Origin of the sequence: Dyadobacter diqingensis (genome assembly GCF_024220585.1) — a bacterium.
In the GTDB taxonomy this organism is placed as follows: Bacteria; Bacteroidota; Bacteroidia; order Cytophagales; family Spirosomataceae; genus Dyadobacter; species Dyadobacter diqingensis.
In genome coordinates, this window is sequence record NZ_JAMXKF010000001.1 from 692,058 (window position 1) to 749,728 (window position 57,671).

At 43.3% G+C, this 57,671-nt stretch carries 50 protein-coding genes (2 of these 50 cut by a window edge); 32 read left to right on the forward strand and 18 right to left on the reverse strand.

Features of this window, described 5'->3' with window-relative positions; genetic code table 11:
- The 9 genes from M1L62_RS02780 to M1L62_RS02820 form a co-directional block, all read left to right on the forward strand.
- Positions 1-737: the 3' portion of a PKD domain-containing protein gene (locus M1L62_RS02780; protein WP_254411477.1), read on the forward strand. 727 nt of this gene lie to the left of the window's left edge; the window shows 737 of its 1,464 coding nt (coding positions 728-1,464); its start codon lies off the left edge, out of view; it ends in the stop codon at positions 735-737.
- 25 nt (positions 738-762) lie between these two features.
- Complete coding sequence (locus tag M1L62_RS02785; protein ID WP_254411478.1) at positions 763-1,239, forward strand: hypothetical protein; 477 nt, start codon at positions 763-765, stop codon at positions 1,237-1,239.
- A gap of 140 nt (positions 1,240-1,379) precedes the next feature.
- Positions 1,380-2,201, forward strand: coding sequence for a TapB family protein (locus tag M1L62_RS02790; protein WP_254411479.1), 822 nt, complete (start codon positions 1,380-1,382; stop codon positions 2,199-2,201).
- Between the two features lie 153 nt (positions 2,202-2,354).
- Positions 2,355-2,747 carry a LytR/AlgR family response regulator transcription factor gene (locus tag M1L62_RS02795; RefSeq protein ID WP_254411480.1) on the forward strand — a complete coding sequence of 131 codons (393 nt, stop codon included), beginning with the start codon at positions 2,355-2,357 and terminating at the stop codon, positions 2,745-2,747.
- A 170-nt stretch (positions 2,748-2,917) separates the two neighbouring features.
- On the forward strand, positions 2,918-3,436 hold the full coding sequence (locus M1L62_RS02800; RefSeq protein WP_254411481.1) for a DinB family protein: 519 nt from the start codon (positions 2,918-2,920) through the stop codon (positions 3,434-3,436).
- Between the two features lie 221 nt (positions 3,437-3,657).
- The gene (locus M1L62_RS02805) at positions 3,658-5,739 is read left to right on the forward strand and encodes a right-handed parallel beta-helix repeat-containing protein (RefSeq protein WP_254411482.1); all 2,082 of its coding nucleotides are present in this window, start codon (positions 3,658-3,660) and stop codon (positions 5,737-5,739) included.
- 143 nt (positions 5,740-5,882) lie between these two features.
- Positions 5,883-6,254 (forward strand): DUF3885 domain-containing protein, encoded by a 372-nt coding sequence (locus tag M1L62_RS02810; protein ID WP_254411483.1) that lies wholly within the window; start codon positions 5,883-5,885, stop codon positions 6,252-6,254.
- Between the two features lie 26 nt (positions 6,255-6,280).
- On the forward strand, positions 6,281-7,033 hold the full coding sequence (locus M1L62_RS02815; protein ID WP_254411484.1) for a DUF4262 domain-containing protein: 753 nt from the start codon (positions 6,281-6,283) through the stop codon (positions 7,031-7,033).
- A gap of 44 nt (positions 7,034-7,077) precedes the next feature.
- The gene (locus M1L62_RS02820) at positions 7,078-7,824 is read left to right on the forward strand and encodes a GDSL-type esterase/lipase family protein (RefSeq protein WP_254411485.1); all 747 of its coding nucleotides are present in this window, start codon (positions 7,078-7,080) and stop codon (positions 7,822-7,824) included.
- Positions 7,825-7,894: 70 nt separating this feature from the next.
- Here M1L62_RS02820 and M1L62_RS02825 read toward each other — a convergent pair whose 3' ends face one another.
- The 3 genes from M1L62_RS02825 to M1L62_RS02835 form a co-directional block, all read right to left on the reverse strand.
- Positions 7,895-8,833, reverse strand: a complete 939-nt coding sequence (locus M1L62_RS02825) for a hypothetical protein (protein ID WP_254411486.1) — start codon at positions 8,831-8,833, stop codon at positions 7,895-7,897.
- A 99-nt stretch (positions 8,834-8,932) separates the two neighbouring features.
- Positions 8,933-9,316, reverse strand: coding sequence for a DUF983 domain-containing protein (locus M1L62_RS02830; protein WP_254411487.1), 384 nt, complete (start codon positions 9,314-9,316; stop codon positions 8,933-8,935).
- 2,817 nt (positions 9,317-12,133) lie between these two features.
- Entirely contained in the window at positions 12,134-12,727 is a 594-nt protein-coding gene (locus tag M1L62_RS02835) for a Crp/Fnr family transcriptional regulator (protein WP_254411488.1), read from the reverse strand.
- Positions 12,728-12,965: 238 nt separating this feature from the next.
- On the opposite strand from M1L62_RS02835, the gene M1L62_RS02840 reads away from it, so the two are divergent.
- Complete coding sequence (locus M1L62_RS02840) at positions 12,966-13,781, forward strand: alpha/beta fold hydrolase (RefSeq protein WP_254411489.1); 816 nt, start codon at positions 12,966-12,968, stop codon at positions 13,779-13,781.
- Between the two features lie 78 nt (positions 13,782-13,859).
- On the opposite strand, the gene M1L62_RS02845 is transcribed toward M1L62_RS02840, so the two are convergent.
- Complete coding sequence (locus M1L62_RS02845) at positions 13,860-14,354, reverse strand: hypothetical protein (protein ID WP_254411490.1); 495 nt, start codon at positions 14,352-14,354, stop codon at positions 13,860-13,862.
- Positions 14,355-14,964: 610 nt separating this feature from the next.
- On the opposite strand from M1L62_RS02845, the gene M1L62_RS02850 reads away from it, so the two are divergent.
- Together M1L62_RS02850 and M1L62_RS02855 are read left to right on the forward strand one after the other, a co-directional pair.
- On the forward strand, positions 14,965-15,186 hold the full coding sequence (locus M1L62_RS02850; RefSeq protein WP_254411491.1) for a hypothetical protein: 222 nt from the start codon (positions 14,965-14,967) through the stop codon (positions 15,184-15,186).
- Between the two features lie 452 nt (positions 15,187-15,638).
- Positions 15,639-16,013 (forward strand): hypothetical protein, encoded by a 375-nt coding sequence (locus M1L62_RS02855; RefSeq protein ID WP_254411492.1) that lies wholly within the window; start codon positions 15,639-15,641, stop codon positions 16,011-16,013.
- A gap of 28 nt (positions 16,014-16,041) precedes the next feature.
- Here M1L62_RS02855 and M1L62_RS02860 read toward each other — a convergent pair whose 3' ends face one another.
- From M1L62_RS02860 to M1L62_RS02885, 6 genes are all read right to left on the reverse strand, one after another.
- Positions 16,042-17,580, reverse strand: coding sequence for a DHA2 family efflux MFS transporter permease subunit (locus M1L62_RS02860; protein WP_254411493.1), 1,539 nt, complete (start codon positions 17,578-17,580; stop codon positions 16,042-16,044).
- A gap of 313 nt (positions 17,581-17,893) precedes the next feature.
- Complete coding sequence (locus tag M1L62_RS02865; protein WP_254411494.1) at positions 17,894-19,384, reverse strand: IMP dehydrogenase; 1,491 nt, start codon at positions 19,382-19,384, stop codon at positions 17,894-17,896.
- A gap of 1 nt (position 19,385) precedes the next feature.
- Positions 19,386-19,847 (reverse strand): hypothetical protein, encoded by a 462-nt coding sequence (locus M1L62_RS02870; protein ID WP_254411495.1) that lies wholly within the window; start codon positions 19,845-19,847, stop codon positions 19,386-19,388.
- Between the two features lie 183 nt (positions 19,848-20,030).
- Entirely contained in the window at positions 20,031-22,808 is a 2,778-nt protein-coding gene (locus M1L62_RS02875; protein ID WP_254411496.1) for a TonB-dependent receptor, read from the reverse strand.
- Between the two features lie 29 nt (positions 22,809-22,837).
- Positions 22,838-25,159 (reverse strand): tetratricopeptide repeat-containing sensor histidine kinase, encoded by a 2,322-nt coding sequence (locus tag M1L62_RS02880; protein WP_254411497.1) that lies wholly within the window; start codon positions 25,157-25,159, stop codon positions 22,838-22,840.
- 382 nt (positions 25,160-25,541) lie between these two features.
- Positions 25,542-26,045: a hypothetical protein gene (locus M1L62_RS02885; protein WP_254411498.1), complete on the reverse strand. Its 504-nt coding sequence runs from the start codon at positions 26,043-26,045 to the stop codon at positions 25,542-25,544.
- A gap of 373 nt (positions 26,046-26,418) precedes the next feature.
- Between M1L62_RS02885 and M1L62_RS02890 the strand changes: the two genes are divergently transcribed.
- The gene (locus tag M1L62_RS02890) at positions 26,419-26,577 is read left to right on the forward strand and encodes a hypothetical protein (protein WP_254411499.1); all 159 of its coding nucleotides are present in this window, start codon (positions 26,419-26,421) and stop codon (positions 26,575-26,577) included.
- A gap of 8 nt (positions 26,578-26,585) precedes the next feature.
- Here the strand turns inward: M1L62_RS02890 and M1L62_RS02895 are convergent, their stop codons facing one another.
- Positions 26,586-28,070 (reverse strand): aminotransferase-like domain-containing protein, encoded by a 1,485-nt coding sequence (locus M1L62_RS02895; protein ID WP_254411500.1) that lies wholly within the window; start codon positions 28,068-28,070, stop codon positions 26,586-26,588.
- Positions 28,071-28,234: 164 nt separating this feature from the next.
- Here M1L62_RS02895 and M1L62_RS02900 point away from each other — a divergent pair, with 164 nt between their 5' ends.
- The 4 genes from M1L62_RS02900 (at position 28,235) to M1L62_RS02915 (ending at position 31,759) form a co-directional block, all read left to right on the forward strand.
- The gene (locus tag M1L62_RS02900) at positions 28,235-28,744 is read left to right on the forward strand and encodes a lipocalin family protein (protein ID WP_254411501.1); all 510 of its coding nucleotides are present in this window, start codon (positions 28,235-28,237) and stop codon (positions 28,742-28,744) included.
- 96 nt (positions 28,745-28,840) lie between these two features.
- Positions 28,841-30,091, forward strand: a complete 1,251-nt coding sequence (locus M1L62_RS02905) for an asparagine synthetase B (protein ID WP_254411502.1) — start codon at positions 28,841-28,843, stop codon at positions 30,089-30,091.
- A 109-nt stretch (positions 30,092-30,200) separates the two neighbouring features.
- Complete coding sequence (locus M1L62_RS02910; RefSeq protein ID WP_254411503.1) at positions 30,201-31,112, forward strand: UbiA prenyltransferase family protein; 912 nt, start codon at positions 30,201-30,203, stop codon at positions 31,110-31,112.
- A gap of 5 nt (positions 31,113-31,117) precedes the next feature.
- Positions 31,118-31,759: a class I SAM-dependent methyltransferase gene (locus tag M1L62_RS02915; RefSeq protein ID WP_254411504.1), complete on the forward strand. Its 642-nt coding sequence runs from the start codon at positions 31,118-31,120 to the stop codon at positions 31,757-31,759.
- On the opposite strand, the gene M1L62_RS02920 is transcribed toward M1L62_RS02915, so the two are convergent.
- A complete protein-coding gene (locus tag M1L62_RS02920; protein WP_254411505.1) occupies positions 31,760-33,238 on the reverse strand; it encodes a YfcC family protein in 1,479 nt (492 codons plus the stop codon).
- Positions 33,239-33,452: 214 nt separating this feature from the next.
- Between M1L62_RS02920 and M1L62_RS02925 the strand changes: the two genes are divergently transcribed.
- The 10 genes from M1L62_RS02925 (at position 33,453) to M1L62_RS02970 (ending at position 46,331) form a co-directional block, all read left to right on the forward strand.
- Positions 33,453-35,906 (forward strand): heavy metal translocating P-type ATPase, encoded by a 2,454-nt coding sequence (locus M1L62_RS02925; protein ID WP_254411506.1) that lies wholly within the window; start codon positions 33,453-33,455, stop codon positions 35,904-35,906.
- 134 nt (positions 35,907-36,040) lie between these two features.
- A complete protein-coding gene (gene ccoS, locus M1L62_RS02930) occupies positions 36,041-36,205 on the forward strand; it encodes a cbb3-type cytochrome oxidase assembly protein CcoS (protein ID WP_254411507.1) in 165 nt (54 codons plus the stop codon).
- A 63-nt stretch (positions 36,206-36,268) separates the two neighbouring features.
- The gene (gene ccoN, locus M1L62_RS02935; protein ID WP_254411508.1) at positions 36,269-38,419 is read left to right on the forward strand and encodes a cytochrome-c oxidase, cbb3-type subunit I; all 2,151 of its coding nucleotides are present in this window, start codon (positions 36,269-36,271) and stop codon (positions 38,417-38,419) included.
- 58 nt (positions 38,420-38,477) lie between these two features.
- Positions 38,478-39,521: a c-type cytochrome gene (locus M1L62_RS02940; RefSeq protein ID WP_254411509.1), complete on the forward strand. Its 1,044-nt coding sequence runs from the start codon at positions 38,478-38,480 to the stop codon at positions 39,519-39,521.
- A 193-nt stretch (positions 39,522-39,714) separates the two neighbouring features.
- Positions 39,715-41,118 carry a cytochrome c oxidase accessory protein CcoG gene (ccoG, locus tag M1L62_RS02945; protein ID WP_254411510.1) on the forward strand — a complete coding sequence of 468 codons (1,404 nt, stop codon included), beginning with the start codon at positions 39,715-39,717 and terminating at the stop codon, positions 41,116-41,118.
- A 23-nt stretch (positions 41,119-41,141) separates the two neighbouring features.
- The gene (locus M1L62_RS02950; RefSeq protein WP_254411511.1) at positions 41,142-41,597 is read left to right on the forward strand and encodes a FixH family protein; all 456 of its coding nucleotides are present in this window, start codon (positions 41,142-41,144) and stop codon (positions 41,595-41,597) included.
- Positions 41,597-42,304 carry a sulfite exporter TauE/SafE family protein gene (locus M1L62_RS02955; RefSeq protein ID WP_254411512.1) on the forward strand — a complete coding sequence of 236 codons (708 nt, stop codon included), beginning with the start codon at positions 41,597-41,599 and terminating at the stop codon, positions 42,302-42,304. Before M1L62_RS02950 ends, M1L62_RS02955 begins: the two co-directional genes overlap by 1 nt.
- 110 nt (positions 42,305-42,414) lie before the next feature.
- On the forward strand, positions 42,415-43,779 hold the full coding sequence (gene hemN, locus M1L62_RS02960; RefSeq protein WP_254411513.1) for an oxygen-independent coproporphyrinogen III oxidase: 1,365 nt from the start codon (positions 42,415-42,417) through the stop codon (positions 43,777-43,779).
- Between the two features lie 245 nt (positions 43,780-44,024).
- Complete coding sequence (locus M1L62_RS02965; protein WP_254411514.1) at positions 44,025-45,248, forward strand: PAS domain-containing sensor histidine kinase; 1,224 nt, start codon at positions 44,025-44,027, stop codon at positions 45,246-45,248.
- A gap of 18 nt (positions 45,249-45,266) precedes the next feature.
- The gene (locus M1L62_RS02970) at positions 45,267-46,331 is read left to right on the forward strand and encodes a response regulator (RefSeq protein WP_254411515.1); all 1,065 of its coding nucleotides are present in this window, start codon (positions 45,267-45,269) and stop codon (positions 46,329-46,331) included.
- A 1-nt stretch (position 46,332) separates the two neighbouring features.
- On the opposite strand, the gene M1L62_RS02975 is transcribed toward M1L62_RS02970, so the two are convergent.
- From M1L62_RS02975 to M1L62_RS02985, 3 genes are all read right to left on the reverse strand, one after another.
- Positions 46,333-46,968 (reverse strand): LuxR C-terminal-related transcriptional regulator, encoded by a 636-nt coding sequence (locus M1L62_RS02975; RefSeq protein WP_254411516.1) that lies wholly within the window; start codon positions 46,966-46,968, stop codon positions 46,333-46,335.
- A gap of 162 nt (positions 46,969-47,130) precedes the next feature.
- Positions 47,131-48,249, reverse strand: coding sequence for a lipid-A-disaccharide synthase (lpxB, locus tag M1L62_RS02980; protein WP_254411517.1), 1,119 nt, complete (start codon positions 48,247-48,249; stop codon positions 47,131-47,133).
- A 90-nt stretch (positions 48,250-48,339) separates the two neighbouring features.
- Complete coding sequence (locus M1L62_RS02985; protein ID WP_254411518.1) at positions 48,340-48,759, reverse strand: 6-pyruvoyl trahydropterin synthase family protein; 420 nt, start codon at positions 48,757-48,759, stop codon at positions 48,340-48,342.
- Between the two features lie 188 nt (positions 48,760-48,947).
- Here M1L62_RS02985 and rfaD point away from each other — a divergent pair, with 188 nt between their 5' ends.
- From rfaD to M1L62_RS03000, 3 genes are all read left to right on the forward strand, one after another.
- The gene (gene rfaD / locus M1L62_RS02990; protein ID WP_254411519.1) at positions 48,948-49,913 is read left to right on the forward strand and encodes an ADP-glyceromanno-heptose 6-epimerase; all 966 of its coding nucleotides are present in this window, start codon (positions 48,948-48,950) and stop codon (positions 49,911-49,913) included.
- A gap of 158 nt (positions 49,914-50,071) precedes the next feature.
- On the forward strand, positions 50,072-51,523 hold the full coding sequence (gene sufB, locus M1L62_RS02995) for a Fe-S cluster assembly protein SufB (RefSeq protein WP_254411520.1): 1,452 nt from the start codon (positions 50,072-50,074) through the stop codon (positions 51,521-51,523).
- A 107-nt stretch (positions 51,524-51,630) separates the two neighbouring features.
- Entirely contained in the window at positions 51,631-53,877 is a 2,247-nt protein-coding gene (locus M1L62_RS03000) for a monovalent cation:proton antiporter family protein (RefSeq protein ID WP_254411521.1), read from the forward strand.
- 24 nt (positions 53,878-53,901) lie between these two features.
- Here the strand turns inward: M1L62_RS03000 and M1L62_RS03005 are convergent, their stop codons facing one another.
- The gene (locus M1L62_RS03005) at positions 53,902-54,804 is read right to left on the reverse strand and encodes a 1-aminocyclopropane-1-carboxylate deaminase/D-cysteine desulfhydrase (protein WP_254411522.1); all 903 of its coding nucleotides are present in this window, start codon (positions 54,802-54,804) and stop codon (positions 53,902-53,904) included.
- 107 nt (positions 54,805-54,911) lie between these two features.
- Here M1L62_RS03005 and M1L62_RS03010 point away from each other — a divergent pair, with 107 nt between their 5' ends.
- Together M1L62_RS03010 and M1L62_RS03015 are read left to right on the forward strand one after the other, a co-directional pair.
- Positions 54,912-55,949 carry an RluA family pseudouridine synthase gene (locus M1L62_RS03010; RefSeq protein ID WP_254411523.1) on the forward strand — a complete coding sequence of 346 codons (1,038 nt, stop codon included), beginning with the start codon at positions 54,912-54,914 and terminating at the stop codon, positions 55,947-55,949.
- A gap of 50 nt (positions 55,950-55,999) precedes the next feature.
- A complete protein-coding gene (locus tag M1L62_RS03015) occupies positions 56,000-56,443 on the forward strand; it encodes a GNAT family N-acetyltransferase (RefSeq protein WP_254411524.1) in 444 nt (147 codons plus the stop codon).
- Positions 56,444-56,480: 37 nt separating this feature from the next.
- Here the strand turns inward: M1L62_RS03015 and trmD are convergent, their stop codons facing one another.
- Together trmD and rimM are read right to left on the reverse strand one after the other, a co-directional pair.
- On the reverse strand, positions 56,481-57,155 hold the full coding sequence (gene trmD / locus M1L62_RS03020; RefSeq protein WP_254412060.1) for a tRNA (guanosine(37)-N1)-methyltransferase TrmD: 675 nt from the start codon (positions 57,153-57,155) through the stop codon (positions 56,481-56,483).
- Positions 57,145-57,671, reverse strand: the 3' portion of a protein-coding gene (rimM, locus tag M1L62_RS03025) for a ribosome maturation factor RimM (protein WP_254411525.1). 40 nt of this gene lie beyond the right edge of the window; only the last 527 of its 567 coding nucleotides appear in the window; its start codon lies beyond the right edge, outside the window — the gene reads right to left on this strand; it ends in the stop codon at positions 57,145-57,147. Before rimM ends, trmD begins: the two co-directional genes overlap by 11 nt.

The following is a 57,671-nucleotide window of genomic DNA, read 5'->3' on the forward strand; positions in this document are numbered from 1 at the left end:
TCGTAGGCAATAACGCACAGATTTCTCTGAAAAATATCCTTTTTTCCAACAACGACGGTTTTGGGCTGCATGCTGAACATGCAACAACTTTCCGCGGTTTTGCAAACAATACATTCAAAAATAATACGGAAGCACCCGTTCTGGTGGATGCCGAGCTGGTGAAATTACTGGATGAAAATTCTGCTTTTACGGGTGGAAACGGTCGTAATGTCATCGAAATCATCCAGTCCTCACTCACAGCGACTGCAACCACCGAAACGTTATGGAAAGGTTTCAAGGATCACACGCCCTATCGCCTTGTCGGAAGCCTTACCGTGAAAGGTGCCTGGAAACTGGCCCCGGGAACGACAATTGAGATGGCCCGCGATCTGAGTATTTATATCGAGAGCAATGCCTATCTGAATGCAAAAGGAACGAAAGAATCCAAAATTGTGATCAAAGGCGTATCGGCCAACCAGGGTTATTGGAGAGGTATTATTACGAATTCAACCAGCACCGAAAGTGCTTTTGATTATGTTGAGATCAGCGGTGGCGGCAGCTCCCCGATCGTGTCCGGCAAGAAAGCCAACATAGCGGTGTATGGTACCAATGCACGTCTGGATATCAAAAATTCTTCGATTGCGAATAGCGGTGGTTACGGTGTTTTTGTGAACTATCAGGCCAAAGTAAATGCCGATATCGAAACGATCAACACGTTTAAGGACAACCCGGAGGGTAATTTACTGAAAGAGAAATAGTCGTAAAACCCAACAGCGAACTCAGATGAAATTCTTCGATCTTTTCTTTTTGTTCAGGTTGTTCAGCGTCGTGGTGTATTTCATCCTCGCTTCACAAGGTGGATTCTACCTGCTTTCCTTTCACAAAGTATTGCAGAACCTGCCGTCAAAAAGCTTCATTGAAATCAGGAAAGCTATTGATCAGGTCATTGAAGCGCCATTAAAAATTCTCTATCCGGGGGGATTTTTAATGATGCTGATCTGGCTCCTGATCGCCGGCAACACTCCGGATGTCTTGGGCTATGGCTTGCTCATCCTGTCGTTTGTGCTGCTGGCAACGGATCTCGCCCTGGCGGTAAAAGTCAGTATTCCACTGAACAGGACCATACATAATGTGGTAACCCAGTCGGGCGGACAAGCCACGCGGATCCAGCAAAAGTGGCTGAAATTTATTTTCATCCGCGGCTGCCTGTCCATTAGCGGGTTCATTTTCCTGATTCTGCATATGATGATCCAGGCGTAAAATGTATAAACAATATCTAAACGTATATCAATAATCGTTAAAATTAAAATTCCTCTATCCGGATTTCCAAACCACATACTCAATATTCTTAATTTTTCATTCTCAATTATAATTCAACAGCCATGTTAAACAACTTAAAAATGAAATCATTCCTCCCATCCGCTCAGAAAGCAACCTTTGCGCTCCTGGCTGCTGCCAGCTTATTCACGCAGGTCGCATGTAAAGACGACGACAAAATTGTAGGTGACGGCGAGCCAAAACCCGATCCAACCGCCATTATCCCGACAAAAGGTAAGAAGTACACTTATAAAATCTCGGAAGAAGACGGAACCGTCTCCACGCAGGTAACGCGTGTCAAGAGTGTCAAGGATTCTACGGGTATCGTTGTCTATACCGTTGAAAACAAAATATCCGGAGAAGACGGTGAATCCCTTTTGATCATGAAGTCATACAGCCAGAACGGTGTCACAACCAACGAAATATCGCTACCGGCAGCCTATCAGAGCATTCTCTCTGAGTTTGAAGGAAGCGAATATGTTAAGGATCTCAAAATTACAGGCTTCCCGCATTACCAGCTCCTAGACAACAAAGCCGCTGTCAACAGCCAGGTTAGATTTAAGGGAGAACCGATAAAACTCAGCTTGAAACTCGAACTTACCGATGACGACGGGCAAATAGTGAAAACTGAGCTGCAATCCACCATTACCTTTGACGACGGCAAAGTGACCAAGGTTGAAGACGTGACCACACCAGCAGGTACGTTCAATTGCAGCAAGTGGGAATACGGATATACGACGATCACGAAAATTTTCCTGAACGGAGAACTGGGTGAACAAACCAACGAAGTCAGAAATATCACGGAATGGACTGCTCCCGGCGTAGGCATCGTCAAATCCATAGAAAGCGACGTGCTGGCAACACCAACCTCAACAACGGTGCTGCAAAAGATTGAAGGGGAGTGACAATGGTTAATTGTTAAGGGTTATTTGTTAATGGCTGATCAACCAACAGTCAGCCATCAATAGTCAATCCTCAACAACCAATCGTCAATGGTCAATCCTCCCCCTCTCCCCCATCAAAAACAGAACTCAGCTCATTCCAAATCCCTTTTTAAATTGGAAACATCAACTAATCATACATTTCCCGGCGTGGTGCGCCGGACGAGAAAAAAACGCAGAAACGTAGTTACGGTTCATCTTGCCAGCCGGGTATTCTGGCTTGAAGCGCATGAAATTACCCATATGCAGGGCGACGGGAATTACACCTTTGTCTACACCCATCAGGGTAAACGATACCTTATTTCAAAAACGATGAAAACCCTGTTGAAAATTCTGGATGCGGGTTTTCTGCGGGTTCACAAATCCTACACGGTCAATCCCGATCACGTGGTTTCACGTCTGGAATCGGACAAACTTCTTTTGAGCAGCGGTTTGCAGATCCCCATTGCCAGGAGGCGAGTCAGAGAGACCGAACAGAACCTGGCGATCGAGTATTTGGGTGCAGGATAAGTAAGGTAATTATTGGAGTTAGGTAGTTATAGATTCCCGGTCGCTTGACCTGGAATCTTTTACGTTTGAGGCCCTTTGTTTTTGTAAAAAGATGCACAGGATTATTAACTTTGGAAACCGGCGATAAATACACTGCCGGCTACAATGATTAAAACCTGATTCGAATCCGTATGACTGACCGCAAATTCCCCATTGGCTTGTTTATCCCCAAGGAAAACTACTCCGCAGAAGATCTGAATGCTCTCATCACGATCATAAAAAACAGTCCCGCCGAACTTCGTAAACTGGTAGAAAACCTTTCTGACGAAGAACTCGCCAAAACATACCGTGAAGATAGCTGGAACATCCGGCAAATTGTCCATCACATCAGCGATATCCAGTACCTGCATTATTTCCGGATGAAAAAGGCGATCACCGAACCGGATAACGACGAAATGACACTGATCAACATGAACGCATGGTCAGCCACAACTGACTCACTCACCGCACCTGTCGCGGATTCCCTGCTGACTTTTGAAGCCATTACCACCCGCTACATGTTCCTCGCACGCACACTGTCCGAAGACCAGCTGGCGATCCGTTATTACCATCCCGTAAGAAAAATCTGGTTCACCCAAAAAGACGCCCTGGCTATTTCAGCCTGGCATGTGCAGCATCATTTGGGGCATGTTCGGTGGGCGTTGGGGTGATTGTTAATTTATGCTTCGTATGCAGCCAATTTGTTGTTTTTATTTCAAATAACCATATAAAATTATGTATCAAAACTAAATAAATAGTCTATTGGTATGTATTTCGCCTACTTGTAAGAAAAACCTCATGAGCAAACTACCAGAAATAAATATTGATATATTTATATATAATAGTACATTCCAGTTCGTTTGTAACTGAGTAATCACCTAAAAAACCTTCCATGAGTCAATACCTTCACAAAAACACAATGGCGGAAATGCGCGCTCTTACATCCTCAGAAATCGCATCCGTGCTCGACAACACTTACGTAGGCGTAATGCTACATGGTTATTATGCATATGGAGATACACCTGCTGCAATTACCTATTACAAATCATCTACAACTCTGACAGATGATCAAGGAAGTGTGATAGTAATAAACCCAAGTTTGAAATTAGAACATCGTTTCTCAATCTGTGATGTAGCTTACTATGGATTACAGACTGACACCAATAGTGAAATGGTGGCTGACAGAAATACTCTGGTAATTAACAATGCTTTGAAAATTGCACCCAAAGTCGTCATAACTCAGCCTGGAAAATACTGGTGCAGAGGCAATAGAGGTGGTGAGGGAGGATCTTATTACCGTTATGAAGATCCCTCGGGTAAAGTTTGGTGGCAAGTAGGAGATGGAAATGGCTCTCCTGGTGGAATAAACATGCTATCAAACAGAACTTTTGAAATGGGTGATGGTGTGACGCTAAAAATGCGCGGTACATTTATGGACGCCTATAACTTTATTACAATTTGGAATAAGGAAAATGTAACAATCAGAGGTGGAACAATTATAGGTGATTGGGATATTGACCCAACCCTAAATGAACATAAGCGCCCTGACGGCACTAATGACGGAGGTCAATGGGGATATGGCATATCATTACAAGGTTCAAAAAATGTACTGATAGAAAATGTAGATATTTCTAAAATGTGGGGAGATAGCGTTAATCTTTCTCCTGACTATTTGCATTCCTATGCTGTAAACTCTGATATTGTTATGAGAAATGTAAAATGCCATCACAGCAGGAGGCAGGGCATGAGTATTGATGGTGGGGCAAGACTATCTTTTTACAATTGCAGATTTACCGATATCACATGGACGACAGAACCAGATCTTCCTTTTTGCGGAGTTGATTTAGAAAGAGACACGAGTTATGCGGTTGTTCAACTAAAAGATGTTTTGTTCTTTGACTGCAAATTTTTAAATAATTACATAGGAGCAAGAACTGCATATAAGCCAGAAGATATCATTTCGGTTAAGTTTGATAATTGCGTTTTTGACAGTAATACTTCTCATGACTATGATTCATATACAGCAAACGGAGTTTTGCTTACTAATTGTAGATTTAGTTACGTAGAAGGTAGAGCAAAGTCCATCGAACTCCTGGGTACTCAGGGTCATTTATTTGAAAAATGTAAATTTGGGAACATGGTTAGAGTAGTCGAAGACCCGAGAGTAGTTACACCTATACGTAAAAGTAAAAATATACAATTTGAGAGCTGCGAAAACTTAGATGTTAGGTTTCCCGGAGGAGCTTTTGGGCATCTTGAGTTCTATAATTCCATAGACATTAAGGTTCAAAACTGCAAATTTGAAGCCAAGGTATTAAGAGAAGAAAAAAAGCTCATTTTTGCAGACGGAGTCGAAAATTTGCAGATACTTAATACTACCGCACGGGAGATGGGGCATGTTTTTGAGGTCAAAAATATATCTGGATTCCTATTTAATAATAATGTTGTTATAAATTCACTTACTGCAACAGGTATATTAGAAGGGAATGTAGAATACTTTGAACTCTGTGACAACACAATTTCTGGGAACTCTTACTACGTAACTAACGCATTTGCTCCTGCATTTATGCTGTGGGGAGCTGGGAGCGCGTATGGCAGGATATCAGACAATGTGATCTACAAGGACCCGATTTTCACAACAGTCGGGGCTTATGGTGGACAGGGGTCAGGCTTGTACAGAGAGTATACCAGTGCCTCTGACAATGTGGTTGTCGCGAATAACAAAACTTACGGTTTTACAAATGCAAATGCTTTTCAGTTTAACGCAGGATCAACAAATTTGTCAGTAAGCTATTTAAATCAGGAGGCTGACACGACCTACAAAGGAATTGTCAACCAATCAGTTGCTATTTCAACAATTAGCACTGCTAATGCCACCGATGCATCTACGACACAGGCTTTGGTCAATGAATTAAAAGCAAAGATAAATACACTCATAACTGATCAGAAAACAGCGGGTCAGATAAAAGTGTAGAATTTTGCACTTCTAAAATTTTTTCGCCAGTCCGAGATGTTGAGAAGGTGCCTTTTTATGGCACCTTCTTTTTGTTTATACCTTTGCGACATTTGCTCAGATTAATTCTCTTTCTAAATTATTGCTTCCAGCAAATTAAAGAGTTGAAAAAATATGAAGTGGAATACTCAAAAATAGATAATGTGTATGAACCAACAGGCCAAATAGCCGAAACATGGAATCGTGCTGTTATCAAAACCACTTCAAATAGAATCAACTATAAGAAAATATTTACCGCTATCGCAAACATAGATTTTCCGCCACGAAAACCTCGGCTTAAATTTCTATCAAGCGAAGAAGTCTATCTTGTTAACCTTGATAAAAAACTCATTTTCCATATGTATGATGATCGTGGTTTAGATTTGATTGCTTCTGATATTCGAGCCTTACGCCCGATTTATGACAAATTTAATCATTGGGTGCTTGACCATGACAGAGAAAAGATTGATAATATGATGATGAATATTTATCATTAACTTTTGCAAAAAGTACAAATTAAGATATGTCAAAGGATAACAATCACCAGTGCAGAGATGAGAGCAAAACGAGATCTCATATTGAAGAATATGGCTGCTCAGTTATCATGATTGAGGCTTCTGATTACAATCCCTCATTTGCTTATTCAATAGGGTTGTGGGAAAAATTCGGTCATCCTGAAATAATCTCCTTTGGACTGAGCATAACAACATTGCATGGAGTCATCAATGACGTCGCCGAAATTGTAAAGTCAGGTAGAAAAATTGAAACGGAAGCTAACTATGACGAAATTTTTGGTAATGGAGAGGCCAGATTTATTCATGTTCTACCTGGATATTTAAAAAATTACTTTGGCTATGCTCTCGATTTCTATAACCTGCCTGAATTTCCTGCCCTGCAACTTATCTGGACCGACAGGCATGGCAAATTCCCATGGGAGTCTGATTTTGAAGAAAAATTCAAATTCAGACAGCACTTATTAGACAGAAATCTTGATTTTAAATTCAGAGAAGAAAAAAATCTTGCCATTTTCACCACCAGACAATGGCTTGAAGAGAATAAGCCCATTTTAAAAGTAGTTCATGACCATGAGAGCGACTGGCAGTTTTTGACCGGTGATCAGTTTCCGGAGGATATTCGCCTCGTGGCTCTTGAAGAAGTGATAAAACGGGATGCAACCTTAAATGAAATCTTCAATCTTGAATATGGAGAATTTGCCGAGAGAAGGTTTATCGGAGATAACTGGGCGCGAAATCATTTTGAAGTTGACGAAGAATAGATATCAGCAAAAAATAATTGAGTTATTGACACTTAATCTGCTTTATGAAAATCAAAACCATCCTACTTTTCCTACTTATAGCTGTTCACTCCCAAGCCCAAAACCTCGCCATCATCTTCATCGGCAACAGCATCACCCAGGGTAAAGGAGGACCCGATGGATTACCACCACCAACGCATGCGGTTAATTATCTGAAGGGACAAAAAGGGGTTCAGGAAATTCTGTTTGCCAATCTGGGAAGAAGCGGTTCCACTACGCTGGACTGGTTGCCTGGTAGCGGAAAGTTTTTTGCCAAGGTAACGGAAGCAGCGGACAGTTTATATCTCAAAAAAGATCATCAACTGCTTTTCTCCATAAAACTGGGGACGAATGACAGTGCAATGCAGGGACCGAATGGAGCACCAGTATCCAGGGAAAATTACCGCAAAAATATGGAATCCATTATCTCGGAAGTTCTTAAAAAATATCCTGGAAGTAAGGTGATCATTCACCATCCGATCTGGTACAGTACCAATACTTACAACAGCTCTAAATATCTTGCGGAAGGTTTAGAGAGGCTGGAAAGCTATATCCCTGAAATTGACCAAATGATTTCGGATTATCGAATTTCAAATCCGGGCCGTGTTTTTAAAGGCGATACAAAGGCTTTCAAATATTTCAAAAAGCATTATCTCCAAATGTTAAAACCGGAAAAAGGCCAACAGGGAATATTCTATCTTCACCCGAACGAAGGCGGTGTTGTTGTGCTGGGGAAGTACTGGGGAAAGGCGATTGAAAAAAGGATACTTTGAATTGTTCGTATCCCTTTTTCAACTTGCGCTTTTAACAAGAATTGGTTTTAAAGACTGATGATTTAACTCCTCACCACTCCACCCCTTTAACAAAAAAAGGTCCTCCGTCACTTTCAACCACTTCCCAGTCTTCCTGTTTAAACTCGGCTTCGCAGTAGCCTTCTAAACAGGCCTCAGTGTCCAAAATACCCAGCATCGTTAACACGGCGATGGCGTATAAATCGATGTCGTCAAGCTGGTGTGCCAACTGGATGTTGTCGCCGCTTTCATTGTAGCAAGCCATAAAAACCTGGAACTGGCGCCATGATTTTTCTTTGAGTTTGTCGGTATCAGCAGTTTCTCCGCCAGATTTCAGCGTTTCTTCATATTCAGTATCCCAGAACATTTCCCACTCACGCAGCATTTCAGAAAGGAAAACCGGTTTTTCAATCGCTGCTTCCACATAGATCGCGCCCCAGATTTCCTTGTCGGTCATGGCGGCAATTTCACCATGCGACTTCTTATCAACAAAAGATTTTAACCTGGCAGTCAGTCCGGCGAATGTGTCCATTTGAAATTCATCTTCGTCTTCCGTGATAAATTCCAGCGTATTGTCAATCACACGCGCTTCATACTCATCATTTTCCAACTCCGAATACTTTTCAAATGCACGTAAAAACTGATCATAGGAAGGGCCATCGGCCAAATGATTTTCGTCATTAAACATTTTGCGCGCAATACCCTGTATCCCCGACTCAGCAGTTAAAACTTCAACTTCATTTTTTAATACTGTTAAAATGTTATCCACGCCCCTGTCTGCCAGCATTTCGTACCGTTCCGAAAGAAACTCCTTAAATCGGATCAGTGTGTAGAAATAAGGATCATCCGGAGAACCTTCTTCGGCATCCTCGTCCCATTCCTCGTCCACAATTGCATATGCCAATGGAAAGGATTCCGTCTGAGTTTCGTCACTGATCCGGCAATATAAATTCTCTTCGTTTTTCTCGTCTAAATAGTAGGTAACCTTCATGATATTCAATTAAAATGATTTGTGATCCGAACTACTCCTCGGTATCTTTGATATTTTCGTTTAATAATTACGAGACTAATGAAAATTGCGGAGATAATCTCACTTATTCCTCGCATCCTCTGCTGCTTCCGGATCATAATCCACAAAAATATTGATCCATATGGCCCTCCCGAGCCGGATGATGATCGGTTGCAAGAGCAGTAAAATAACCGTGATGGCAACGAAAAACCATTCCAGTTCCATTTTTATCAACACCAGTAAAAGGATGGACAAGAGTGTCATGATAAAAATCACAATCGGGAAACTTGTCCATAAAGCACCAATGTAAAAACCGGGTTCGATCTGAAAATCCTGGTTGCAGACCGGGCACCGGTCAGGCATTTTCATGGAGTCTTTGAAACTGTAAGGATTATTTTTCGTAAAGAGGTTCCCTTTGTGACAACGCGGACATTTCAGCCTGACAACACTATATAACTTCGACATTTAAAGAGGCCCGTTATGCTTTCCTTTTTTGATTATGATCTGTAAAATACAACAATTATTATGTGTATTTATCCTATGAGAGCCGATAAAGCAATACGACCATGTTTACGAAACTAAGCGCCGTAAACAGAAATTGCTTTTAACCAAGCTGATACCGCAGATCAAAATCTCGAAGGGATGGAATTATTGTAGCAAACAAATGTCCCACACCGAGCTTGAACCCCATCGGGGTGGCAGATTGGTCGGCGAATATTTATGTCACCCTTTCAGGGTTTCAGATCCGCGTATTTATGCGTCTTTTCTACAATAATGCCATCCCTTTGGGATTGTTTTTGCCGGTTGGCATTTTATGGATAGGAATGATTTTACGATTTAGTTTGTGGGTTGTTTTCAATATCATTAATCAAAAATATGGAAGGGGCGAGTGATAGAAATAAATTCGCGGGCAAATAATTGTTTTTCCGTCTTGTCCGCCCTGCCCCTCCCCAAGAAGGGCTTTCGATTTTTACAAATACCAATAACAGACACCGAAGATCAAAATCCCGAAGGGATGGAATTATTGTAGCAAACAAACGTCTCTCTCGAACCAAAACCCCATCGGGGTGGCAGATTGGTCGGAGAATATTTATGTCACCCTTTCAGGGTTTCAAATCCGGGTATTTGTGCGTCTTTTCTACAAAATGGCCATCCCTTCGGGATTGTTCTTTGCCGGTTGGCATTTTATGGATATGAATGATTTCGATTTAGTTTATGGGTTATTTGCAACATTATTAATCAAAAATCCGTAAGGGGTCGAGTGGTAGAAATAAAATTCGCGGGCAAATAATTGTTTTTCCGTCTTGTCGGCCCTGCCCCTTCCTAAGAAGGGCTTTCAATTTTTACAAATACCAATAACAGACACCGCAGATCAAAATCCTAGCGGGATGAAATTATTGTAGCAAACAAATGTCCCACACCGAGCTTGAACCCCATCGGGGTGGCAGATTGGTCGGAGAATATTTATGTCACCCTTTCAGGGTTTCAGATCCGGGTATTTGTACGTCTTTTCTACAATATGGCCATCCCTTCGGGATTGTTCTTTGCCGGTTGGCATTTCATGGATAGGAATGATTTCGATTTAGTTTATGGTTTATTTGCAACATTATTAATCAAAAATCCGGAAAGGGGCGAGTGATAGAAATAAATTCGCGGGTAAATAATTGCTTTTCCGTCTTCTCGGCCCTGATCCTACTTACTAAAGGGCTTTCGATTTTTACAAATACCAATAACAGACACCTCAGATCAAAATCCCGAAGAGATGGAATTATTGTAGCAAACAAATGCCTCTCTCGAACCAAAACCCCATCGGGGTGGCAGATTGGTCAGAATATTTATGTCGCCCTTTCAGGGTTTCGGATCCGGGTCTTCCTGTGTCTTTTCTAAAATATGGCCATCCCTTCGGGATTGTTCTTGCCGGTTGGCATTTTATGGATATGAATGATTTTCCGATTTAGTTTGTGGGTTGTTTTCAATATCATTAATCAAAAATATGGAAGGGGCGAGTGATAGAAATAAATTCGCGGGCAAATAATTGTCTCCCCGTCTTTTCAGCCCTGACCCTATCTAATAAAGGGCTTTTAATTATTACAAATACCACTAACAGATACCGAAGACCAAAATCCCGAAGGGATGGAATTATTGTAGCAAGCAAACGTCTCTCTCGAACCAAAACCCCATCGGGGTGGCAGATTGGTCGGAGAATATTTATGTCACCCTTTCAGGGTTTCAGATCCGGGTATTTGTACGTCTTTTCTACAATATGGCCATCCCTTCGGGATTGTTCTTTGCCGGTTGGCATTTCATGGATAGGAATGATTTCGATTTAGTTTATGGTTTATTTGCAACATTATTAATCAAAAATCCGGAAAGGGGCGAGTGATAGAAATAAATTCGCGGGTAAATAATTGCTTTTCCGTCTTCTCGGCCCTGATCCTACTTACTAAAGGGCTTTCGATTTTTACAAATACCAATAACAGACACCTCAGATCAAAATCCCGAAGAGATGGAATTATTGTAGCAAACAAATGCCTCTCTCGAACCAAAACCCCATCGGGGTGGCAGATTGGTCAGAATATTTATGTCGCCCTTTCAGGGTTTCGGATCCGGGTCTTCCTGTGTCTTTTCTAAAATATGGCCATCCCTTCGGGATTGTTCTTGCCGGTTGGCATTTTATGGATATGAATGATTTTCCGATTTAGTTTGTGGGTTGTTTTCAATATCATTAATCAAAAATATGGAAGGGGCGAGTGATAGAAATAAATTCGCGGGCAAATAATTGTCTCCCCGTCTTTTCAGCCCTGACCCTATCTAATAAAGGGCTTTTAATTATTACAAATACCACTAACAGATACCGAAGACCAAAATCCCGAAGGGATGGAATTATTGTAGCAAGCAAACGTCTCTCTCGAACCAAAACCCCATCGGGGTGGCAGATTGGTCGGAGAATATTTATGTCACCCTTTCAGGGTTTCAGATCCGGGTATTTGTACGTCTTTTCTACAATATGGCCATCCCTTCGGGATTGTTCTTTGCCGGTTGGCATTTCATGGATAGGAATGATTTAGTTTGTCGCTTGTTTGCAACATCGTTAATCAAAAATCCGGAAGGGGCGTATGATAGAGATAAAATTCGCGGGCAAACCATAAATCTCATTACAAATATGGTAAAGGGTTCTGATTCAATTTTCGGACGGTCGCCCCAAACAATCAGCAATCGTCCAAAATGCCATTCCATGCATTAATCTGATAGCCGAAAGCCGACTGCCGATAGCCACTCGAATTATTTTCCCGCCATCTTCGCCCTGATCCTGCTTAGCGAGGGACCTTTGATACCCAGATACGAAGCGATATGCCCAAGCGACACGCGGTTGGCTACATCCGGGAAATTCGTTAACAAACCCTGGTAACGTTCTTCCGCAGACTGGGTCAGCAGCGACTCGGACTTTGACTGGCCATAAATAAAATACTGCTCAGCCAGGACTCTCCCAAAATGTTCCCAGCCATGCGACTGCGGGTACAGCTTCAACAAATGGTCATGACTGATCACCATCAGCTCCGAATCTTCCAACGCTTCGATGTTGTACGGACAAACGGTTTGCGTGAGGAAACTTTTCAACGAAACCATGAATGTATTTTCGGCAACGAAAAACAGGTTATGCTCCATTTCAGTTTCCTTATCCACATAATAAACGCGGAACAATCCCTTCACAATAAAACCAACATGGCGGCAAATCGAATTCCTGAAATTAAAAAAATCGTTTTTCGGTATGGTGCGGTGTGTCCATAAATGACCGGCCAACTGTATATCTTCCTCACGCAATCCTGCAAACTGATGCAGATTTTGCTGTAATATTTCTTGCGGACTTAAAGGCATTCTTGATCGATTTTTAACCTGCTTGTTTTTTATAAATGAACCGGTAACTACCGGCCCGCTCATTCCGTTTCCTCACACCTAAGATAGGCATTTATTCACTCGGCCGCTTTTCTAAAAAATGATTTTCTGGCTGATTCCACGCGCTTTTTAACATAGGTGAAAATTATTGCGATGGTCCGCTTCTACCTTTGATCCATCAAAAACGGGAATATTTTCTTTCAACAAAAACAATATTTTAATGAAAACGATCATCACATCTTTGCTTATTTTACTTTCTCTTGCCACTTTCTCTTGTGATTCCAATTCCGAACCAGCGCCGGCTGTGAAAGCAGAAACCGTGATTTTGGTTCACGGTGCCTGGCAGGGTGCTTTTAGCTGGTCTGTTGTGAAAAGTAACCTTGAAAAAAAGGGGTACAAAGTAATCCCCGTAGAATTGCCGGCGCACGGCGACGACCAGACTCCGGTAGCAGGTTTAACTCTGTCAAGTTATAGTGCCAAAGTGATTTCGGCCGTTGAAGCGCAGTCTTCCAAAGTAATTTTGGTCGGGCATAGTATGGGCGGTATGGTGATCTCCGAAGTGGCTGAAAAAATTCCGGGTAAAATATCGAAACTTGTTTATCTGGCAGCCTTTTTGCCACAGAATCAGCAATCCTTGCTCGAAATCTCTTCCACAGATTCTCAGTCACTTTTACCAAAGGCTTTGGAAGTAAGTGCCGATCAGTCTACAATTGCCGTAAAAACGGACAGCCTGATCAATATATTCAGTCAGGATGCGACACCAGCAATCAAACAATTGCTGCTTGAAAAAAACAGAACTGAACCTCTTTTACCATTGACACAAAAAGCAACACTGACCAGCGCCAATTTCGGAAGTGTTACCAAGTTTTACATTCGTACTGTAAACGACCATGCCATCGGCATCAACTTGCAGGACCAGATGATCAAAACAACGGCCGTTAAAAAAATATACAGCCTGAACAGCGGCCATACTCCGCACTTATCACAACCCAACGAAGTGGCGAACATCATCGACCAGATTGACGCGATCAAATAACTGCCAACACAATCAAAAGAGCTCCCGTCGATTACTGATCAGCGGGAGCTCTCGTATGTAAAATATTTCTACTGATAACTATTTTCCAACCAGCTTCAAACCTTTCATGGCTTTGGTGCCGATAGCAGGCATTTTAGCAGGAACTTCCAGCAGCTTTGTTGGCGGTTTCGGGTATTCTATATAATTGACAAGATATCTGTCGATAATAAAATCCACTTCACGTTCAAATCCGATGGACGGACTACCGACAAAATCGGTCAGGTCATATAATTTTTTATGCCAGATCGCCGCATCCAGATTTCCATCCAGTGTGTAAACATTCTGAAAACCTTTATCAAATTTAAAATGAATCCCTTTTTCCGCATTGGCAATCAGGCTTTCCGGATTCCCCGTCAGCGTGATCGGCATGTACGTCTTTTTCTCATACACAAACCCACCGTGACTGTCTTTAATATACTCCCGCATTGACCTCGGCGCATCACCCACATAAAGCACATCCACCAGCAAGATCTGTTTGGAAGCATAAAACTGATCCGCAGAAACAATCAGGGGAAGTTCAGAAATTTTTATCATTTTAAAATACTATAAACCGGTATAACGTGAACGTTCAGAACCAACCATAAAGTCCTGTGCAAATGTAAACAATACAACATGCCGAATTCGATCCGCAGGGGTATATTTTTTTGAAACCAACCGCAAAAAAATATAGCGAGGAATACCATTAATCAGAACCTTTATAATCTGACAATCAATTATTTAAAAATAAAAATCATTAAAACACCTTTGGATAAAATTTACCTGAAAAATATTTATTCTTTTACCAAAAAGTTGCTTTTTATTCGTATTTTTAGTTTAGAACCGATGCCGGGTCGCACGCTAATTTTTGCAAAGAAATGAGTATAAGATTAAGCATCCCCACAGTGCCCAAAGCCGCAAAAGAAGCACTGTTAATTTCCGATAAAGCTTATACAAACCGACTTAGCCGGGCCGGAAAAATCCGCTTCTCCCAATCAGAGGAAAAGTGTGAAACTACGGTGCTGCAAACATTCCACAATTGAGGCAGTTTGCAGCAAAATCATATCCAGAATAGGTAAACTGAAAAAAATTATTTCCGATTTTAAATTACCAAACCTTATGTCTGCGTCAAATCATAACACTTTCATCATCATAAATCATAAAATCCATGGAAGAAGAAGCAAAAGCAATGGAACTAGCGGATAAAATCATGGCTGAGGTATCCCAGTATTCGCTGGAAAAACAAAATGAATTATTAGAAACCGTCGTACGTAAATTGTCAACCGGACGCGACCGGGAAGCGCTGGAACTGGAACACAAAGCCATGCTGATCCGCAACGCCTCTCACGACCTGAAAAACCGGCTGTCGATCCTTAATCATAACAAATAAAAGAAAACGCGTAAAAACCCTTTTCATATAAATTGTCATGAACCGTTTGAAATAAGTGATCATCGTGATATATTTGTCACCGGTTGAGTTCAATAAAAATTACCGGCGTAACCGGATTTTCCCCGGATCGATTTTTAGCAGCCATTCCTACTTTCAATTAACTTTTACGAACATTCTGTATAGCAATACTTTTATAAAAAAAAGAGCTTAGAAGCGGCCACAGAACACCGTTGAAATACCAAAGGTTTTCGTAAAACCTCGCTCTATTAACACCAACCGGGGGAACCATAATTAAAACTATGGTTCCCCCTATTTTTTGACAGCAGCGGAGTTTACCGTTAGCTAAGTTTAGCAGAAAAATGACCTGACAATTCCGGGCATGATAATTATGTCCCGTATCTTAACAAAGAAAAATAACCCCGAACCCAACCAGAAATAATTCTATTAAAGTCATGATAAAATCGCTCAGAAACATCGCGCTGCTCGGTGAAGGAATTACCAATTTTAACGAAAAATACATTGAGCTGGAAAGGGAAAATCCGACTGAGGCAGTTATCATCGATCCGGATGGGATTGTCAATGCGTACACCTATGACGGTTTCGCCTTTTTGAACGAAACCTGGTACAAAAAATACAGCAAAAAATGGCAGGACGACTCCTCTGAAATTGACAGGTTACTGGTCAATCTGGTCAAAGCGTCGGCAAGCCATTCTACCTCCGGAAACCTTACTAAAATCAAGGATTATCTGTCGAGCCCGCCCGACTCGATCGCAGAAACCATAAAGGTTTGGCAAAGCTTCTATGACCCTCATTTTAAAGACATCTGATCGGGATCAGCCTTCTGGTGCACACTTTTTAATGATCAGATAATATAACCTGGGTTTTCGCCCCCTTCTTCCGGCCCACAAGTAACAGCAATGGTAGAGCAAACAGAAAAACAGAACCTACCAGCAGATAGGCGTCGTTAAAACTGAGCAGATTGCTTTGCCGCATCAGGCCGGCATCCAGCAGGCCCAGAGCCTTGTTATGGGCCTCAAAAGCAGTAGCGCCTTTGCTCATAAACAAATTGGTATAAGCCGAGATCCGCTGCATGGCCAGCGGATTGTATTCCGTCACATTGGAAACCAGGTCTGAGCGGTGAACCGCGTTACGATTATGCAAATACGTGTTCACCATCGCGAGCCCAACGGAGCCCCCAAGTTGCCGCATCATGTTATTCAAAGCAGCGCCTTGCGGAATATCTTTGGTTTCAAGTGCAGAAACGGCCAATGCGGTAAGCGGAACCGTGACAATGGCCAAACCCACTCCGCGCCAGATCAGCGAAATGGTAATGTCGCTTGCCGAGGCGTTCAGATTGAGATGTGACATTTGCCAACTGAACAAAACGAAAAGTATCATCCCTGTTGTAATCATCACCAAAGGCGACACACCTCTTTGCAAAAGTTTGGCTGAAATAATAAGTCCGCCGATGGCCAAAAACGCACCAGGCAGCAATAGCAGCCCTGTTTGAGACGGTGTAAAATTTAATAACCGTTGGGCAAAAACCGGCGTCAGGAATACAGAACTGAAAAGCCCGATACCGGAAATGAAGGTAACGATAGCCGCAATGCTTAAATTTTTACTTTTTAAAACCCGAAGATTTACAACCGGATTTTTAATCTTCAACTCCCACCATACGAAAAGCGTGAGTCCAAGTGATGCGATAACGCTTAGCCAGATGATGTAATTCGCGTCAAACCAGTCATCAATTTCACCGCGCTCCAAAACAGTCTGCAATGAACCTACGCCGACAGCCAGCAGCAAAATACCCGTCCAGTCGATACGCCCCGCCTGCTGTTTGATTTTTGGCTCCGACAACAGCGCGTAACAAAGCGCGGCAACGGTAATTCCAATCGGTATATTAATGTAAAATATCCATGGCCAGGACTGATATTCCGTAATGTATCCGCCCAACGTCGGGCCTATGGTAGGACCCAAAAACACACCAACACCAAAAATCGCACTGGCTACATTCTGCTTTTCTTTTGGAAACAGCTCAAAAACAATAGCCTGTGACACCGACAATAAAGCACCCCCGCCAAGCCCCTGTAAAAAACGAAAAGCGACCAGCATCCAAATCCCCGAGGCCTGCCCGCACATAAAGGAAAAGAATGTGAAGGCGATAACCGATCCGATGTAATAATTTCTCCGCCCAAGTTTTAAAGCCAAAAAACTCGTCATCGGGATGATAATCACGTTGGCGATCGCATAGGAAGTGATCACCCAGGAGGTATCTTCCAGCGTCGCGCCCAGATTCCCGCTCATATGCGACAAAGCCACGTTAACGATCGATGTATCAATTAATTCCATAACCGCAGCAGCGATCACGGTAATCAGCAAAATAGTTCTTTTCATAAATAATACCGATTGGTATATTTTTAAATATAATGTTTAAAACAGGATTTCATAAGCAATAAAAATTCCCAGATGTGAAAATTATCGACGTGAAATGAAACCCTGTTTGGTTATCAGATTTTTCATTTTTTTAATTTGAATCCAAAATTATACCATTCGGTATTATTTTACAAATTATTATCGATTTTATATTGATGGCATGTGTGGCTCTGTCTTTTTTATACCAATCCAAATGGATAAACAAAGAAAAGGAGCTGACCGGCTTATCGCCAGTCAGCTCCTTCATATGTACTTATACTGCTAAATCAGCAGGTTATTCTTTTACAATCACATCATGCGCCCCGCCTTCAACGATACTTACCGAAGACACCAGTGTAATTTTTGCTTTTTCTTTCAGCAACGCGATTGAAATCGTTCCACAGCTGCACATGGTTGATTTAATTTTACCAATTGTCACAGCCAGATTATCTTTCAGACTTCCCGCATAAGGCACATAGCTATCAACACCTTCTTCAAATTTCAGGCCGTCTGCTGTATCTCCCATATCGTAACGCTGCCAGTTGCGGGCGCGGTTTGAACCTTCTCCCCAATACTCCTTCACATAGTTTCCGCCAACCATCAGTTTACGTGTAGGGCTTTCGTCAAAACGGGCAAAATATCTTCCCATCATCAAAAAGTCAGCACCCATTGCCAAGGCCAATACCATGTGGTAATCCTGTGCAATGCCTCCATCCGAGCAAATGGGTACGTAAATACCCGTTTCCTGATAATATTGATCGCGAGCCTCAGCAACTTCGATCAACGCAGTAGCCTGTCCGCGGCCGATACCTTTTGTTTCTCTCGTAATACAGATAGAGCCTCCGCCAACACCCACTTTCACAAAATCCGCTCCGGCTTCAACAAGATATAAAAACCCGTCTCTGTCGACCACGTTCCCTGCTCCTACTTTCACCTTATCACCAAATTGAGTCTTGATGTATTGAAGTGTTTCACGCTGCCAAACCGAAAATCCGTCAGATGAATCAATACAAAGTACATCGGCGCCAGCTTCAACCAAGGCAGGAACTCTTTCTTTATAATCACGCGTATTGATGCCCGCACCGACAACCAATTTCTTCTGAGAATCCGACAGCTCCAACGGGTTGTCTTTATGGTTGTCATAATCCTTGCGGAATACGAAAAACTTGAAGTTATTGTTTTCGTCAATAACCGGAAGGCTGTTCAGTTTGTGGTCCCAGATGATATCATTGGCTTCTTTTAACGAAATACCAAGCTGCGCAGTAACCAGGTTCGAAAAAGGAGTCATGAATTCTTTCACCTTTTTATCCAGGCGATCCGTGCTCGTACGATAATCCCTGCTCGTTACAATACCCAATAACTTACCTTCTGCCGTTCCGTTGTCAGTAATTGCAATAGTAGAGTGGCCGGTTTTTCCTTTCAGCTGAATAACATCCTTCAAAGTATGCTCCTCCGTCAGATTCGCCGTGCTGATCACAAAACCAGACTTATGGTTTTTCACCTTACGGATCATGGCAGCCTGCTCTTCAATACCCTGAGAACCAAAAACAAAAGAAACACCTCCATTTTTAGCTAATGCAATTGCCATTCCGTCATCTGAAACAGACTGCATGATAGCCGATACAAAAGGAATATTTAGTTCAATATCCGGTGTCTGTCCCTTGCTGAATTTTGTCAGCGGGGTTTTCAAAGAAACGTTATTAGGAACACATTCCGCAGTGGTTAATCCGGGAATTAAAAGGTATTCACTGAAAGTCCTTGATGTTTCGTTTAAATACTGGGCCATTTTATTTGTTTTTTAGATTTTTTAGCGCCCCGGTCCGGTACAGTTTACCTATCGAAAAACCACGAACAACAGTATTTACAATACCGGTATTATTAGATTTTCCCAATAAGTGAGCTGATACACAAGAACTAAAACGCGCTGTTTTTTGAAGTTTTGAACTGAGAGAAGAGTCCGTTTCCGGATCCTTTGAAATAAATAAATTTGCTGTCGGAATTTGCCTCAGGATTAAATCAGAGGACTCAGAATATTCCGGCGAAAGATAAAACGCAGGTATTATATTACAAAAAAACCTGACAGTCAGACTATTATCAGGTGTTTCATATTGTTTCAAAATTGCCGTTCTGTGCCCTTGTTGCTTTATTTCTGCAACTTTCCGGCACTGCGGCCCGGGCATTTCAACAATTTTAAAACCTGTTTCCATAAATATATTTATAGAGAACACTATTTCCGGGAAAAAATTCACTTTAAATAAAATATAATTTTTCCACGGACCTATGCACCAATCATTTAACAGGCACAAAGGTTAGACGGTTATGATACTCAACCGGGCGTCCTTTATATAAAGCAACAAAAGTAGTACTTTTTAAAACAGTTTTCACGATTTTGTAATTAGAAAATACTATAAATGCGATTATTCTGTGATTTGTCAACGAAGCATTTCGTCAAAAGTAAGGCTCACGTAATAAATTGCACCTATGGAGGCCGAACCGTATGCCTGATAAACCTGTCGGTTCAGCAAATTATTAGCTCCGACTTTTACCGTGCTTTTTATTGTTGAAAACTTGCAGCTCACCTGCGCGTCTACTGTTGAGAATGCTTTGATTTTACCCGGCCTCATTTCGTTAAATGCGCCATACCAGTCGAAGGTATCCTGCCAATGCCAGGCTACATTAAAACCCATATTTTTATACACTGCCTGATTTCCAAACAAAACATTGGTTCGAAACTTAGGGGTATTAAATGCCGGGACATTACCGGGATTTGCCTTTTTCAGATTAAAAGACGACCATGTGCCATTACCGCCAATTGTATAGTTTTTGGGTAATTGATATGTCAGGCCCAATGTTGCGCCTTGTGTTGCGACTTTATCCGAGGCATTGGTGGTCAGGATAAATGTCTGAACCTGCCCGTTAAAAACTTCTGTTGCCGCCCCGGCATTGACCGATGCACTCTCAGTCAAGACATCCGACTGAGGTCTGACAACGCGGCTGCTCAGGATAAAATCCTTATAAGCGGAATAGTAATAATTTACATCGATCAGCAAATTATTCGCAACCAGACTCTTATAACCAATTTCGAAAGTACGATCTCTTTCAGGTTTTACGTACGCTATGTTGGACTTAACCAGTAAATCTTTATTTCTGCTGATAGCATCAACGGCTATCGATCCGGCCTGTACCGCATTGTTAACCGCTGCGCTGAAAATATTCACCGAAGTATAGGTGAATGAGTTTTCATAAACATTCATCCCCCTGCTATTGGCAGGAACCCCACCCAGAACCGTGACTGTACCCGATGTAAGTTTGATATACTGGTCTACCGGAATAGGGTTACGAAAGCCAGTCTGATAGGATATGCGGAAATTATGATTTTTAGCCACCGTAAACACGGCAGATGCGCGCGGCGTCATTCTCCCCTTAAAGTTCTGATTTTTGTCAAACCGATCTGAAACTGTCAGCTTTAACTTATCCTGCCACATTTTTTTCGAGACCTGAACAAACGCGCCTCCTTCATTGATCGTGATATTTTGATCCTTGTCATCAAACAACGTCCCGTTGGTAAACATATCATAACGGCGAAAATTACCCCCCGCGACAATATCCACAAATTTGATCTGATCCGTAAAATCGTATTGCCCCTCGGCATGATAAAACTTGCTTTTTGTAAAAATCCCTGCTCCGCCCGCACCGTATACTTTTTCCAGCTTTTCCTTCTCTCTGTTGAAATCACCAGATCCGGGAAGATATCTCCCCTCGTCGGCAAAAGCACGTGCTACGGTGTGATTTCCGGCAGAAACATTAAGTACATTTCCTTTAAAAGCAGCCGCATATCTGTCAAACCATGTATTATTTGCGCGGGCCGGCGCCACGACAATTCCATTCAAATCCTTCACCCAGGTCAGATTGATATTCTGCCCCAATGTTCGGGCATTGTAGGTATCGTGCGAATTTTCCATGACAGCATAGGCCCTGACAAAGTATTTCCTGCCTTTCAATTCAACGCGGTGCTGATGCAATGCATAATTATTTAATGAAAAACGGCTGCTCCCCATATGCGCGGCCGTACTTTGCCCATAATTGTACTGATAAACAAATTCCATATTATCATTTGCCCGGTAATGCAGCGCTCCATTGAGTTTTAAACTGTTGGTATTGTAATTCATCAGGTCCCGCTCCTCGTATCCCGTTCTCGATACCCGCCCGATGCCTTCCAGATTTTTCACAACCTCATCTCCGTAAATATTCAGTGCATTTCTTGCCGGATTATTTTCTCCCTTCTGATTCGCAGGCGTCAGCGCATCAACATCCGTGTAATTTGTTGCAAACCAATCCAGTCCTTTAAAATAAGACGCATTGACCTTTAACGCCAGCTTCCGGTTCAGCACTCTCGCGTAGCGCAGCGAAAAATCGTAGAGCCCATGAGGATCGCTGTATTTTTCATTGATATGATTTAGACCACTTTTCAGCTGTACACTCAAGCCGGTATATAAAAACGGGTTTTTCGTTCGCATCATCAAAAGACCGTTGAATGCCACCGGGCCATACAGAGCCGACGCCGAGCCAGGAATCACTTCAACACTTTCCAGGTCCAGCTCCGATGATCCAAACAGGTTACCCACCGGAACATTCAGTCCAGGTGGCTGATTATCTACACCATCAATCAATTGAAGAAAGCGGCTGTTGGATATCGAATTGAAACCGCGGGTATTCACCTGTTTATTGGTTAGGCCAACAGTCGTCAACTCAACGCCTTTCAGATTTTGTAAACCATCATAAAAATTCAGCGACGGTGTTGTCTGAATATCCCGGCTATTCATTTTTTCGACGCTGACTGGTGACTGCAACACATGCTCTTCAACTCTTGATGCGGAAATTACTACCTCGTTCATCCACATGCTATCAGGCTGAAGAACAACCATTAGATTACCGGAAGTGATTTCTGCATCACGGGTTTTATAACCTACACTGGATATGGTTATCAAAAATGGGAAACTCAGAGCTGTTATCAATTCAAAATCACCTTCTTTGTCCGTGATCGTACCGTTAAGTTTCCCCTTAATCACCACAGCTGCGCCAGGAACAGGTTCGCCGGTTTCACTGTTGGTTACGCTGCCACTTATCTTTAAACGCTGACAAAATCCTGATTCAGCATTTAAAAATAAGACAGTAAAAAATATCACGTTGAGCAGTAATCGTTTGATCATAGATTCTGATTTTAGTGTCTTCAAAATTTTCAGGTAATTGCTCCCTCAACCTTTTCATCGGCCAGGGATTTTGAATCAAAACCAACTATTCCTCCCGCTTTAAATGACATTACGATTGTTAAACCGCTGCTGCTTTCAATCTTAAACGTACCTCGCAACTGCCTGCTGAGGCCCTCCATGAGGCTCATACCAAGCGAATTACTTCTTTCCACCTTAAAGTCGGGAGGCAGCCCAACTCCATTGTCCGAGACAGTTAATGATATCATCTGGTCCGGCGTCTGCTTCATCGCTATTTTCACCAAACCTCGTCTTCCGTCCGGAAACGCACTTTTAATCGAATTCGTAATCGCTTCGTTGAGTATCAGCCCTACCGGAACAGCCTGAGAAACATCCAGTTCTATAAAGTCCACATCCAGGTTAAAAAGAATTATCTCACTTGTATCGTAGCTATCGCGCAGATATTCCACGAGTTCGGTGATGTAGGCTGGCATTTCAACCTTTGCCACACTTTTGGATTCGTACAATTTCTGATGGATCAGCGACATGGAATACATCCGGTGCTGGCTGAGCCTTATGGCCTTCAGAGCCGCCTCGTTATCAATAAAAACAGACTGCGTGTTCAGGAGGCTCATAACGATCTGAAGATTGTTTTTTACGCGGTGATGTATCTCTTTTAGCAGCCACTCTTTCTCTTTGAGCAGTTTGCTTTGTTCGGAAATCAAATTTTCGAGTGAGATATTTTTCTGATTAATAACCTCCTGCTGTGCCTGTAATTTATTGTGGCTATGCCGTTTGGTCCTGTAACGATTGTAACCCATGCCCATGATCAGCAGCAAAATGATAACCCCGGCAATAATAATATTTCTTGCCAGCGCAGTACTTTGGAGCTGCCCCTGATTGATGAGCAATTTGATATCCCTTTCTTTTTTCTCGGTTTCGTACTTGATCTGTAATTCTTCAATTTGCCTGCTTTTGGTTTCATTGAAGACGGAATCCTTCAAAGAAGCGTGTTTATGAAAATGACCAATAGCATCGACATAATTTCCCGCCGCAGAATCCATTTTAAAGCGCATCAAATGTGCCCTTTGCAATACCGAAACGGGAACGATTCCCGGAGCCGCTCCCAGGACAAGAGCGAAATAGTAATCTGCTTTTTCATAACGCCTGATATCAAAATAGAACTTCGCGATGGCATAATGTTGATAAACAGCCCTGATTTCTCCTATTTTTTTGCTCCATTCAGCCATTTCTACAAAATACTGCTCAGCAAGCGCCTGCTGTTTCAACGCATTGTAGCAGTGTCCAAAACTTTCCGCAATGATCGCTTTATTGATAGGATATTCCGGCGGATGCTTTTTTACCTGATCCTTTAAAAAAACAAGCGCCTTTTGCCCCTTTCCCTGCATGATCGAAACCCTGACCGTGTTACGGACTATCGCAGAATACAGATACTCAAACTCCCCTTTTCTTTCAACTACGGCCAGTGACTTTTGATAGTTTAGCAAACTTTTATCGTAGTCGCCCATATCCCGGTAAATATTCCCAAAGTAAAAATGAACCACATCCAGATTATAATCTCCCTGCCTGCCCTCTGCATTTTTCACGGCTTCCATACCGTAATAGAGAGCCTTATTAAAATTCCCACGAAAATAATTGACCGCCATAAGGCCACTGTAAACATCCTTGACCATAGCTGCCCGACCGGTTTTCTGCAATGCCAGCGCCTGTAAATATTCATTCTCCGCAAGCTTTAAATTCCCTTGCTGCAAGGCATTAAAATCAGCCATTTGAATCAAAATACCTGATTCTTTATCCTTATCAGATATTTGTTTTGCGATGGACAATGCCGTTTTAAAACATGTCATCATTTCCAAAAAATTGGCTTCATTAGCCAGTTGAGGAGAAAAATGGGCCTTAATACTCATAAAACCCTGCCCAAAACGAAACCAGGTTTGTGCTTCACCCGCCTTGTCTCCGGTATTCTGGTAATTTCGGATTACCCGCATAAATGCCGCCCGACCATTTTTCAAGTCGCCCTTGCGCAATTGAGCACTTCCCAGCAAACAAAGCGATTCATGCCAATAATAAATGAGTTTAAGCGAGTCGCTTAAACGATAAGCCTGACGTAAAACGCTAAGTGCGCTGTCCGTATTTCTATCGTCATTACCCGGCCTTGAAAGGTATAAATTTCCCGATTTTAAGAGCTGACTTATCTGACTGGTATCCGCACTGACCGATTTCACGTGCCTGTTCAGTCCCCTGCGTGGATGTCCGCTGCGGGCCGGGCAAACCACTATTATGACGAAAAAGAAAATTACGAAAGCCAGTATTTTGTGCAAATGCCTCCACATACCTGATAAATTAGCATTGTTCAATCCCCCAAACCAATGGTAAACATAAACTCATTTCACCACCGCGCCCTGCACAATGAGTGATCCTGGTTTAAAACTATTCATTTAAAGCATTGAAAATAACTACGCTGCCGGCTGGAAATGGCAAATCGATGAAATCGACAACAAAAAAAGTAATCCGTACAACAAGTTTTGCAAAGGTGAGGTACCTTATTCTATACAACCGCCTTCAGGATGAAGCCCCGGAAGAATGATCGGCAGACACAGCATAACATCGAAACTGCAAAGGCCGCATACGAAACCTTTACATATATACGTAAATCGAATAAAAACGAATACTAAAAAAAAGCAGTGGGGCTGCTTGCAGCAACTATCTCAAATATTAATAGCCGTAGGCGACAACGACCTCCATTTTGTTATGTTCCGATGGTTCAATTCTGCCATCATAACCGTTAACCAGAATAACATGCGCGCCCATATCCGCGGCCTGCTTTTTCATCTTTTCAACCTCTTTTGAGTCGAAACTGGCTGTTCCATGAGATTCCCTGCCCGACTTGACCTTAATTTCTCCTTTCTTTATCAGCCCTACCACCGAAAGCGGATTGCTCGTCAAAACGATTTTTTTCCAGTCATCATGGCCGTTCACAACAATTTTCTGGCTGATTAGCTCTACTCTACCTGACTTATAAATGATTTTTTCAACTTCTGCTTTACCCAGTTTGCCGGAGCTATTTTCTCCCGGACTCGTATAAACTACAACGCTTTCTGTGACATAGTTAACCTTCGCTTCCAGCTTTGATCCGTTATGTTTAACAATAATATCCTGCGCAGAGGCAAATTGTAAAGAACCAAAGGCAATCACCAAGCTTAATAAAAAATAATTCACGTCAACGAGTTTAGGGTTATAATATTTTCACAAATATATTAATAGAATTTTTTCTACGAAAATATTTATTAATAATATGATAATATAAACAAACAGGTAAAAAATATTATTATAAAAATTAAAAATAAAACTATTCAAATAGGAAATTGTCTCGACTCATTTAAAAATTAAATTCTATAATAGAATTTGACTATCCCTGGTATTAGTACTATAAAGCCACTGCCGCTAAATCAATTCTTCGAGGTAATTATTAAAATGTTGGTATATTTGACCAAAACTCCCGCTCAACGCTATATTCTTTCAGAAATCCGCTTTCAGAAACTATTTCTGATTCGGGAAAGTCAATGCCCATAAGGTCATCCCCCTTCTCTAAATGAATAAGATAGTTGAGATCCTGATTAAAGGAATTGTTACCGTTATATGGTTTATTGCCACCGTGGTTACTTCGGTTATTCTTTCACCGTTTATTTTTATCGGATGGATATCCAATTTGCTGACCAAGCCAGGCAAAGACGACGACCAACTTGAATAATATTAAACTCAAATTTTCTCTACTGCCTGTTTTAATATTTTTACGGCCTGCTCCATTTCACTTACCGTTAAATTCCCAAAACCAAGGCGCATCGCTGTCACATTTTCGGTTTGGTACAAAAGCTTTTGCGGCAAATGAAGGTGTTGCGCCAGACAATTTTTACTGATCCGCATCAGGTTCAGGTCCGGATTCCATTTCGTCCAGATCGACAAACCGCCGGGTGGTGCAGCAAACGAAACATACTCGCCCAGCTCCGCATTTAAAAGCTGACAAAATGAATCTCTGCGCTCCTGGTATATTTTAAGCGCCTTTTTGAGGTGACGCTGTATTTCACGCTCTTCAAGCAATTCCCCAAGCGCCTGCTCCATCAGCATATCTCCCTGCCGGTCTACAATCCGTCTGAATTTCCCCAGTTCCTGAATGAGATCTTCCGGCGCCACCAGATAACCCGAGCGAAAACCGGGAGCCAGTGAATTACAAAATGAGCCAATATAAACCACCATACCATGCCTGTCGGCGCTGGTCAGCGGCAAAACCGGACTGCTGTTGTAATGAAAATCGTAGTCATAATCATCTTCCAGAATAATAAAGCCATATTGAGCAGACAGACTTAAAAGTTCAAGCCGCCGCTCTGCGCTCAGCGTAACGGTCGTCGGATAATGGTGATGCGGTGTCAGATAAAGCATCCGGATCTTCCGCGTTTCACAAAGTTTCCTGATCGCCTCGACTGAAATCCCGTCCTCATCCACCGGAACAGAAATAATGCTGGCCCCGGCTTCCTGAAAGATCATGTTGGCAACATAATAACTCAGATCGCCGACAACAACCAGATCTCCGGTTTCGATCAGCATATTGGAGGCCAGATAAATACTCATGTGTATCCCTCTGGTCGTAAGAATATTCCGTTTTGTGATATGCAGACCGCGCGTATTGTTCAAATAATGCGCCAGCGTTTCCCGGTAATATTCATTGCCTTCCACATGTGAGTATCCGAAATGTTTATGGCTGCTTTTTCTTTTGAGGATGCCTCCGTAAACTTTCGCCAGCCTGTCAAGCGGGGCCAAACGAATATCCGGAAGCCCGTCCGTAAATTCCAGCACCGAACCTGTGCTTACCGAAGGTTTGTCAAGCAGAATATTCTGTTTGAAATGAAACCCGGTTTGCTCCGGATAACTTGTAAGAAACTCAGTGTTATACTTTAACGAATCGGACCTTTTCGCCGGCGATTTACTACTCACGAAAGTCCCTTTATTAGGTTTGATTTCTGTCCAGCCCTGCGCATTCAGCTCATCATAAACGGCAATGATGGTTTTACGATGGACTTCCAGCTCCTGCGATAAAGCCCTTGAACCCGGTAATTGAATTCCAGGCGTAAGCACACCCCGCTGAATGGCGTTGATCATCTGATGGACGATCTGAAGATAAACGGGGGTATCAAGAAGCCGGTCGATGATGACCATGCTTTTAAAGGGAATCTGAACCGGACTACTCATGATACAAAAATATAAAACTTTAACCATCCGGTATCAAATCTCCGAAAATTCATCAACAGCCCAACTGGTGATCACAACTTATAGCTCTTAGAAAGTTGGGCATTTTTCAATTTAAACCCATCCAATCCGATTCAGATACCGTATATCCCGAAAACAGCAACGCTATGAAACTGATTTTTTCCATACTTTTCATTTGCTTTTTGAGCGCGTTTCGCATTCCAAACGAGACTGTGGGTAAGGTTGATCTGAATCATTATGCCGGAACCTGGTATTCATTGTATTCCATTCCGTCTATATACGATAAGGGAAGCAGAGAGACGACCGGAAAATACAGCTGGAATGACAAGGGTGGTTATTACGACGTAATTACTTCATACAAAAAACCGGGCAGCGAAGAAGTTCACGCAATCAGCTCCAAGGTTTATCAGGTACCGGGAACAAACAATGCCAAAATGAAAGCCCAGTTTGTGTGGCCTTTCAAGATCGACTATTGGATCATTGAACTCGCTGCCGATTATTCCTACGTCGTCGTTGGCCATCCCGAGCATAAGTTCCTGTTTATAATGAGCCGGAAAAAATCCATCGATAAAAAGCTATACAGCGATATCGTCGCCCGTTGTGAAGCCAAAGGTTATGACGTGTCCAGACTTGCCTGCCAGAACCACAAAGAATAATTTATTCAACTGAATTTCAGATGGATAAATTGATTTTTATTCATTAAATTTGATTCTACTGAAATATCAAATTTGGTGACTTTACCGGTGTTGGCTATGATCAAAAGATTTCTACCCATCCTGCTGGTTTTCCTTTCGTCGGTATCCCTGGCGAATTCGCTGCTGATTCCCATGGATCAGACGCAAACCAATCATCTTAAAGCCTATGGCCTGGTTTACACCCTGCTAAAAGATCAGAACGAGGTTGATTGGCTGCTCAATTATCGCGGAGGAAGTTTTATGCTCCGACACACGCAGGCCATAGAACGGGAATGTAAACTGCGGGCGATTTCTTTTGAAGTGATATCCGATGCTTCCAGCCAGTTGATCGTCAGCAAAATCGCCGATCCGGATGTGAACATGGAAGTGATCAAGCTCTATACAGCTGCCAGAATTGCGGTTTACTCGCCCGTCAAAATCAGCCCATCCGAATTCGAAAATACAGACGCTGTTCTGCTCGTGCTGAAATATGCAGAAATTCCCTTTGAAGTGATTTATGACGAAGAGATAATAAAAGGTGATTTGCCCAAATACGACTGGCTTCATTTGCACCACGAAGACTTCACCGGCCAGTTTGGCAGAAATCTAAGACGGATGTCGCCAGGCGATATTCAGGCTCAGGAAGCCATCGCAAGCCGGTTTGGTTACAGCAAGGTCTCGCAGATGAAACTGGCCGTGGCTAAATCCATTAAGGAATTCTGTGCGGGAGGCGGATTTTTGTTCGCCATGTGTTCCGGCGCCGAAACTTTCGACATTGCATTGTCAGCCGAAGGAATCGATATTGTCGACGGGACCGACGGCGACGGATTTGATCCGAACGCACAATCGAAGCTTGATTTTTCAAGAACATTCGCTTTTCAGAATTTCAAACTTCATCTGGATGATGATGAAGGAAGCTCGTTCTCGGATATTAATGCAACGGGTGGACGGTCGTGGTACAGCGAAAATGAAGACTATTTTTCACTTTTTGATTTTTCCGCCAAATGGGATATCATTCCTTCCATGCTGGTTCAAAACCATGAACATATCATCCGTGAATTTTTTGGTCAGACCAACGCATTTACCAAAGGGACCGTAAAACCGAGCGTACTCGTGATGGGAACCAGCAGCAGCTCCGACCGCTATATTTATGGAGAACTGGGTCGCGGCCAATGGACATTTTACGGCGGCCACGATCCGGAAGGACGTCGTGGCGGAAACCGGAGAATGGCAACGGACCTGAATCTTTACCCGAACTCACCCGGTTACCGACTTATTCTCAATAACGTCCTCTTTCCCTCAGCCAAAAAGAAGAAGAGAAAAACGTAAGACGAACTATGTTTAATTCCGTGCAGCAAATCCGGATCCTTAACTTTAAATTGATATATTCCTGATAATAGAATACTTTCAGATTTCGTAACGGAATCTGGAATTTAACGTGGGCAAGAAAATTATCGAGTTTATCTTTTTTGGGAATTATTTTGTCGGATTGCTCGCGGTCGCGCTTTCTCTGGAAAACGCATTTCAACTCCAGTTACATTTCAATTCGATATTTTATTACCTCCTGCTGTTTACAGGGACGGTGATGTACTACACTTATGCCTATTCGGGCATCCAAAGTACGACAAAATCTGTCAATCCCAGGACCATATGGTACGCCCGGCATCACGACTTTATTAAATACAGCCAGCCCGTTTTGCTGCTGATTTGCCTGACATTATCGCTGATCCTGCTTCAAAGATATTACCTCAACATTGTTCATTTACCCATAAAATACTGGCTGATCATCCTCTTGATCTCCCTGGCAGCTATTCTTTATTACGGACTGCTGCCCAAATCTTTTTTGAAAGTCAACCTCCGAAACACCGGCTGGCTGAAAGCCTTCATCATTGGTTTTGTCTGGGCCTGTTGTGTTAATTTGCTTCCGCTGGTGGTTTTGCAGATTGAACGCGGCAGCTATTATGCCGACCCGGTTCTTACTTTGTGGCTTTTCCTTAAAAACTGGATGTTCTGCACGGTGAACGCCATTATGTTCGACCTGAAAGATTACGAAGATGACTCCAACCAGCAACTGAAAACTTTCGTAGTGCGTTATGGCTTGCAAAAAACCATATGTTTTGTCCTGACTCCCTTATTGCTGATCGGGCTTTTATCCCTGCTCACCTTTGCCCATTTCAGGCATTTTAAATTAATCGTTTTGTCGTTTAACCTGATACCTTTTTTTCTGATGCTGGCCGTTGCATGGACCATGCTGCGGCATAAGAAAATCCTGTATTATCTGATCGTCATTGATGGTTTGCTGCTGGTAAAGGCACTCTGCGGCATCGCGGGCTCACAATTTATTCATTAACCCATATGTCGGCAAATCCGGATTTCAATGCAGTTGCCCGCCCTTACGACTTCATGAGCCGGCTGGTTTACGGAAACGCGCTGGTCGAATCACAGGTGAGCTTACTGAAATATATCCCGGCCAACAGTCGCATTCTCATTGTCGGCGGCGGGACCGGATGGATTTTGGAAGCTATTGCAAAAATTCATGATGCCGGATTGGAGATAACTTATGTGGAAGTCGCATCGTCCATGATCGCTTTATCCCAAAAACGGGAAACCGGACAAAACAAAATAATCTTCATCCATAAAACGATCGAAGATTATCAGACCAACCAGCCTTTCGATGTGATCATCACGCCTTTTTTCTTCGATCTTTTCACAGAAAATAAAGTAAAAACCTTATTCCATGGACTCGACGAACAACTTAAAACGGGCGGATTATGGCTTTACACTGATTTCATACCCGATAAATACCAAACCCGGTTATGGCAGAAAATGCTTTTAAAAGCCATGTATTTTTTTTTCGGATTTCTGAGCAAAGTAGAAGCGCGCCAGCTCACCAACATGGACCAATACTTTGAAAAAAAATACGTTACGGTCAATCAAAACTGGTTCTACGGAAATTTTATCAGAAGTAATATTTATAAAAAACAATCCTCAGTCTGATTAAAATACCAGCCACAATACGCTAAAAAGAAACAACATGCAGATTACCGGCCAGATAAATTTCCACCATGCTTTCGGACTTACATTCGCCAGCGCCAGCGAAGGCAGAAGCATACCTGTTGGTGTTATCAAACCCATGATGCCCATCCCAAACAGATAACTGTTTACAATGTTTTTTCCCGGTACGCCGGCTACAAAAGCCAGGGAGCCCAGGATGGGCATCGTCACCACCGCCATACCGGACGACGAAGGGATTATCAGCGTCAGCACCATGTAGATGATCAGTAGCGAGACGATAAAAAGAGCAGGGGGCATTTGATTGACCAGCATCGAAGCGTAGTACAAAATGGAACCGCTGACATTTCCGGCATCCAGAATGGTGGTCACCCCTCTTGCAACGCCGATAATAAAAGCAACACCAAGCAAACTCTCGGCGCCTTTTATAAATTTTTCCATAAACTCCCTTTCACCCATACGCATCACCACGGCGACCGCCACCGCTGCAACGACAAACAGGGCTGACATTTCCAGCAGCCACCAGTCCAGAAACACAACACCTGCAATAAGGGTGGTAAAAGTAACGGCGAAAAGAAGAAGCAAAATGATCGTCCGCCGGTCAAGGGGCTGTATTTTGCTGTTTTCATCAATAACCGGATAAGGTGACGCTACAATTCCGTCGGTACGATAAACCAGTGAGGCCGTCGGATCTTTTTTTACCTTTTGCGCGTAACGGACCAAGTATGCAATGAAAATTCCGGTGGTGATAACCAGAATAACTAACCTTCCGTAAAGTCCATCCGTCCAGTTGATACCCGCCGCATTGGAAGCGATAATGGTTGAAAATGGATTAGAAAATGACGAGAAATACCCAAGCGTATTGCCGCCATGGATCACCGCCACCGGAACCAGCAGGTCGTAACCAGCGGCAAGAAATAGCGGGATCAGAACCGGGTAAAAAACCAGAGCCTCCTCTGCCATCCCGAACGACGAACCGCCCAGTGAAAACAGGAAGGTCAGCACGATGATGAGCCAGGCCTCATGGCCTTTCATCCGGTAAGAAAGAGCGATCAGTGCCTTGTCCATGGCGCCGGAGGAATAGAAAACATTGATAAATCCACCGATCATCAAAATAAAAAGGATAATATCGACCGTGTCATAAATGCCTTTGAGCGGAGCCTGGATCACCTCCACAATCCCCTGCGTATTCGAGGGAAGCCGCTGATAACTTCCGGGTACAGAAACCGGTTTTTTAATATCTCCGCTGGCAAACTTTTCTAGTTTTATGAGAATATGCAGACTGTCCAGCGTGTGTTGCGTAAATGGCAGACTAACCGCTTTTTCTTTTGAACTCAGTTCAAAATGCTCCCCCGAATGATAGGCCAGGGTATCATATTTCCCGGCCGGCAGCAACCAGGTTGTCGCAGCTGCCAGAATAATGACAAACATCAATATGGTTATCGGCGTCGGAAGTTTTTTCAAAGAAGGCATTGGTGACGGCTTAGGCGGTACGAAAGTACGAGTTTAAGTAAAATCAGAGGATAATGCTATAACCCTGAACACTTCCTTATCTGCACGACTTGTAAAATACTGATCAAAGTCATTCAACTTCCCAACGCAGGTCATCTTCTCTCCCGCCCCAATCTGCCAAATTTGATCATCGTTTCACAAGAATATATCTCATCAAACTCAACCCATGAAAGCTGATTTAAATGGTACTTTTGAAAATCCTGTCCATGAAAAACATACCTGTTTTCATTGCGGTGAAGCTTGTAAGGACGAAGTGATACTTTTTGACGATCATCAGTTTTGCTGCGAAGGGTGCTCGGTCGTTTATGATTTGCTGAAAGAAAATGATCTGTGCGGTTATTACAACATCGACGGCGCTCAGGGAATTTCTCCGGACGTCTCCTATTTTTCCGGCAAATACGATTATCTGGATCTCCCTGAAATAACCGAAAAACTGCTCGAATTTACGGATGGAAAACTTTCCAGGGTTAACCTGCTGGTTCCGAAAATGCATTGCAGTTCGTGCATCTGGCTATTGGAACAATTGCACCGGTTGAATCCCGCCATCCGCAGCTCCGTTGTTAACTTCCCTGAAAAGAAAGTCCGGATTACTTATGACGCGCAGCAAATCAGGCTCAGCCAGCTCGCCGAGCTGATCACTAGGATCGGTTATGAACCTTACATCAGCCTGAATGACGTTGAAGGCAAACAGATCAAAAAGTGGAACCGCACACGGCTTTACAAAATCGGTATTTCCGGTTTTGCATTTGGCAATATCATGATGCTCAGCTTTCCCGAGTACTTTCATTTGAGTGAGAGTATCTCCGACCAAAGCCTCGGCAATCTGTTCAGTATCTTGAATCTGGCGTTAAGTCTTCCCGTTTTTTTCTATTGTGCTTCCGATTTTTTCAAATCTGCATGGTCTGCTTTGAAAGGAAGATACCTAAACATTGACGCTCCGATTGCTCTGGCCTTGCTTTGCGTTTTCCTGACCAGTTTATATCAAATTATCACCCAAACGGGACCGGGTTACTTTGATTCCCTGGCCGGAGCGGTATTTTTCATGCTGATCGGACGTTATTTTCAGGATAAAACCTACGCAGGAATTTCATTTGACCGTGACTACAAATCCTATTTCCCCGTTGCGGTGACAGTTTTAAAAGACGGGGCAGAAACCCGGGTCCCCATTACCGAACTGCGATCGGGAGATCATATGCTCGTCCGCAATCAGGAACTGATTCCAGCCGACGCCGTTTTACTCAGCCCGCGTGCGCTCATCGATTACAGTTTTGTATCTGGTGAAGCCGAACCGATTGAGCGAAAAGCCGGTGATACGATTTATGCGGGAGGGAAACAGACAGGATTGTCTGTTGAACTAAAAGTACTGCGCGAAGTTTCCCAGAGTTATCTGACACAACTTTGGAACAATGATACTTTTGCACGTGACAAAGAAAACCAAAACCAGACCCTTGCAGCGCGGATTAACAAATATTTTTCTGTTATCGTACTGGCTATCGCCGTGCTGACTTTCCTGGTCTGGGCCCTGGTCTTAAAAAATACAGAAGTCGCTTTTAACGCATTTACAACCTCTCTGCTGGTGGCCTGCCCCTGCGCTTTGCTACTGTCTTCCACTTTTACGAATGGAAATTTATTAAGTCTGTTTGGCAAAAACCGTTTTTATCCAAAAAACGCCCACGCCATTGAAAGGCTATCACATATTGATACCGTCGTTTTTGATAAAACCGGAACCATTACGCAGGTGAACGACGCAGAAGTGGAATTCATCGGAAAACCTTTGACAGAAGATGAGCTGGTCATGATCAAAACACTTGCGATCCAATCCTCTCATCCACTGAGCAGAATGCTCGTTAAGAAACTAGATGATACCACGGCAAGCCGCCGTACGCTGTCACATTTCCAGGAAATGGAAGGTGCAGGGATTAAAGCTTTCTGGGGTAAAACGGAGGTAAAGCTAGGGTCGGCCAAATGGGTGGGCAGCGCCAGTCTGATTGAAAAAACGGATAATGCCTCCCATGTTTACGTAGCAATCGATGGCAACATCCGGGGTTATTTCATGCTAAAAAGCAAATACCGCCCCGAGCTCGAAAAGACAGTGAAAGTTTTACAGGATAAGGGTTTCGGAACCTACCTTTTGTCGGGGGATAAACCTACGGATAAAAGCCTTCTGGCCCCCGTTTTTGGAAATGAGTCACATCTTTTATTTGATCAAAAACCGGAGCAGAAACTTCACTTTATTAAAAACCTTCAGCAAGCTCAGCAAAAAAATGTGCTGATGATCGGCGACGGGCTGAATGATGCCGGAGCACTGCGCCAAAGTGATGTTGGTCTGGCGGTTTCTGATGACATCAATAATTTTTCTCCGGCTTGTGACGCGATCGTCGAAGGTAATCAGCTGATCCGTCTTCCGGCATTTATCAACCTCGCCAAATCCGGACAGAAAATCATAAAACTCAGTTTTGCTATCTCACTGCTTTACAATGTCTTTGGGCTCACCTTCGCCATATCCGGAAAGTTATCACCCGTTATTGCAGCGATACTCATGCCTGTGAGCTCCATCACCATCGTACTGTTTACCACGATAACGAGTAACCTCGCGGCCCGAAAATGGTTAAAAAACTGACAAGCATCAGTAAAAACACCGGATAAAAGTCATCGTTCGACACGCCTTCAACCGGTAGTTTTGACATATGAAATCACTTACCTTCCACTTCCACAAAGATCAGATTATCAAATAATTACAAAACATTCATTCTCATGAGCGCACTGTATCTTTTAATCATCGCCAGCTTATTGGTAGCCCTCGGCTTTCTTGGCGCATTTATCTGGTCGGTGCGCCGCGGTCATTTTGACGACGACTACACACCATCGGTTCGGATCCTACTGGATGAAAACGAATCTGGTCAAACTGTTTCAAAATAACCGGTCACCCTTAGAACAAGAACATATTACCCAAATTTATTCACCATTCTCCCACTCAAAATTATGTCAAACCATCCTAATCCAGCTATCTCATCTGTCGGGCTGGACGAGTTTCAATATGACAACCGGATTGTTCGGAACTTTGCCATTGCTACAATCCTGTTTGGACTTATCGGTATGCTCGTTGGGCTTCTGGCAGCTTTTCAGCTTGTATTTCCTAATCTGAATCTGGATTTACCTTATACAACTTTCAGCCGGATCCGCCCGCTGCATACCAATGCGGTTATCTTCGCGTTCGTCGGAAATGGATTTTTCACCGGTTTGTATTATTCCGCTCCCAGGGTTTTACGTACACCCATGTGGAGTCCGGCGCTTAGTCGTTTCCATTTCTGGGCCTGGCAGTTTATCATTGTTTGTGCCGCCATTTCTTTGCCCATGGGCTTAACGACATCCAAAGAATATGCCGAACTGGAATGGCCATTGGATATCGCCATCGCAGTGGTTTGGGTTTCTGCCCTGATCAACCTGGTTATGACTACCATCAACCGTCGTGTTGAGCATATCTATGCAGCTGTCTGGTTTTACATTGCTTCTTTCGTTACCGTTGCTATGCTTCACGTGGTGAACAGCATGGCGCTGCCGATATCTTTTTTCAAAAGTTATTCTATGTACGCTGGTGTGCAGGATGCTTTGGTGCAGTGGTGGTACGGACATAATGCCGTGGCCTTTTTCCTGACAACACCCTATCTCGGGCTGATGTACTACTTTTTACCCAAAGCAGCCAATCGCCCGGTTTATTCCTATCGCTTATCGATTGTGCATTTCTGGTCTCTGATTTTCCTTTACATCTGGGCAGGTCCTCACCATTTGCTTTACACCTCCCTTCCCGAATGGGCTCAGACACTGGGAACTGTCTTTTCTGTGATGCTAATTGCTCCTTCCTGGGGAGGGATGATGAACGGACTGATGACCCTGCGAGGCGCCTGGGACAAAGTGCGGGAAGATGTAGTGCTGAAATTTTTCGTCGTGGCGATCACCGCCTACGGTATGGCTACGTTTGAAGGTCCGATGTTATCCTTTAAAAATGTAAACGCCATTGCGCATTACACCGACTGGATCGTTGCCCACGTGCACGTAGGTGCGCTGGGATGGAACGGCTTTCTGACGTTTGGTATGTTATACTGGCTTTTCCCACGTCTGTACAACCGTCCATTGTTTTCACCCAAACTGGCAAATTTCCATTTCTGGATCGGAACGCTTGGGATACTTTTTTATACCATTCCAATGTATTGGGCCGGCTGGGTTCAGAGCTCGATGTGGAAAGAGTTTACACAGGAAGGCTTGCTGAAATACCCTAATTTTCTGGAAACGGTTACTCAGCTTGCTCCGCTCTATTTCCTGCGCAGTGTAGGCGGTACTTTGTACATCATCGGGTTTGTCGTGATGATCTACAACTTATGGATGACAGCCTTAAAAGGCTCATTGTCCCAGACTGAAACGGCCAAAGCCATGCCTTTGTCAGCGATCTGGCAGCCTGCTAAAAACGAATACTGGCACCGCAGACTACTGGAACGCAAGCCGCTTGCGATTACGATTTTTGCCCTGGTAGCCGTTGCGATCGGTGGGATGATTGAAATGATCCCAACTTTTATGATTGAATCCAATGTGCCAACCATTGCCAGCGTAAAACCATATAGTCCGCTTGAACTTCAGGGCCGCGATATTTATGTGAGAGAAGGCTGTTACGTATGTCACACCCAGATGATCCGCCCTTTCCGCTCAGAAATCGAGCGTTATGGTGAATATTCGAAGTCAGGGGAATTTGTATATGACTACCCGCACCAATGGGGTTCTAAACGTACCGGTCCGGATTTACACCGCTTAGGCGCCAAATATCCTGACTCCTGGCATTACAACCACATGGAAGATCCGACCTCCATGTCGCCCGGATCGATTATGCCACGGTATGGTTGGCTGCTTGAAAATGATCTGGATACCACAACTACGGTTGCGAAAATCCGTGCCATGCAAACACTGGGTGTGCCTTACGAAAAAGGTTATGAGCTGATAGCCAACGCGGAGCTGCATAAACAGGCAAAAGATATCCAGGGGAGGTTAAAACAAAGTGGCATCAAGGCCAATGAAAACAAAGAGATCATTGCTTTGATTGCTTATCTGCAACGTCTTGGGACTGATATAAAAACGAATAAGTGATTCTTCCAGCGCATAGGCGACCGGCCGGCTCGCCTATGCATCCAAATTCATTCACATTATGAAATTTCGAAACTATCTTGAAACCATTGCGGGTGTGGAAATTTTCCCGCTGATTTCACTGCTCATATTCTTTTTGTTTTTTATCGGGCTGCTTATCTACGTTTTCCGTTTGGATAAAAAATCGGTGGACGGTATGAAAAGCATTCCATTGAATGACGGAAGCCTGAAAAAAGGCATTCTCTCTGTCGTATTTTTAACCTTGTTATCATCCACGGCTTTCGCACAAGAGCAAACCGAACCGATCCGAGCCATTTCCGGCACCGACATTTTGCTGATCATGTTACTGGGTGTGCTGTTTTTTGTGATGGTGCTGGTGATTATACTTTTGGTCAATGCGCTGTCTGTTTTACGGGAAGTCACCAATGCAAATCCTGAAAAAGCGGCAAAGTCATTTCTAAATATTGGCTGGTGGAAAAACTTCGGCGGTGTCGGCGTCTCGTTGCATGACGAAAAACAAATCCTTATCGATGGCCACGATTACGACGGAATTCAGGAACTCGACAACCGGATGCCACCCTGGCTGCAATCTTTGTTCGTTGCCACGATCATCATAGCAGCCATTTATTCCACGTATTATTTCAGCGGACTCGGTGATTTGCAAATTGCTGAGCTGGATAAGGAAGTTGCACAGGCAGAAATTGCTAAAAAAGCATATCTCGAAAAAGTAGGTTCCAGTATGGACGAAAACACAGTAACAGCCATTTCGGAAGCGGCAGGAATTGATCAGGGGAAGGCAATTTTTCAGGAAAAATGTACGGCCTGTCACGGACCGGAAGCCGGCGGAAGTGTGGGTCCCAATTTAACGGATGATTACTGGCTTCACGGCGGAGGGATCAAGAATTTGTTCAAAGTGATTAAATACGGTGTGCCCGAAAAAGGAATGATATCCTGGGAGAAGCAGCTTTCTCCAACCGATATTCAAAAAGTAGCCAGTTATGTATTAACGCTGAAAGGGACCAAGCCGGCTAACGCGAAAGAACCTCAGGGCGATTTATACGAGGAAGGAAAAAGCAGCGGAGACAGCACACTTGCAAAAAAGTAGTCAGCGGTCAGCGGTCAGCGGTCAGCGGTCAGCGGTCAGCGGTCAGCGGTCAGCGGTCAGCGGTCAGCGGTCAGCGGTCAGCGAAGAAAAATCGCCCCTCGGCCTTTACTACTCATCTGATATAAAATATTTTCTATAAATCTCAGCAGCAAGCCTTTCTTACAGCATACTGCTGACAGTGACCTCAAAAATTATGAAATCTACGTTCGTTCCTCCCGAAGATTCTTTCCGTGATCATTTCAGCGGCGTTAATGAAGATGGAAAACGAAACTGGTTTTATCCGCAAAAACCAAAGGGCGCCTGGCACAACCGGCGTATATGGTTTACGGTCGCGATACTGACTATTTTATTTGTCACACCATTTTTAAAATATAACGGGCAGCCGCTTTTGCTGTTCAATGTACTAGAACGGAAATTTATCATTTTTGGCCTGTTCATTGGTCCGCAGGATTACTGGCTGTTCGGGCTGACGATGCTTTCCTTTATGGTATTCATCGTTCTGTTCACGACAATTTTCGGGAGGTTATGGTGTGGCTGGGCTTGTCCGCAAACGGTTTTCATGGAAATGGTTTTCCGGAAAATCGAATACTTTATCGAAGGGGACAGCGGCAAGCAAAAATTATTGAACAAAGCGCCATGGACGGGCGACAAGATACTGAAAAAGGGAGCGAAATATCTGGCATTTTTAATCGTGTCATTTTTAATCGCCAATCTCTTGTTATCCTACGTCATAGGCATCGACGAATTATCCAAAATCATCAGCGAACCCATCGATGAGCACGTCCCGCTTTTTTCGGGAATAGTCATTTTCACTGGTGTTTTCTATTTCAATTTTGCCTGGCTGCGTGATCAGGCATGTACTGTTGTCTGTCCTTACGGACGTCTGCAAGGCGTATTGATGGATAGAAATTCGATTGTGGTTGCCTACGATTACAAACGCGGAGAACCGCGGGAAAAATTACACAAAGGACACGACCGTACCGCGGGCGACTGTATCAGCTGCTTTCAGTGCGTAGCCGTTTGCCCGACAGGAATCGATATCCGGAACGGAACACAAATGGAATGTGTAAACTGTACCGCCTGTATCGATGCCTGTGATTCGATAATGGATAAAGTCGGTTTTGATAAAGGTCTGATCCGGTATACGTCTGAAAACGCGATCGTGAGCGGCACAAACAAGCTGATCACAAACCGTACCCGTGGATATGTTGTTGTGCTGGTTCTGTTATGGTCGGTGCTTGGTTATTTGATTGTTTCCCGCAATGATACGCAGACAACCCTGTTCCGCGCGCCAGGTAGTCAGTATATTGAAAATAAAGACGGCACGATCAGCAATTTGTACACCTTCAAAATTTTCAATAAAACCAACCAGATCGTAAAACCCGTGATCCGTCTTGATTCTCCGAAAGGCAAATTATTGTTCGCAGGCAAACCCGATCTGACGCTCGACGGTGCGGGGATGTCAGAAGGAACGTTGTTCATCATCATCCCAAAATCAGCATTGAAAGCCAGAAAAACGAAGTTAAAATTATCCGTTTTTCAGGGTAACGAGAAACTGGAAAGCTTTGAAACCACATTTATGGCACCGGAAGAATAACCGTAACGATAACCAATAATCCTATGAAACTAAATTGGGGAGCAGGTATTGCAATTCTGTATACAGGATTTGTAGCCATGATATTAGTGCTGGTTGGCATGAGTGCCAGCCAGAAAATTGATCTTGTAACAGATCAGTACTACGCCGAAGAACTGCGTTTTCAGGATAAAATAAATAAAACAGAAAGAGCAAAAAAGCTGGCCGAGCCGCTGCGATGGGAAGTGAATGAAAACGGAATTGCCATTCATTATCCCAAAATATTCCCGGCGAAAAATATCTCCGGAAACGTGAAGTTATACTGCCCGTCAGACAACAAAAAAGACCTTGTTTTTTCAGTCCGGACCGAAGATCATACACAACTGATCGCATCTTCGCAAATACCCGATGGACGGTATTATTTACAAATTGACTGGAAAAACGGTACAGAAACATACTGGGATGAAGATCTGATCGTAATCAACAGAAATCCGCAAAAATAATGACCGGCGCACTTCCGTACCTGGCTCTGACCATGGGGCTGATGAGCAGTTTCCATTGCATCGGTATGTGCGGCCCAATCGCATTAGCTATCCCGGTTCAGGGAGGCAGTCAGTTTCAAAGGTTTGCCAGTGTATTTATTTACAATAGCGGGCGGGCGATGACTTATGCCGCGCTCGGCCTGCTGCTGGGAGCTCTCGGTTCTTCCCTCGTTTTCATTGGTTATCTCCGTTATCTTTCCATTTTATCAGGTATCCTGATGCTTGCTTACGTCCTTTGGCCTCACCGGCTGGATCGCTATTTCCATCCTCCACAGTTCTGGAAAAAATTTGTACAACTTATCAAAAACCAAATGTCGTCCATGCTCCGAAGCCGCACGTGGCGGAGCTCTCTCCTTCTGGGGATATTTAATGGACTGCTGCCTTGTGGTCTGGTATATCTCGCCCTGATCACCTCCGTCGCGACCGGAAGCGCTATGCATGGAGGCTTATTCATGCTCGCTTTCGGGATTGGAACCTTGCCGGCAATGCTCGCGGTCGGTTTTTTCAACCAGTGGCTTAGCGTTTCGCTTCGCACCAAAATGCGAAAACTCATGCCCTTTATGCTAAGTGTGGCAGGCATCATACTTATTGTCAGAGGCTTACTGATCCAACACCCATTAAATACCCAAAGTAATAAAGAGGCAATAACGGTTTGTCACGGAAAATAGAGTCTTAAAATCCTTGCCAAAGTAAGTTTTAAACATGACCAGAGTCATGTTTTAACCAATACCACCTGACTAGTTTTGATCCATAGAAACTAATTCAAAACACGACTCCCATGGATAAGGATTTGCTTTTTAAATACAATACTCCCGGGCCGAGATATACCAGTTATCCAACTGTTCCCTACTGGCAAAAAACGCCGCCAACGGAGCAGAAATGGAAAGAACTTGCCAAAGAAGCGTTTAGCGTTTCGAATGAAAAAGAAGGAATAAGCTTATACATACATCTCCCGTTTTGCGAGAGTTTGTGCACATACTGCGGCTGCAATACCCGGATAACGGTCAATCATAAAGTAGAAGAAACCTACATTGATGCGGTTTTGAAAGAATGGGCACTCTATTTTTCGATTTTCGGAGACACCAAACCGGTGATCCGCGAAATACATCTGGGAGGCGGAACACCCACATTTTTCAGTCCTGAAAACCTTACAAAACTGATTGAAAGTTTATTGCAAAATACGACGGTGCATCCCAAGGCGCAGTTCAGCTTTGAAGCACATCCCGGCAATACAACCGACGATCATTTGCAGGCACTTTACAATGTCGGATTTCGCAGAATCAGCATAGGTGTTCAGGATTTCAATCCGCTGGTTTTGGCAGCGATCAACCGCCACCAGACCTATGAGCAGGTCCATCATCTGACAAAAAAGGCAAGAGAAATTGGCTACACCTCGGTTAACTACGATATTGTTTACGGCCTGCCATTTCAGAAAGTGTGCACGATGATGGAAACCATCATGCGCGTTATTCAGCTGCATCCGGATAGAATCGCTTTTTACAGTTACGCACACGTTCCATGGATCAAACCCGGACAAAGAAGATATACGGAACAGGACCTACCGGATCCTGACAAAAAAATGGCGATTTATGAAACCGGTCGTAATGCACTTGAAATTTCAGGTTATCATGATATTGGTATGGACCATTTCTCGCTGGAAACCGATGAACTTTACAAAGCGCAGCAGCTTGGCCGGTTACACCGGAATTTCATGGGCTATACCGATACGCACACGAGGCTTTTAATAGGATTGGGCGCTTCGTCGATCAGTGACAGCTGGACAGGTTATGTTCAGAATGAAAAAAGTGTGGAAGCCTATTATGCCCAAATTGAAGCAGGTCACCTACCCATTTTCAAAGGTCACGAGCTGACGGAAACCGATCTTATTCTACGCAAACATATCCTGCGAATCATGACGCAGTTCGTTACCACCTGGAAACAGGAAGACGAGGTTTGTGACGACTTGTATAAAGCGATCGAGCGGTTGTCTGAATTACAATCTGACGAACTGGTAGAAATTGAGCCTTACCAGCTGCGCGTAACCGACAAGGGAAAAGCTTTCGTGAGAAACGTCTGCATGGCCTTCGATGCAAAGTTATGGGAGCAACAGCCTTCCACATCTATTTTTAGTCAGACTGTTTAATTTAGTTGAGAGTGGAGAATGGAAAGCGGCCGCCGCGCGGTGGAGCGTTTGGACTGACAATCAGGATGTGTATCGGGATCTATTAGATACTTGTGATTCAGAAAGTTATGCCCAAAACCATTCACTCATGCTATCGTGCGATCATTCAATACTAAAACCCGTCAAATTGATAAAAGTTTGTTCCCTTCAACTATGTCCTGTAACTTGGTATGTTTAGTACGTATATAGAAAAACAGACCAAAGCCATGACACGGCATATTGAAATGCTTGACGCCCTATTTAAACATGCTACCGAAGGAATTGTTGTGGTGAATAAAGAAGGGGTCATCGTAATGTTGAATCCCAAGGCACTTGAACTTTTTGGTTATGAAGAGGGTGAATTAGTAAACCAGAATATTGAAACACTGATTCCCAGAAGATTAAGCAAAAGACACACCCATCACCGCGATACCTATTTAGAATCACCGCATGCCCGTGGAATGGGAAGTTCTCTGGAATTATTTGCCCGTCGTAAAGACGACAGCGAGTTTCCGGTGGAGGTTAGTTTAAGCCCTTTTAAAACCAGTGAAGGCCAGTTTGTAGTAAGTTTCGTGATTGATATTACGGAAAGAAAAAAACAGGAAAGCATTATCCAGGAGGCAAATCAGGAAATTCAAAAACTGAATGCCGAACTCGAAGAACGCGTAAACCAAAGAACAGAAGAATTGGCAAAGGCAATTCATAAAATAGAACAGTCGCAGGAAGAGGTGATGCGTGCTTTGAAAAAAGAACGGGAATTGAATAACATGAAAAGCCAGTTCGTAACAATCGCTTCTCATGAATTTCGCACACCGCTGGCGACGATCCTTTCTTCGGCTTCGCTGATTGGCAGATATGCAAAAAGCGAAGAGGAGGATAAGCGGCAAAAACACGTGCAGCGGATTAAGTCAGCCGTAACCAACCTGACTGAAATTTTGAATGATTTCATGTCAATCGGGAAACTGGAAGAAGGACGTATTCACAGCGTTTCAGTTTTTACCCAATTGCCTGAATTTTGCAAGGGGCTTATTGAAGAGATCAGGGGCTTATGCAAAGAAGGGCAGGAAATTTTGTTTTCGCACGAAGGAAATAAGGAAGTCTGGATTGATAAGCAATTGCTTCGGAATGTCATTTTCAACCTGATTTCCAATGCCATCAAATATTCTGACCCCGGAAAACTCATCAGGCTGAATATCAATGCGAATGGAAAAACGATTTTTATTGAAATTATCGATCAGGGTATTGGTATTCCGGAAAGTGATCAGGTACACATTTTTGATCGCTTTTTCAGGGCAAACAACGCAGGAAATGCGCAAGGCACCGGCTTGGGCCTGAATATCGTGCAAAACTATGTGGATCTGATGGGAGGTAAAGTTTCATTTTCAAGTGAAGTAGGCAAAGGAACAACTTTTCATGTTGAACTTCCCGACCACCTGCCCAGCGCAATTTAATTTACATCAATTTTTGAAATGGAAAATAAGAGAATTCTGTTAATTGAAGATAATCCGGAAATGCGTGAAAACACGGCCGAAATACTGGAACTGGCCAATTACCACGTTTTGACAGCACAAAATGGAAAAGAAGGCGTACAAGTGGCGCATCACGAAAAACCTGACCTGATCATTTGTGACATCATGATGCCGGAACTGGATGGTTATGGTGTGCTTCATTTATTGAGCAAGGATGATCTTACAGCCAATATTCCCTTTGTTTTTCTGACGGCAAAAGCTGAGAAGAGTGACTATCGTAAAGGCATGACCATGGGCGCGGACGATTATCTCACCAAGCCTTATGACGATGTTGAACTTTTGAATGCCGTTGAAATAAGATTAAGAAAAAGCGAACGGTTAAAAGGACAGTTTACAAGGACTGCGGAAGGACTCGATGAATTCATTCATGAAGCAAAATCCTTTGATCTGATCACGAAACTGGCCGACGATAAAAAGACCAAAACGTTAAGAAAAAAAGAAACCATTTATACCGAAGGCAGTTATCCTTCCAATGTTTTTTTCCTTCAAAAGGGAAAGGTAAAGGCATACAAATCCAACGACAACGGTAAGGAATACATTACTGATTTATACAAAGAAGGAGATTTCTTCGGCTACCTTGATTTGCTTCAGGGCGAATCTTATCAGGAGACCACAATATCTCTGGAAAAATCGGAAGTGGCGATGATTCCCAAAGATGACTTTTTCAATCTGCTTCAGGGAAACCGTGAGGTGGCGACCAAGTTCATCAAAATGCTTTCCAATGAAATTAAGGACCGTGAAGAACGGTTGCTGCAACTGGCCTACAATTCGGTGCGAAAACGCGTCGCGCAAGCACTTGTGATGCTGGTACAACGTTATCAGGAAGACAAATCGAAGCCATTCTCGATGGCCATCACGCGCGAAGACATTGCCTCGATGGTGGGCACAGCAACGGAAACGGTGATCCGCACCCTGTCCGACTTCAAGGAAGAAAAACTTGTCGATATGAAAGGGAGCCTTATAACGGTACTCGATTACGAAAAACTGGCCCGTATGCGAAATTAAATCAGGCCATTGACGGCACCTTCATCATATTTTTCATTTCTACCAGATTTGTTATCCTTAATTTATCCATTATTCTGGATTTGTACAAGGCAACGGTAGAGGTGTGTACGGATAAAATCTCGGCGATCACAGCCGGGGTTTCGTCTTTCACCAGATGAGAAAAAACTTCAAACTCACGCTCTGTCAACGCATCCAGCCGGTCTGTTTTTTTACCGTACAAAGCATCTTCCACAATCAATTCCACCATCTCGGGACTGATATACCATTTCCCGGAAACAATCGTACGAATGGCTTTAAGTATTTCGGCAGTTTCTTCCTGTTTGTAAAAACAATACCCGTTAACGCCGCTGGTTAAGTAGCGTTTGATAAACGTGTATTCCATTACCAGTGAAAATGTTAAAACCGGAAGGTCTGGTCTGAGATGTTTCAATTTCCCGATCAGGCCAAGCATGTCCGTATCGGGGATCATCAGGTTAAGCAGCAATATATCGTAAGCGCCGTTCACGATTTTTTTTAATGCCTCATTACCGCTTCTGACATCGTCTATGACGAAATTCGCATAGTTATTCTCTTTGAAAAGCAGGTCAAGATCCGAATGCATACCTGTATCATGATTGACCAAAAGTACTCGTTGCATACCAATTTACTGTTGAATAAAGGAGGGTGGGTCATATAGTGCAGCCTCTATTCTGAAAAACTTGATCAGATTAGACGCCACTCGCAAATATACTTTTCTTTAACTGAATTACAGGTAGTTAAAATTCACCAAAATCGTAGAAATATCACTACAAAACAAATTCTATCTGTTTTCTTTCAAATACCTGACCATCAACCCACCAGTCCTTTCCGACGCTCCCGAACCACCAACCAGTTTATGTAGTACGGCATAATTTTTCAACTGCGCTTCTCTTTTTGAACCCGTTTTCAGGATAGAACCCAGTTCTTTCACCAGCTCCGTTTCATTCAGTTCATCCTGGATCAGCTCACGCACTACTTCTTTTTCCATGATCAGGTTCACGAGAGAGATAAAAGGCACACGAATCAGCCTCTTGGCAACGGCGTACGAAAAGCCACTGGTTTTGTAACAAACAACCTCCGGAATATTCAGAAGCGCCGTTTCCAGGGTAGCGGTACCTGAAGTAACCAGCGCCGCCTCCGAAACGGCGAGCAGATCGTAGGTAGATTCATAAACAACCGAGACATTTTTCAGCGCCTCGTAATTTGCATAAAGCGAGGAAGGCAGGTTTCTGACACCGGCAATTACGAACTGGTAATCGGGAAAATGCGGCTGAACCGTCAGCATCAGATCCAGCATATTGATAATTTCCTGACGACGGCTTCCCGGCAACAAGGCAATTACCGGCTGCGCTTCGTTCAGGTTATTTTTCTTCTTAAAATCGGCGTCGGGTTTAAAGGCTTCAATAGCATCCATCAACGGGTTGCCAACATAATCGACCTGATAATCGAATTTCTTGTAAAAATCGATTTCAAAAGGAAAAATCACAAACATGCGATCCACATTCTTTTTGATTTTCAGTGCGCGTTTTTGGTTCCACGCCCAAACTTTCGGGGAGATGTAATAAAAAGTTTTAAAACCATGTGCTTTTCCAAAGGCCGCAATGCGCAGGTTAAATCCCGGGTAGTCGATCAGTACGATCACATCCGGTTTGTAAGCCAGAATGTCTTTTTTACATTTTTTCAAAAATCTGGTAATCTTGCGGATATTCATCGCCACTTCCAGGAAACCCATAAACGCGGTGTCCTTGTAATGAGTTACCAAATCAATTCCTTCTTCCTGCATCATATCCCCACCCCAGCCACGAAACTGCGCCTCCGGATCATTTGCTTTGATTCCTTTCATCAGGTTGGCACCGTGCAGATCTCCGGAACGTTCGCCGGCAATGAGGTAATATTTCATGCTTGAATTAAAATTGAGCGATAAAAAGTAAATAAAAAAGTGAAAAACGCAGCATTACGACCGACGTTTTCCACCCTTTGTTTTGGAAGTTTACTCCCCGTAATATTCCACGAAATTCTTCGGAGTCTCAACCAGTTTAATATAATGCAGCTTTGAACCAGGCGCAACTTCCTGAATGGCGGGTGCCAGAATATTCCAGATTTCCATCACGAAAATCTCGCAGGAAGCCATTTTTCCCTGCATAAAGTCAACATCCAGGTTCAGGTTTTTATGGTCCACTTTATCGACAACCTTCTCTTTCACCAAATCACCCAACACTTTAAGGTCGATCACAAAACCGGTATCCGGGTCAGGTTTGCCTTTTACAGTAACTATAAGTTCAAAATTATGTCCATGCCAGTTGTTGTTGGCACAGGGGCCAAATACTTCCTGGTTTTTTTCATCAGACCACGCCGGATTGTAAAGCCGGTGGGCTGCATTGAAATGTTCTTTTCGCGTTACGTAAATCATAAATTTTTCCTTCCCTATGTAATAATGTTACAAAATTACATCTTGTATCGGTAGTTTTGTAAGATTATAAGCAGTAAACTAAAAAAAATCCAATTTAACGGGAAATTCATGAGTAGATTGACAAAAAGAATTACTCTTATCTGGCATTCTTTTTACAGTTTAACCTCATTAAACAAATAATCTCTCCTATGATTATAGTAACAGGTGCAGCCGGATTTATTGGTAGCGGGCTGATTAGCATGCTTAACCAGGAAGGCTTTAGTAACATTATTGCCGTTGATGATTTTTCAAAAATCGAGAAGGCAGAAAATCTGGAAGGAAAAACAATTAAGGAACGCGTTGAGCGCAGTTCTTTATCTGAGTGGTTGGACGAGAACAATCAGGATGTTGAATTTATTTTCCACATCGGTGCAAGAACTGATACCACCGAGTTCGACAAAAACATATTTGACGAGCTCAATCTGAATTATTCCAAAACGATCTGGGAAAAATGTGTTGCCTATCAGATTCCATTGGTGTACGCTTCCTCAGCGGCTACTTATGGTTTGGGTGAACTGGGGTATGACGATAACGAATCGTTAATTCCTCAGCTAAAACCGCTGAACCCTTATGGCGATTCTAAAAATGATTTCGATATCTGGGCGTTGCAGCAGGAGAAAAAACCTTTCTTCTGGGCAGGTTTGAAATTCTTTAACGTATACGGGCCTAATGAATATCATAAGGGACGTATGGCTTCGGTGATATTCCACGCTTACAACCAGATAAAGGCAACTGAAAAAATGAAGCTTTTCCGTTCTCACAATCCGAATTTCAAGGATGGAGAGCAGATGCGCGATTTCATTTACGTAAAAGATCTGATCGAAGTTTGCCTGTTCTTTATGCATCACCGTAAAGATTCGGGAATTTATAACCTCGGAAGCGGAAAGGCCCGTACTTTCAAAGACCTGGTGACGAACACGTTCCTTGCGATGGACAAAACACCGGATATCAGCTTTATCGATACCCCGGAGGACATTCGTGATAAATATCAGTATTTTACTCAGGCCAATATGAGTAAATTGCGGTCAATTGGCTTCACCAGGCCATTCCACACCCTTGAAGAAGGTATCAGCGAATACGTGAAGGATTACCTTTCCTCAGGTGCTTATCTTTAAGAATTAAAAGGTTCAATAACCTTATTAACGACACAAGTTATGACTCCGGTCATAACTTTGTCTATTATTTTGTGTAATTTTGAGCCTATATATAAACTCAATGTCATTTCTATGTGTTAGCAATATAACGACAACCATAGCGTGATATAAAAAAGACTATGAGCAAAGAAGAAGAATTGTTGGAGGAAATCACCAGTTCGGAATACAAATACGGATTTGTAACTGATATTGAGGCAGACGAGGCTCCTATGGGCTTGGATGAAAGCACTATACGGTTTATTTCCGCTAAGAAAAATGAACCTGAATGGATGCTGGAGTGGCGTTTGAAAGCGTTTAACATGTGGCTGAAAATGCCTGAACCAAAATGGCCAAACGTTCATTATCCAAAAATTGATTTTCAGGCTATTAAATATTATTCAGCACCAAAGAAGAAAAAGGTTGTTGAAAGCCTGGACGATATAGATCCTGAACTACGTGATACTTTCCAGCGTTTGGGAATTTCACTTACTGAGCAAAAAAGACTTTCAGGTGTACCTATTGCAGTTGACGCCGTAATGGACTCGGAATCGGTTTTCACGACTTTTAAAGAATCTCTGAGAGAAAAAGGAATTATTTTCTGCTCGATCAGTGAGGCAATACGTGAGCATCCGGATCTTGTCAAGAAATATCTTGGCTCGGTTGTACCGCCAAAAGATAATTTCTACTCAGCCCTGAATTCGGCTGTGTTCTCTGACGGATCTTTCGTTTACATTCCAAAAGGTGTTAAATGTCCGATGGAGCTTTCTACGTACTTCCGTATCAACGCGGCGGGTACCGGTCAGTTTGAACGTACATTGATCATTGCAGACGACGACAGTCATGTAAGTTATCTGGAAGGATGTACTGCACCGATGCGTGATGAAAACCAGCTGCACGCCGCTGTGGTTGAGATTTTCGCACATGAAAATGCGAATGTTAAATATTCAACAGTTCAAAACTGGTATCCTGGGGATAAAGAAGGAAAAGGCGGTATCTACAACTTCGTTACAAAACGTGGCTTGTGTGACGGCGCATTCTCTAAAATTTCCTGGACTCAGGTTGAAACGGGTTCAGCGATCACCTGGAAATACCCGTCAGTTATCCTGAAAGGTGATAACTCGATTGGTGAGTTCTATTCTGTTGCCGTTACCAACAATATGCAGCAGGCCGATACCGGAACAAAAATGATCCATATCGGAAAAAACACCAAGAGCCGTATCGTATCGAAAGGTATTTCGGCAGGAAAGAGCCAAAACTCTTACCGTGGATTGGTGCAGGTATTTAAGAAAGCAGAAAAAGCTCGTAACTTCTCTCAGTGTGACTCACTGTTGCTTGGAGACAAATGCGGCGCGCATACATTCCCGTATATCGAAGTTAGCAATCCGTCAGCCACGGTTGAACACGAAGCTACCACGTCGAAGATCGGAGAAGACATATTATTCTATTGCAACCAACGCGGAATTCCTACCGAACAGGCGGTGGCTTTGATCGTAAATGGTTATGCAAAAGAAGTTTTAAATCAGCTTCCTATGGAGTTTGCGGTTGAAGCGCAGAAACTTCTGGAAATCAGTCTGGAAGGAAGTGTAGGATAAGCTGTTTACATTTCATTATTTCAAGTAATGCCAAAAAGCCTTTGAATCATCAAAGGCTTTTTGTATTTTATTGGTATTATTATATTTTCAGTAAATACCAATCCATAATGACCCACGTTCCACAGCTGATTGTTGATCTTTCTTTAATCCTCACAATGGCTGGTGTTATCACCATTATATTCAAAAAATTAAAACAGCCCATTGTTCTTGGATACATACTGGCCGGCTTGCTGGTCGGTCCAAATTTTACGATTTTCCCTACGATCACCGATATCAAAACGATCGAAATCTGGGCGGAAATTGGTGTTATCTTTCTTCTTTTTAACCTGGGATTAGAATTCAGTTTTAAAAAACTGGTTAAAGTCGGAAGCACCGCTGCAATTACCGGTCTTCTCGAAGTAGCACTGATGCTTGCCACTGGTTTCATCACAGGACAGCTTCTCGGATGGAGCAAGATCGATAGTTTGTTTTTGGGAGGGATTATCGCCATTTCCTCGACCACGATTATCTTCCGGGCCTTTGAAGAACTCGGGCTCAAAACACAGCAATTTACCAGCGTCGTTTTTGGCATACTTGTGATTGAAGATCTGACCGCCGTTTTGTTGATGGTGTTGCTCTCTACCTTGTCCATCAGCCAGCAGTTTGCAGGAATGGAGATGTTGGAATCCATCATGAAACTTTTCTTTTTCCTGATCCTTTGGTTCCTTGGCGGGATATTTATCTTCCCTACCCTGCTCCGTCGTTTCCGAAATCTGATGAATGACGAAAGTGTTTTGATCACCTCCATAGCACTTTGTTTCGGAATGGTGCTCTTGGTTACCAAAGCGGGATTTTCTGCGGCGTTAGGCGCATTTATCATGGGATCTATCCTGGCAGAAACAACCCACGCCGAAAAAATTGAGCATTTGTTAAAACCGGTCAAAAATCTGTTCGGCGCCATTTTCTTTATATCAGTCGGGATGTTGATCAATCCAAAACTGCTCGTCGAGTATGCCATTCCCACGGCAATTCTGGTTTTCGTAGTTATTCTGGGCAAGACGCTTTACGTTACAATCGGTGCGGTTATTTCCGGACAACCCTTGAAAAAATCTATTCAGGCCGGGATGAGTTTATCACAAATCGGTGAATTTTCCTTCATTATCGCCAACCTCGGCTTATCGTTGAAAGTGACCAGTGATTTCCTGTATCCTATTGCCGTCGGAGTTTCTGTGATTACCACTTTTACGACGCCATACATGATGAAGGCATCTGAGCCGTTTTATGAGTGGTTTGATAAGCACTTACCCGAGTCATGGAGGGCCAGACTGAATCGTTACAGTACCAGCACCGCAACCATCGCAAAAACGACACACTGGAATTCGCTTCTCAAAACATACGCGCAAACGGTTGTGCTTAACTCGGTGGTGATTATCGGTATTGTACTCATTATGTCGCGGCAAATTGCTCCACAGCTTTATCAGAGAGTACCTGAATCTTATGTGACACAGTCGGCCATATTTGCGTTGACCTTTCTGTTTATTTCACCTTTTTTCTGGGCTTTGATTTTCAAAAAATCAAACAAGAAAGCGTACACCGCTTTGTGGTTAAGCAGAAAGTATAGCAGAGGGCCATTGCTGTTTCTGGAACTGGCGCGGGTATTTATCGGGATCATCCTGATGGCAGTGCTTCTTGATTCTTTCTTCGACACCCCGACTGCCCTCGCCGTTGCCGGTGGTATTATGATTTTGGCTATCGCGATTTTCTATCAGATGTTACAAAAATCATACAGTAAGATCGAAACACGTTTCCTGCAAAACCTGAATGCGAGACAACTGGAAGGGAGCGGAAAATCAAAGAAAATATTGCTGCCCTGGGATGCGCATTTTGCATTTTTGGAGGTAAGCCCCGACTCTACGCTGATTGGTAAAAGCTTGCAGGAACTGGGGATCAGGGAAAGTTTTGGAATCAATGTTGTGCTTATTGAACGTGGCACAAAGACCATACAGCTGCCGCGGCCTACCGAAGTTCTGTATCCATACGACCGCATCGAAGTAATTGGTACGGATGATCAACTGGACAGTTTCCGCGGCCACGTAGAAATCAGCCGAAACGGTGAGGCCTACCTGGCGCAGGAAGACAAAATTACACTGCAAAGAATTGAGGTAAAAAGTGAATACAACATCATCGGAAAAACGATCAGAAACAGCCAGATCAGAGAATCCACACATGGTATGGTCGTAGGACTTGAACGTAACGGAGAACGCATCCTGAACCCGGATTCGTCGATGGTCATTGAGCCGGAAGACGTGTTATGGGTTGCCGGCGAAAAAGATCTGATCAAGGATTATATTCAACGGAAGGACAGTATTTGGTAGACGAAAGCCCCTTCGGGGGCTTTATTATTTCATCTCGTCCAACAACCCCTGTAACCCACCCGTATGCACGGCAACAATTGTCGTGCCTTTTTGAAAATATCCATTTTTCATCAGATCATATAAGCCGAACAGCATTTTACCGGTATAAACCTGTTCCAGCTGGATTTCATGGTACTCCTTAAACCAGCGGATAAAATCCAGCAGCTCCTGTGTATGTTTTGCATACCCTTTGAAGTGATAGTTTGTAAAGAGATCGAGTTTACCGTTCGAATGTCCGGTTCCTATCAGATTCAAAATATCCTGTCGTAAAAACTCGCCCCCTTTCAGCGCAGAAAAGGCCAGCACGTTTGCACCCGAAGACAAAATACCGGCTGCTGTCCCCCCGGTACCGGCTGCCACGGCATAATAATCAGGCTTTTGAGTCAGTTGCTGATCTACTTCATAGGTCATTTCTTCCACGCCCTTTAACGCCCATTCGGAGGTTCCGCCTTCCGGAATCACAAACGGATTACCTAATTTGACGCTAAGCTCATCAATATAGTCCTGAGAATTTCTGAGCTTATATTCTTCTCTTGATACAAAATGAAGCGTCATTCCTTGCTGCTCGCAAAATTTGAGCGTAGATGACTTCAATTCTCCCGGATCCTCGCCCCTGACAATGCCAATGGTTTTGAGGTTTAGATACGCACCGGCAGCTGCCGTGGCATACAAATGATTGGAAAAGGCACCTCCAAAAGTCAAAATCGTTGTTGCTCCCTGTTGTTTCGCTTCCAGTAAATTATATTTCAGCTTACGCCATTTATTCCCTGAAACAGTCGGATGGATCAGATCATCTCGTTTTATAAAAAGTGTTACACCAGCTCCCATCGTTACAGGATCTGATATTTCCTGAAGAGGTGTTGGCAATGAAGGAACCGGTAAGTCCACGAATTTTGGTAGTTTTGTGCTTTTAAAATTTAATTCAAAATATGTGATTCCCGGTGCGCTAAAATCAAACGAACCGTGCCTCACATCAGCCATATTACACCATCAAGATGTCATTAGACCTAATCGATAACAGTGCCGACGAAGAAGACGATTTATTTGAACATTACCGGATCGTAGCCGACAAGGGTCAAACATTGATGCGTCTGGATAAATTTTTAAATATCCACGTCCCAAATGCCTCCCGCACAAAAATACAAAATGGTATCGAAGCAGAAGCCGTAAAGGTAAATGGCTTATCTGTAAAATCAAGTTACAAGGTAAAGCCGCTGGACGTAATCACTCTTTCCCTGCCTGAACCGCCGAGAGATACCGAAATCATCCCCGAAAACATTCCGCTTGATATCATTTATGAAGACGATGTTTTACTGCTGGTGAATAAACCGACCGGTATGGTGGTGCATCCGGCTTTTGGAAACTGGACCGGGACGCTGATTAATGCACTGGTCTATCATTTTCAAAATCTGCCAACCGGACGAAATGGCGAAGGACGACCCGGGCTGGTTCACCGGATTGACAAGGATACTTCCGGCTTACTGGTTATCGCAAAAACCGAGTTTGCAATGACCTTCCTGGCAAGACAATTCTCTGACCATACCATTGAAAGGACTTACAATGCCTTGATTTGGGGCGAGCCCAAAGAAAATAAAGCGACAATCACCGGGCATATCGGCCGCAGCGCAAAAGACAGACGTGTGATGGATATTTTCGAAGATGGTTCGCAGGGAAAACATGCCGTTACCCACTACGAAGTGATCAAACCACTGCGTTATGTCTCGCTAATCAAATGTAATCTCGAAACCGGAAGAACGCATCAGATCCGCGCGCACATGCAGCATATCGGCCATTCGATCTTTAATGATACGGTTTATGGAGGTGATAAAATATTAAGAGGCGGAACAACAGGCAGTTTCAAGGTTTTTGTAGAAAATAATTTTAAATTACTGCCCGGACAAGCTCTTCATGCAAAATCCCTTGGCTTTGTTCATCCGACAACCAGGGAATGGATGCAATTTGACACTGAACTCCCTGAAAACTTTCAGGCTATTGTAGACAAATGGGAGAATTATGTCCAAACCCACCAGTAGTATTCAGTAGATATCAGTTATTCAAACGTTTTAATTAGAAAATCCAACTTATGAATATTTCCACCCGCCAAGGTACCCTTGAAGATATCCCCGCCGTTTTTGAATTAGTAAAGGAACTAGCCATTTTCGAAAGAGCACTTGACCAGGTTACCAACAATGTAGATAAAATGTCGCGCGATTTTAAAGAAAATCTGTTCGAATTCTTTGTTGCAGAAGTGGATTCCAAAATCATTGGTTTGTCTTTATACTACTTCCGGTACTCAACCTGGAAAGGTAAGAGATTGTACATGGAGGATATCATCGTGACCGAGGATATGCGTGGAAACGGGATAGGTAAGGTACTTTTTGATGCGACCGTTGCAGCCGCTAAGAAAACGGGCTCTACCGGTATGATGTGGCAGGTTTTAGACTGGAATACTTCCGCTGTTGGATTTTATCGCAAATACGGTACCAACTTTGACGACGAATGGATCAATTGCAACCTGGATTTTTAAGCCCGGTTGCGCTTTAACATCAAGACTCAAACCGGATTTACTTCAATAAATCCGGTCTTCTTTCTCTTGTACGCTTGATGGACTGTTCGTAACGCCATTCTTCAATTTTGGCTTCATGACCCGATATTAATATCTCAGGCACTGCGTTTCCTTCAAAATCAAATGGACGCGAGTATACCGGCGGTGCTAACAAATTATCCTGAAAAGAATCTGTCAAGGCCGAAGTTTCATCGTTCAGTACACCAGGAACCAAACGGATAATAGCGTCTGCCAGAACCGCGGCCGCTAGTTCTCCACCCGATAAAACATAGTCCCCGATACTTATTTCTTTGGTAATAAAAAGGTCGCGGACCCGCTGATCAACACCTTTGTAATGTCCGCATAACATGATCAGATTTCCTTTTAAAGAAAGCTGATTAACCATCTTCTGCTCCATCAGTTCCCCATCCGGTGTAAGGTAAATAATCTCATCGTAAGCCCGTTCTGCCTGCAAAGCCCGGATACAGCCGGCTATCGGTTCGATCTGAAGCACCATTCCTGCACCACCGCCAAAAGCATAATCATCGATAGAACGATGCTTGTTGACAGAGTAATCGCGCAAGTCATGCACCACCACTTCTACGTGATTTCCATCCTGCGCCCGCTTTAAGATTGAATGGGCAAAAAAGCTATCCAGAAGGTTGGGAACACAGGAAATAATATCAATCCGCATCGTCAGGAACATTATCGCTGTCAGAACCATTTTCAAGGTAAACCTCCAAAAGCCCTTCCGGCAAATTCACCAGTAATTTTTTATTTTCTTTGTCCGCTTTTAGAACAATATCTTCGGCAGTAGGAATCAGCACCTCAACACCCTGATAATCCATCGCGATCAGATCCTGACCATTCAGAGAATACACTTCACGGACGATGCCAAGTTCACCTTTACTTTCATCAATCACGGTGTAACCCTTGATCTCATGATAATAAAACTCTTCGTCTTCAAGCTCAGCAAGAGAGTCCAGCGGCAAATAAAGCGACGTTCCCACCAGGGCCTGCGCCTTCTCGATGGTATCCACTTCTTCAAACCTGACAATAGCCTTGCTCTGTTTCTGCAAATTGAAACGCTCTACAAAATAAGGAACCAGATCACCCTTTAATTCGAAATAAACAGAATCAAGATCCTCATAATCTTCCGGATAATCGACGTCCAGAAAGATAACGACATCACCCGACGTACCGTGCGTAC

Coding starts and splice junctions, on each gene's coding strand:
- M1L62_RS02965 (WP_254411514.1), top strand. CDS start 44,025: ATGACACGGCATATTGAAATGCTTGACGCCCTATTTAAACATGCTACC.
- M1L62_RS02955 (WP_254411512.1), top strand. CDS start 41,597: ATGACCGGCGCACTTCCGTACCTGGCTCTGACCATGGGGCTGATGAGC.
- M1L62_RS02900 (WP_254411501.1), top strand. CDS start 28,235: ATGAAACTGATTTTTTCCATACTTTTCATTTGCTTTTTGAGCGCGTTT.
- ccoN (WP_254411508.1), top strand. CDS start 36,269: ATGTCAAACCATCCTAATCCAGCTATCTCATCTGTCGGGCTGGACGAG.
- M1L62_RS02875 (WP_254411496.1), bottom strand. CDS start 22,808: ATGATCAAACGATTACTGCTCAACGTGATATTTTTTACTGTCTTATTT.
- M1L62_RS02970 (WP_254411515.1), top strand. CDS start 45,267: ATGGAAAATAAGAGAATTCTGTTAATTGAAGATAATCCGGAAATGCGT.
- M1L62_RS02860 (WP_254411493.1), bottom strand. CDS start 17,580: ATGAAAAGAACTATTTTGCTGATTACCGTGATCGCTGCTGCGGTTATG.
- M1L62_RS02845 (WP_254411490.1), bottom strand. CDS start 14,354: ATGATAAAAATTTCTGAACTTCCCCTGATTGTTTCTGCGGATCAGTTT.
- M1L62_RS02855 (WP_254411492.1), top strand. CDS start 15,639: ATGATAAAATCGCTCAGAAACATCGCGCTGCTCGGTGAAGGAATTACC.
- M1L62_RS02890 (WP_254411499.1), top strand. CDS start 26,419: ATGAATAAGATAGTTGAGATCCTGATTAAAGGAATTGTTACCGTTATA.
- M1L62_RS02985 (WP_254411518.1), bottom strand. CDS start 48,759: ATGATTTACGTAACGCGAAAAGAACATTTCAATGCAGCCCACCGGCTT.
- M1L62_RS02790 (WP_254411479.1), top strand. CDS start 1,380: ATGAAATCATTCCTCCCATCCGCTCAGAAAGCAACCTTTGCGCTCCTG.
- rfaD (WP_254411519.1), top strand. CDS start 48,948: ATGATTATAGTAACAGGTGCAGCCGGATTTATTGGTAGCGGGCTGATT.
- M1L62_RS02820 (WP_254411485.1), top strand. CDS start 7,078: ATGAAAATCAAAACCATCCTACTTTTCCTACTTATAGCTGTTCACTCC.
- M1L62_RS02815 (WP_254411484.1), top strand. CDS start 6,281: ATGTCAAAGGATAACAATCACCAGTGCAGAGATGAGAGCAAAACGAGA.
- M1L62_RS02940 (WP_254411509.1), top strand. CDS start 38,478: ATGAAATTTCGAAACTATCTTGAAACCATTGCGGGTGTGGAAATTTTC.
- M1L62_RS02975 (WP_254411516.1), bottom strand. CDS start 46,968: ATGCAACGAGTACTTTTGGTCAATCATGATACAGGTATGCATTCGGAT.
- M1L62_RS02915 (WP_254411504.1), top strand. CDS start 31,118: ATGTCGGCAAATCCGGATTTCAATGCAGTTGCCCGCCCTTACGACTTC.
- sufB (WP_254411520.1), top strand. CDS start 50,072: ATGAGCAAAGAAGAAGAATTGTTGGAGGAAATCACCAGTTCGGAATAC.
- M1L62_RS03000 (WP_254411521.1), top strand. CDS start 51,631: ATGACCCACGTTCCACAGCTGATTGTTGATCTTTCTTTAATCCTCACA.
- M1L62_RS02830 (WP_254411487.1), bottom strand. CDS start 9,316: ATGTCGAAGTTATATAGTGTTGTCAGGCTGAAATGTCCGCGTTGTCAC.
- M1L62_RS02950 (WP_254411511.1), top strand. CDS start 41,142: ATGAAACTAAATTGGGGAGCAGGTATTGCAATTCTGTATACAGGATTT.
- hemN (WP_254411513.1), top strand. CDS start 42,415: ATGGATAAGGATTTGCTTTTTAAATACAATACTCCCGGGCCGAGATAT.
- M1L62_RS02785 (WP_254411478.1), top strand. CDS start 763: ATGAAATTCTTCGATCTTTTCTTTTTGTTCAGGTTGTTCAGCGTCGTG.
- ccoG (WP_254411510.1), top strand. CDS start 39,715: ATGAAATCTACGTTCGTTCCTCCCGAAGATTCTTTCCGTGATCATTTC.
- M1L62_RS02880 (WP_254411497.1), bottom strand. CDS start 25,159: ATGTGGAGGCATTTGCACAAAATACTGGCTTTCGTAATTTTCTTTTTC.
- M1L62_RS02850 (WP_254411491.1), top strand. CDS start 14,965: ATGGAAGAAGAAGCAAAAGCAATGGAACTAGCGGATAAAATCATGGCT.
- lpxB (WP_254411517.1), bottom strand. CDS start 48,249: ATGAAATATTACCTCATTGCCGGCGAACGTTCCGGAGATCTGCACGGT.
- M1L62_RS02805 (WP_254411482.1), top strand. CDS start 3,658: ATGAGTCAATACCTTCACAAAAACACAATGGCGGAAATGCGCGCTCTT.
- M1L62_RS02905 (WP_254411502.1), top strand. CDS start 28,841: ATGATCAAAAGATTTCTACCCATCCTGCTGGTTTTCCTTTCGTCGGTA.
- M1L62_RS02800 (WP_254411481.1), top strand. CDS start 2,918: ATGACTGACCGCAAATTCCCCATTGGCTTGTTTATCCCCAAGGAAAAC.
- trmD (WP_254412060.1), bottom strand. CDS start 57,155: ATGCGGATTGATATTATTTCCTGTGTTCCCAACCTTCTGGATAGCTTT.
- M1L62_RS02895 (WP_254411500.1), bottom strand. CDS start 28,070: ATGAGTAGTCCGGTTCAGATTCCCTTTAAAAGCATGGTCATCATCGAC.
- M1L62_RS02865 (WP_254411494.1), bottom strand. CDS start 19,384: ATGGCCCAGTATTTAAACGAAACATCAAGGACTTTCAGTGAATACCTT.
- M1L62_RS02925 (WP_254411506.1), top strand. CDS start 33,453: ATGAAAGCTGATTTAAATGGTACTTTTGAAAATCCTGTCCATGAAAAA.
- M1L62_RS02840 (WP_254411489.1), top strand. CDS start 12,966: ATGAAAACGATCATCACATCTTTGCTTATTTTACTTTCTCTTGCCACT.
- M1L62_RS03010 (WP_254411523.1), top strand. CDS start 54,912: ATGTCATTAGACCTAATCGATAACAGTGCCGACGAAGAAGACGATTTA.
- M1L62_RS02835 (WP_254411488.1), bottom strand. CDS start 12,727: ATGCCTTTAAGTCCGCAAGAAATATTACAGCAAAATCTGCATCAGTTT.
- M1L62_RS03015 (WP_254411524.1), top strand. CDS start 56,000: ATGAATATTTCCACCCGCCAAGGTACCCTTGAAGATATCCCCGCCGTT.
- M1L62_RS02825 (WP_254411486.1), bottom strand. CDS start 8,833: ATGAAGGTTACCTACTATTTAGACGAGAAAAACGAAGAGAATTTATAT.
- ccoS (WP_254411507.1), top strand. CDS start 36,041: ATGAGCGCACTGTATCTTTTAATCATCGCCAGCTTATTGGTAGCCCTC.